Source organism: Pseudomonas oryziphila (genome assembly GCF_003940825.1).
In the GTDB taxonomy this organism is placed as follows: Bacteria; Pseudomonadota; Gammaproteobacteria; order Pseudomonadales; family Pseudomonadaceae; genus Aquipseudomonas; species Aquipseudomonas sichuanensis.
On sequence record NZ_CP034338.1, the window covers coordinates 4592348 to 4647487 of the forward strand.

At 61.4% G+C, this 55140-nt stretch carries 61 protein-coding genes, 4 tRNA genes and 1 pseudogene (2 of these 66 only partly in view); 26 read left to right on the forward strand and 40 right to left on the reverse strand.

Translation table 11 applies throughout. The annotated features are described in order from the left end of the window. The 4 genes in view from EJA05_RS21485 to EJA05_RS21500 are tightly spaced (at most 20 nt apart) and all read left to right on the forward strand, a layout consistent with a single transcriptional unit that may run on beyond the window. Nucleotides 1-30 carry the 3' end of a TIGR03756 family integrating conjugative element protein gene (locus tag EJA05_RS21485; RefSeq protein ID WP_407692084.1) on the forward strand. 909 nt of this gene lie to the left of the window's left edge, so the window shows 30 of its 939 coding nt (coding positions 910-939); the start codon falls outside the window, past its left edge; it ends in the stop codon at nt 28-30. A gap of 20 nt (nt 31-50) precedes the next feature. Further along, entirely contained in the window at nt 51-1412 is a 1362-nt protein-coding gene (locus EJA05_RS21490; RefSeq protein WP_125859796.1) for an integrating conjugative element protein, read from the forward strand. 2 nt (nt 1413-1414) lie between these two features. Next, nucleotides 1415-1768, forward strand: coding sequence for a hypothetical protein (locus EJA05_RS21495; protein ID WP_125859798.1), 354 nt, complete (start codon nt 1415-1417; stop codon nt 1766-1768). Further along, entirely contained in the window at nt 1765-3291 is a 1527-nt protein-coding gene (locus EJA05_RS21500) for a conjugal transfer protein TraG N-terminal domain-containing protein (protein ID WP_125859800.1), read from the forward strand. The genes EJA05_RS21495 and EJA05_RS21500 overlap by 4 nt, the downstream gene beginning before the upstream one ends. A gap of 36 nt (nt 3292-3327) precedes the next feature. Here the strand turns inward: EJA05_RS21500 and EJA05_RS21505 are convergent, their stop codons facing one another. Next, nucleotides 3328-3666: a hypothetical protein gene (locus EJA05_RS21505; RefSeq protein WP_125859802.1), complete on the reverse strand. Its 339-nt coding sequence runs from the start codon at nt 3664-3666 to the stop codon at nt 3328-3330. Nucleotides 3667-3778: 112 nt separating this feature from the next. On the opposite strand from EJA05_RS21505, the gene EJA05_RS21510 reads away from it, so the two are divergent. The 5 genes from EJA05_RS21510 to EJA05_RS21530 all read left to right on the forward strand — a co-directional run bounded on the left by EJA05_RS21510 (nt 3779) and on the right by EJA05_RS21530 (nt 8358). Next, on the forward strand, nt 3779-4057 hold the full coding sequence (locus tag EJA05_RS21510) for a type II toxin-antitoxin system ParD family antitoxin (RefSeq protein WP_125859804.1): 279 nt from the start codon (nt 3779-3781) through the stop codon (nt 4055-4057). Then, nucleotides 4054-4419 carry a type II toxin-antitoxin system RelE/ParE family toxin gene (locus EJA05_RS21515; protein WP_125859806.1) on the forward strand — a complete coding sequence of 122 codons (366 nt, stop codon included), beginning with the start codon at nt 4054-4056 and terminating at the stop codon, nt 4417-4419. The genes EJA05_RS21510 and EJA05_RS21515 overlap by 4 nt, the downstream gene beginning before the upstream one ends. Nucleotides 4420-4551: 132 nt before the next feature. After that, on the forward strand, nt 4552-5139 hold the full coding sequence (locus EJA05_RS21520; protein WP_125859808.1) for a hypothetical protein: 588 nt from the start codon (nt 4552-4554) through the stop codon (nt 5137-5139). A gap of 91 nt (nt 5140-5230) precedes the next feature. Next, nucleotides 5231-7108, forward strand: coding sequence for a MobH family relaxase (mobH, locus tag EJA05_RS21525; protein ID WP_223811866.1), 1878 nt, complete (start codon nt 5231-5233; stop codon nt 7106-7108). After that, nucleotides 7105-8358 (forward strand): site-specific integrase, encoded by a 1254-nt coding sequence (locus EJA05_RS21530; protein WP_125859812.1) that lies wholly within the window; start codon nt 7105-7107, stop codon nt 8356-8358. The genes mobH and EJA05_RS21530 overlap by 4 nt, the downstream gene beginning before the upstream one ends. A 335-nt stretch (nt 8359-8693) precedes the next feature. On the opposite strand, the gene EJA05_RS21535 is transcribed toward EJA05_RS21530, so the two are convergent. The 18 genes from EJA05_RS21535 to EJA05_RS21620 all read right to left on the reverse strand — a co-directional run bounded on the left by EJA05_RS21535 (nt 8694) and on the right by EJA05_RS21620 (nt 22287). Next, nucleotides 8694-8769, reverse strand: a tRNA-Lys gene (locus EJA05_RS21535). Nucleotides 8770-8829: 60 nt separating this feature from the next. After that, nucleotides 8830-9504, reverse strand: coding sequence for a 7-cyano-7-deazaguanine synthase QueC (queC, locus tag EJA05_RS21540; protein WP_125859814.1), 675 nt, complete (start codon nt 9502-9504; stop codon nt 8830-8832). Between the two features lie 10 nt (nt 9505-9514). Further along, nucleotides 9515-10162, reverse strand: coding sequence for a 7-carboxy-7-deazaguanine synthase QueE (queE, locus tag EJA05_RS21545; RefSeq protein ID WP_125465138.1), 648 nt, complete (start codon nt 10160-10162; stop codon nt 9515-9517). Nucleotides 10163-10322: 160 nt separating this feature from the next. After that, entirely contained in the window at nt 10323-11132 is an 810-nt protein-coding gene (ybgF, locus tag EJA05_RS21550) for a tol-pal system protein YbgF (protein WP_125859816.1), read from the reverse strand. Between the two features lie 6 nt (nt 11133-11138). Next, complete coding sequence (pal, locus tag EJA05_RS21555; RefSeq protein WP_008090230.1) at nt 11139-11636, reverse strand: peptidoglycan-associated lipoprotein Pal; 498 nt, start codon at nt 11634-11636, stop codon at nt 11139-11141. A 54-nt stretch (nt 11637-11690) separates the two neighbouring features. Beyond that, nucleotides 11691-12941, reverse strand: coding sequence for a Tol-Pal system beta propeller repeat protein TolB (gene tolB, locus EJA05_RS21560; protein ID WP_223277225.1), 1251 nt, complete (start codon nt 12939-12941; stop codon nt 11691-11693). 47 nt (nt 12942-12988) lie between these two features. Then, nucleotides 12989-14065, reverse strand: a complete 1077-nt coding sequence (tolA, locus tag EJA05_RS21565) for a cell envelope integrity protein TolA (RefSeq protein ID WP_125465141.1) — start codon at nt 14063-14065, stop codon at nt 12989-12991. Further along, a complete protein-coding gene (tolR, locus tag EJA05_RS21570; RefSeq protein WP_110992339.1) occupies nt 14065-14517 on the reverse strand; it encodes a protein TolR in 453 nt (150 codons plus the stop codon). The genes tolA and tolR overlap by 1 nt, the downstream gene beginning before the upstream one ends. Nucleotides 14518-14531: 14 nt before the next feature. Then, on the reverse strand, nt 14532-15227 hold the full coding sequence (tolQ, locus tag EJA05_RS21575) for a protein TolQ (RefSeq protein WP_125465142.1): 696 nt from the start codon (nt 15225-15227) through the stop codon (nt 14532-14534). A gap of 2 nt (nt 15228-15229) precedes the next feature. Next, nucleotides 15230-15682 (reverse strand): tol-pal system-associated acyl-CoA thioesterase, encoded by a 453-nt coding sequence (ybgC, locus tag EJA05_RS21580; RefSeq protein WP_125859818.1) that lies wholly within the window; start codon nt 15680-15682, stop codon nt 15230-15232. Between the two features lie 125 nt (nt 15683-15807). Beyond that, entirely contained in the window at nt 15808-16854 is a 1047-nt protein-coding gene (ruvB, locus tag EJA05_RS21585) for a Holliday junction branch migration DNA helicase RuvB (protein ID WP_110992342.1), read from the reverse strand. After that, nucleotides 16851-17468: a Holliday junction branch migration protein RuvA gene (gene ruvA, locus EJA05_RS21590; RefSeq protein WP_110992343.1), complete on the reverse strand. Its 618-nt coding sequence runs from the start codon at nt 17466-17468 to the stop codon at nt 16851-16853. Before ruvA ends, ruvB begins: the two co-directional genes overlap by 4 nt. 108 nt (nt 17469-17576) lie before the next feature. Beyond that, the gene (gene ruvC / locus EJA05_RS21595; RefSeq protein ID WP_125465144.1) at nt 17577-18101 is read right to left on the reverse strand and encodes a crossover junction endodeoxyribonuclease RuvC; all 525 of its coding nucleotides are present in this window, start codon (nt 18099-18101) and stop codon (nt 17577-17579) included. A 152-nt stretch (nt 18102-18253) separates the two neighbouring features. Then, complete coding sequence (locus EJA05_RS21600; RefSeq protein WP_125465145.1) at nt 18254-19006, reverse strand: YebC/PmpR family DNA-binding transcriptional regulator; 753 nt, start codon at nt 19004-19006, stop codon at nt 18254-18256. Nucleotides 19007-19109: 103 nt separating this feature from the next. Further along, entirely contained in the window at nt 19110-20885 is a 1776-nt protein-coding gene (aspS, locus tag EJA05_RS21605; RefSeq protein WP_125465146.1) for an aspartate--tRNA ligase, read from the reverse strand. Between the two features lie 94 nt (nt 20886-20979). Further along, a complete protein-coding gene (locus EJA05_RS21610) occupies nt 20980-21201 on the reverse strand; it encodes an FmdB family zinc ribbon protein (RefSeq protein WP_003254776.1) in 222 nt (73 codons plus the stop codon). Nucleotides 21202-21263: 62 nt separating this feature from the next. Continuing rightward, nucleotides 21264-21632, reverse strand: coding sequence for a ribbon-helix-helix domain-containing protein (locus EJA05_RS21615; protein WP_125859820.1), 369 nt, complete (start codon nt 21630-21632; stop codon nt 21264-21266). Nucleotides 21633-21813: 181 nt separating this feature from the next. Then, the gene (locus EJA05_RS21620; RefSeq protein WP_016392255.1) at nt 21814-22287 is read right to left on the reverse strand and encodes a Dps family protein; all 474 of its coding nucleotides are present in this window, start codon (nt 22285-22287) and stop codon (nt 21814-21816) included. Nucleotides 22288-22590: 303 nt separating this feature from the next. On the opposite strand from EJA05_RS21620, the gene EJA05_RS28670 reads away from it, so the two are divergent. Next, nucleotides 22591-23181 carry a cold-shock protein gene (locus EJA05_RS28670; RefSeq protein ID WP_125465148.1) on the forward strand — a complete coding sequence of 197 codons (591 nt, stop codon included), beginning with the start codon at nt 22591-22593 and terminating at the stop codon, nt 23179-23181. An 18-nt stretch (nt 23182-23199) separates the two neighbouring features. Here EJA05_RS28670 and EJA05_RS21630 read toward each other — a convergent pair whose 3' ends face one another. Beyond that, the gene (locus EJA05_RS21630) at nt 23200-23406 is read right to left on the reverse strand and encodes a SlyX family protein (protein WP_125859822.1); all 207 of its coding nucleotides are present in this window, start codon (nt 23404-23406) and stop codon (nt 23200-23202) included. 3 nt (nt 23407-23409) lie between these two features. After that, nucleotides 23410-23829 (reverse strand): HIT family protein, encoded by a 420-nt coding sequence (locus tag EJA05_RS21635; RefSeq protein ID WP_125859824.1) that lies wholly within the window; start codon nt 23827-23829, stop codon nt 23410-23412. Between the two features lie 747 nt (nt 23830-24576). Here EJA05_RS21635 and EJA05_RS21640 point away from each other — a divergent pair. The 3 genes from EJA05_RS21640 (at nt 24577) to EJA05_RS21650 (ending at nt 28705) form a co-directional block, all read left to right on the forward strand. Beyond that, entirely contained in the window at nt 24577-25857 is a 1281-nt protein-coding gene (locus EJA05_RS21640; RefSeq protein WP_125859826.1) for an OprD family porin, read from the forward strand. Between the two features lie 157 nt (nt 25858-26014). After that, nucleotides 26015-27730 (forward strand): proline--tRNA ligase, encoded by a 1716-nt coding sequence (locus EJA05_RS21645; RefSeq protein WP_125859828.1) that lies wholly within the window; start codon nt 26015-26017, stop codon nt 27728-27730. A 21-nt stretch (nt 27731-27751) separates the two neighbouring features. Next, nucleotides 27752-28705, forward strand: coding sequence for a hypothetical protein (locus tag EJA05_RS21650; protein ID WP_125465153.1), 954 nt, complete (start codon nt 27752-27754; stop codon nt 28703-28705). Between the two features lie 46 nt (nt 28706-28751). Here the strand turns inward: EJA05_RS21650 and dinB are convergent, their stop codons facing one another. Continuing rightward, a complete protein-coding gene (dinB, locus tag EJA05_RS21655; protein ID WP_190306095.1) occupies nt 28752-29810 on the reverse strand; it encodes a DNA polymerase IV in 1059 nt (352 codons plus the stop codon). A gap of 210 nt (nt 29811-30020) precedes the next feature. Here dinB and EJA05_RS21660 point away from each other — a divergent pair. The 5 genes from EJA05_RS21660 (at nt 30021) to EJA05_RS21680 (ending at nt 34716) form a co-directional block, all read left to right on the forward strand. Continuing rightward, nucleotides 30021-30097: transfer RNA gene (locus tag EJA05_RS21660), tRNA-Met, on the forward strand. 135 nt (nt 30098-30232) lie between these two features. Next, a tRNA-Met gene (locus EJA05_RS21665) sits at nt 30233-30309 on the forward strand. A gap of 131 nt (nt 30310-30440) precedes the next feature. Then, nucleotides 30441-30517: transfer RNA gene (locus tag EJA05_RS21670), tRNA-Met, on the forward strand. Between the two features lie 264 nt (nt 30518-30781). Continuing rightward, nucleotides 30782-33424 (forward strand): bifunctional lysylphosphatidylglycerol flippase/synthetase MprF, encoded by a 2643-nt coding sequence (gene mprF, locus EJA05_RS21675; RefSeq protein ID WP_125465155.1) that lies wholly within the window; start codon nt 30782-30784, stop codon nt 33422-33424. Beyond that, complete coding sequence (locus EJA05_RS21680; protein WP_125859832.1) at nt 33424-34716, forward strand: virulence factor family protein; 1293 nt, start codon at nt 33424-33426, stop codon at nt 34714-34716. The genes mprF and EJA05_RS21680 overlap by 1 nt, the downstream gene beginning before the upstream one ends. A 36-nt stretch (nt 34717-34752) precedes the next feature. Here the strand turns inward: EJA05_RS21680 and EJA05_RS21685 are convergent, their stop codons facing one another. Further along, the gene (locus EJA05_RS21685; protein WP_125859834.1) at nt 34753-36663 is read right to left on the reverse strand and encodes a potassium transporter Kup; all 1911 of its coding nucleotides are present in this window, start codon (nt 36661-36663) and stop codon (nt 34753-34755) included. Between the two features lie 235 nt (nt 36664-36898). On the opposite strand from EJA05_RS21685, the gene rimO reads away from it, so the two are divergent. The 5 genes from rimO to tsaA all read left to right on the forward strand — a co-directional run bounded on the left by rimO (nt 36899) and on the right by tsaA (nt 40819). Beyond that, nucleotides 36899-38230, forward strand: a complete 1332-nt coding sequence (gene rimO, locus EJA05_RS21690) for a 30S ribosomal protein S12 methylthiotransferase RimO (protein WP_125859836.1) — start codon at nt 36899-36901, stop codon at nt 38228-38230. Nucleotides 38231-38324: 94 nt separating this feature from the next. Further along, complete coding sequence (locus EJA05_RS21695) at nt 38325-38783, forward strand: GNAT family N-acetyltransferase (RefSeq protein ID WP_125859838.1); 459 nt, start codon at nt 38325-38327, stop codon at nt 38781-38783. A gap of 120 nt (nt 38784-38903) precedes the next feature. Continuing rightward, nucleotides 38904-39614 carry an rRNA pseudouridine synthase gene (locus EJA05_RS21700; protein WP_125859840.1) on the forward strand — a complete coding sequence of 237 codons (711 nt, stop codon included), beginning with the start codon at nt 38904-38906 and terminating at the stop codon, nt 39612-39614. Between the two features lie 48 nt (nt 39615-39662). Continuing rightward, nucleotides 39663-40124 carry a YehS family protein gene (locus EJA05_RS21705; RefSeq protein ID WP_125465161.1) on the forward strand — a complete coding sequence of 154 codons (462 nt, stop codon included), beginning with the start codon at nt 39663-39665 and terminating at the stop codon, nt 40122-40124. Then, nucleotides 40124-40819, forward strand: a complete 696-nt coding sequence (gene tsaA / locus EJA05_RS21710; RefSeq protein WP_125859842.1) for a tRNA (N6-threonylcarbamoyladenosine(37)-N6)-methyltransferase TrmO — start codon at nt 40124-40126, stop codon at nt 40817-40819. Before EJA05_RS21705 ends, tsaA begins: the two co-directional genes overlap by 1 nt. Before the next feature lie 77 nt (nt 40820-40896). Here the strand turns inward: tsaA and fpr are convergent, their stop codons facing one another. Next, entirely contained in the window at nt 40897-41676 is a 780-nt protein-coding gene (fpr, locus tag EJA05_RS21715; protein ID WP_125465163.1) for a ferredoxin-NADP reductase, read from the reverse strand. Between the two features lie 120 nt (nt 41677-41796). On the opposite strand from fpr, the gene finR reads away from it, so the two are divergent. After that, nucleotides 41797-42723 carry a LysR family transcriptional regulator FinR gene (gene finR, locus EJA05_RS21720; protein ID WP_110992362.1) on the forward strand — a complete coding sequence of 309 codons (927 nt, stop codon included), beginning with the start codon at nt 41797-41799 and terminating at the stop codon, nt 42721-42723. Between the two features lie 3 nt (nt 42724-42726). On the opposite strand, the gene EJA05_RS21725 is transcribed toward finR, so the two are convergent. From EJA05_RS21725 to EJA05_RS21735, 3 genes are all read right to left on the reverse strand, one after another. Continuing rightward, on the reverse strand, nt 42727-43092 hold the full coding sequence (locus EJA05_RS21725; RefSeq protein ID WP_011535182.1) for a diacylglycerol kinase: 366 nt from the start codon (nt 43090-43092) through the stop codon (nt 42727-42729). Nucleotides 43093-43167: 75 nt separating this feature from the next. Continuing rightward, nucleotides 43168-43818 (reverse strand): response regulator transcription factor ErdR, encoded by a 651-nt coding sequence (gene erdR / locus EJA05_RS21730; RefSeq protein WP_125465164.1) that lies wholly within the window; start codon nt 43816-43818, stop codon nt 43168-43170. A gap of 255 nt (nt 43819-44073) precedes the next feature. Further along, nucleotides 44074-44784, reverse strand: coding sequence for a tRNA-uridine aminocarboxypropyltransferase (locus tag EJA05_RS21735; protein ID WP_125859844.1), 711 nt, complete (start codon nt 44782-44784; stop codon nt 44074-44076). Between the two features lie 213 nt (nt 44785-44997). Here EJA05_RS21735 and EJA05_RS21740 point away from each other — a divergent pair, with 213 nt between their 5' ends. Then, nucleotides 44998-45420, forward strand: coding sequence for a quorum-sensing-regulated virulence factor family protein (locus tag EJA05_RS21740; RefSeq protein WP_110992365.1), 423 nt, complete (start codon nt 44998-45000; stop codon nt 45418-45420). Between the two features lies 1 nt (nt 45421). Here the strand turns inward: EJA05_RS21740 and EJA05_RS21745 are convergent, their stop codons facing one another. Beyond that, nucleotides 45422-45622 (reverse strand): hypothetical protein, encoded by a 201-nt coding sequence (locus EJA05_RS21745; protein WP_125465166.1) that lies wholly within the window; start codon nt 45620-45622, stop codon nt 45422-45424. Between the two features lie 306 nt (nt 45623-45928). Here EJA05_RS21745 and EJA05_RS21750 point away from each other — a divergent pair, with 306 nt between their 5' ends. Then, a complete protein-coding gene (locus tag EJA05_RS21750; protein ID WP_125465167.1) occupies nt 45929-47047 on the forward strand; it encodes an LOG family protein in 1119 nt (372 codons plus the stop codon). A gap of 48 nt (nt 47048-47095) precedes the next feature. Here the strand turns inward: EJA05_RS21750 and recX are convergent, their stop codons facing one another. The 12 genes and pseudogenes from recX to EJA05_RS21810 all read right to left on the reverse strand — a co-directional run. Beyond that, nucleotides 47096-47566, reverse strand: coding sequence for a recombination regulator RecX (gene recX / locus EJA05_RS21755; protein WP_125859846.1), 471 nt, complete (start codon nt 47564-47566; stop codon nt 47096-47098). 8 nt (nt 47567-47574) lie between these two features. After that, nucleotides 47575-48642, reverse strand: a complete 1068-nt coding sequence (gene recA / locus EJA05_RS21760) for a recombinase RecA (protein WP_125465169.1) — start codon at nt 48640-48642, stop codon at nt 47575-47577. Nucleotides 48643-48746: 104 nt separating this feature from the next. Continuing rightward, complete coding sequence (locus EJA05_RS21765; protein WP_125859848.1) at nt 48747-49229, reverse strand: CinA family protein; 483 nt, start codon at nt 49227-49229, stop codon at nt 48747-48749. 48 nt (nt 49230-49277) lie between these two features. Continuing rightward, on the reverse strand, nt 49278-49775 hold the full coding sequence (locus EJA05_RS21770) for a lysis system i-spanin subunit Rz (RefSeq protein ID WP_125859850.1): 498 nt from the start codon (nt 49773-49775) through the stop codon (nt 49278-49280). Next, nucleotides 49772-50323 (reverse strand): glycoside hydrolase family 19 protein, encoded by a 552-nt coding sequence (locus tag EJA05_RS21775; protein WP_110992372.1) that lies wholly within the window; start codon nt 50321-50323, stop codon nt 49772-49774. The genes EJA05_RS21770 and EJA05_RS21775 overlap by 4 nt, the downstream gene beginning before the upstream one ends. A gap of 28 nt (nt 50324-50351) precedes the next feature. Then, nucleotides 50352-50519, reverse strand: a pseudogene (locus EJA05_RS28495) (zinc finger domain-containing protein); the annotation flags it as partial. Nucleotides 50520-50631: 112 nt separating this feature from the next. Next, a complete protein-coding gene (locus tag EJA05_RS21785; RefSeq protein WP_125859854.1) occupies nt 50632-51678 on the reverse strand; it encodes a phage late control D family protein in 1047 nt (348 codons plus the stop codon). A gap of 51 nt (nt 51679-51729) precedes the next feature. After that, the gene (locus tag EJA05_RS21790; RefSeq protein ID WP_125465175.1) at nt 51730-51936 is read right to left on the reverse strand and encodes a tail protein X; all 207 of its coding nucleotides are present in this window, start codon (nt 51934-51936) and stop codon (nt 51730-51732) included. After that, a complete protein-coding gene (locus EJA05_RS21795) occupies nt 51911-52756 on the reverse strand; it encodes a phage tail protein (protein ID WP_125859856.1) in 846 nt (281 codons plus the stop codon). Before EJA05_RS21795 ends, EJA05_RS21790 begins: the two co-directional genes overlap by 26 nt. A 12-nt stretch (nt 52757-52768) precedes the next feature. After that, entirely contained in the window at nt 52769-54586 is a 1818-nt protein-coding gene (locus EJA05_RS21800; protein WP_150132780.1) for a hypothetical protein, read from the reverse strand. A 124-nt stretch (nt 54587-54710) separates the two neighbouring features. Further along, nucleotides 54711-55013 (reverse strand): phage tail assembly protein, encoded by a 303-nt coding sequence (locus EJA05_RS21805; protein ID WP_110992378.1) that lies wholly within the window; start codon nt 55011-55013, stop codon nt 54711-54713. A gap of 12 nt (nt 55014-55025) precedes the next feature. Continuing rightward, a protein-coding gene (locus EJA05_RS21810) for a phage major tail tube protein (protein WP_110992379.1) crosses the window boundary here: on the reverse strand, nt 55026-55140 show its 3' portion. Its footprint extends 395 nt past the window's final position; only the last 115 of its 510 coding nucleotides appear in the window; the start codon falls outside the window, past its right edge; its stop codon occupies nt 55026-55028.

The following is a 55140-nucleotide window of genomic DNA, read 5'->3' on the forward strand; positions in this document are numbered from 1 at the left end:
ACCTTCCTCGGAAGCACTGACTTCCAATGAGATATGACCTGGAGTGCGCAATGAAAAGAATGACTGCAGCTATCGCTCTTGCTGTGAGCGTGAGCAGCACCTGGTGCGTGGCCGAGGCCGCCGACCCGATCAAGGTCGAATCGCAGGGCAGCGTTATCGGCGACGACGTGCTGTACAGCATTGGTGGGGGTAGCGCGGTGCAGATGGGTAGCGCCGGCCAGATGGAGAGCATCACCGTTGGCGCGGGCTGGCAAAACAACCTGGTCTGCGGAAACATGGACCTCAGCAACACCCTGGAAAACCAGCTAAACGGCGCGACCCAGGGTTTTCAACGGATCATGGGCAGCGTGATCCAGAATGCGACTGGAGCGGTTTCTTCGATGCCGGCGCTGATCCTGCAGCGGGCAAATCCCGCCCTCTACAACTTGCTGACCAACGGGATCCTGCAGGCGCGGCTCGACTACGATCGGTCGAAAGGTACTTGCCGCGCGATCGCAGAGCGCATGGCCGACATCGCCGGCGGGCAAATGGGCTGGGGCAAAGTCGCGGAAGGTCAGAAGATGGGGCAGGCCTTGGGCTCGAACACCGATGCTGTGGCAGTGGTCGACAAAGTTGAGAGCGCGCCAGGTACCAACGGAGTCACTTGGGTCGGCGGCAAACAGGCCGGTGGCAACGGCCAGCAACCCATCAAGGTCGTCGGGGATGTTGCCAAGGCAGGCTACAACTTGCTCAACAACCGAGCACCGGAAGAAACATCGAGCATCCCCAAGGCAACCTGCGCCAACGGATTACTGTGCGGCAGCTGGGAGTCGCCTGCCGAGGCCGCCCAGTTCGCGAACCGCGTGCTGGGAGAGCAGCAGATCCAGACCTGTGAGGGCTGCACCACCACGTCCACCCCGGGTGTAGGCCTGACGCCGCTGATCCAGGAGACCTACGAGAAGAAACTGACCGCACTGCAGGATCTGCTGAAACCTGGAACGCAGATCACCTCGGAGAAGCTGCGAGAGGCCAGCAGCGACTCTCTGCCCATCACTCGCGGCGTCATCACGGCACTGAGAGACGAGAGGGACCAGGCCGTCCTCGCGAGCCGCCTGGCCTCCGAAGTCGCACTTGCTGACGTTCTGGAGAAAGGCTTGCTCCTGCAGCGCATGCTGATCACGGGCAGCAAGGAGCCCAACGTGAACTCCAACAAGTTGGCCGTCGAGGCGACCCTCGGGCAGGTCGACACCCTTCAACAGCTCATCACGAACCTCAAGACCGAACTGGACATGCGACAGCAGCTCGCGAACAACTCCCCTATGAAGATCATCGAGCGCGGGAAAGCGCGCGCCGAGAACTCCCGGGCGATCTACGACGCGGCTCCCGAACAGGACCGTCTACTCCAGCTGCAGAAGCCTGCCGGCAAGGAATGACCATGACTCAGGAAGTCGAGAAGAAAACCAACTCCCTCAAGATCCTGCTAGGCGGGCTGCTCTTGAGCACCATTCTGCTCGTGTTCAGTGTACTGCTCGGCATCATCGCGGTTAACCACCTGGGCGTCTTCGAGACCTGGTTGAAGTGGCGAGAGAGCAATTACCTACCACTGTTAGTCTGGCGACTTACCCTCTACGGCGGCATCGTCTATGCCTGGTTCAAGCTGAAGGCACGCCTGCCAGGGGGCGAGGCTGGCCAGCCATCCAAAGCTCAGCGGATCGAGTTCCTGGTGCTCCTGCTGTTTCTGATCGTCGAGATCTCGAAGGCCCCCATCGCCTGGTCGGAGGTGCTATGACCCTCTACACGAATGACTACCTGGAGTATTACCTCACCCTGGTTGGCTGGATCATCAACAACGGGATCTGGGACATGATCTCCGATACGGGGCTGTTCGCCCTGCCCTTCATCATCATCGTGGCCCGGGAATGGATCAAGGTTCGCGGTGAGGGCGCGGATGAAGGCAACAAAGGCGTGCTGTCTCTGGCTCGTATTGAAACCCAGCTCTACCTCGGCTACGTGGTGGTCTCAATGTGTGCTGTACCAGTCGTCTCCGTGGGCTTCGACACGCTCGAGTTCGATCAGCAACGCGCCCGCCAATGCCAGGTGATGACCCCAGCACCTTCCGAGACCGGCTGGAACACCACGTTCAGCTCGCTGGCCGGTAAGAGCGCCCAACTGCCAGTATGGTGGGCAGTCGTACACTCGTTGTCCAAAGGGTTGAACAGTGGTGCTGTAGCAGCAATCCCCTGCGGCACGGACCTCAGGCAGATGCGCATGGAAGTCGACGCGATGAGGGTTGGCAACCCCCTCCTCGCCCAGGAAGTGGCAGATTTCACCCACGATTGTTTCGGCCCTTCTCGGGCACGCCTGTTCATGCGGCAGCCCGAAATCGGGTCGATCGCAAAAGACCAGAAGGCCCTGCAGGACCTGAACTGGATCGGGTCCCACTATCTGTTGAATACCGCAGGGTACTACGACACCGACTACTCCAGGACACCGCGTACAGCCTGGCCGTATGACGTAAAACGCGATGACGGAATGCCACAGGTCACCGGTGGTGGTGGATATCCAACCTGCAAGCAGTGGTGGTCGGATGGAAGTATCGGGCTGAGGGACCGGTTGAAAGGCCAGGTCGATCCAACCCTGCTGAACCAGTTCCTTGGGTGGGCAAAATGGCTGTCTCAGGAAGAAGTGACCGACTCGATGATCCGCCAGCTCGTGTCGCCATCCAGCCAGGTCAACGGGGACGTTTACACCGACTACGGCGGACAAATTGATGGCACGATCTGGAACGGCATGGCACGCACTGCTGGAGGGCTCGGTGTCGCTGTCGGTTCCCTCGCATACTTCCCAGGTATGGACGTTGTCCGGCAAGCATTGCCTATGATCATGGCGTTCCTGAAAATGGCCATGGTTATTTGCATTCCGATTGTGCTGATCGTAGGTGCCTATCGAATCGAAGTAGCGATGACAATGTCAGTAACGATGTTTGCTCTGATATTTGTAGACTTCTGGCTACAGCTCGCCCGATGGGTCGACAGTACCATTATCGATGTTCTATATGGTTCGGGCTCCCCGCATCTATCATTCGACCCGATCATGGGATTGAACACCACAGTTCAAGACGCAATTCTAAACTTCGTAATGGGAACAATGTTTATAATTTTACCCATGTTTTGGGTGACTGCTCTCGGCTGGGCAGGAATTAAAGCTGGTGCAGTCCTGAACGGCCTATCGGAAGGAACCAAAAAACTTCAGGGCGCAGGGGAGGAAGCGGGGAAAGCAGTAACTAACAGCATGAAAAAATCAATCAAGTAAGATAGGGCCAGCTAAGTCTGGCCCTCTAACACCAACTCAATCATCGTAATGCATATGGTAGTCTGGGTGCTCATACTCGCCATAGAAAGGTGCTCTACGCGACTCATCATCGTCGCTATCATCTTCACGAGCATACCCTACAGAAAAATCTATTCTGGAGAACGCATAGATACCAGCCACTAACGAGACGGTAGTCAAAATCGACGAGAGAATCGAACTAATATTGCTGGCCACTAGAAATAGCAGCGGGCCGACAAAAATAACTCGCTTGACCCAACGAACCCTCGGGTTGCGATCATGCAAGCAGCAGCGCGCCACGGTCCCCAAGGCCCGACCTAGGCGGAAGGCAATCGAGTGTTTTGCGGCTGCGGTCATGTTCCATATCCTCGCTCTGTGAGAGCATCTTGCCATCAGATATACGACACCTTTGGCATTTCCGCAAGGGGTATGGCATAAAGCGCCATCATCACTCATCAGGTTCACATCCATGGCCACCCACAACGTCGTCGTTCCCAAACCGATGGAGCAGTCCATTGATGAACTCGTAAACACTGGTAGGTACCAGAATTTCAGCGAGGTCGTACGGGCTGGCATCCGGATGCTGCTCGAGCATGAAGCAGCTGAGTCAGCCAGACTCGAGGCTCTGCGGAGCGCTACATCAGTAGGTATCATGCAGGTCGAAGCAGGCCAGTACGACGAGGTCGATCCGGCCAATCTCAAAGCTTATCTCGAAAATCTGGGACGCCTCGCGAGCGATAAAGCATGAATGGGCTCGTAGTACGCATCTCTCCCCAGGCCTACACCGACATTGCCGATACACTTCGCTTCACGGAAGTCAGGCTGGGGGAGGCCCTCAGGAGCCAGTATCAAGACCTACTTCAGGGAACCTTCAGCTCCCTTGCAGAAGAGCCGACACACATCAACAGCATACAGCGGGATGAGCTTTCCCCAGGCCTTCGCAGCCTGCATCTGTCATTCAACGTACTGCAGATGACTGACGGCCGTATGTTCAGCCCCCGCCATATCGTGTTCTACCGCACTGGGACAGACCATGTCGTTGAGATCCTAAGGGTTCTCCACGACGCCATGGAGATCGCTCAGCATTTGAACTACCTGCATCAGCAGTAAAAGGTAAATGGCTCAGAAGCAAATGGGCTTGAATGGATAATGGAATGGATCACAAGGGTAAAAGCCTTACCTGAAAAGGCATCGCCATAGATACACAACTGACAAAATCAACAGAAATGGAGTTCCCGTGAGATGACGTTTCACGAAATATTAACTCATCCTTACGCCGTAGCGACAATACCTGCTATCACATCAGCGATTGTATCAGCACTGATCAGTGGATTTTTCGTATTTCACTCAACAAAGGTGAACGAACGAATAGCCTCTAAGGCAATTGAACGAGAAGAAAATCTGAGACGTGAGTTGCGCAAGGAAATACAGCAGCAAAAAGAAGCAGAACACGCCGAGAAGAAAGCGCGACAAGCTGAACGAAAAAAAAGAATACGCCCTAAGTTTAGAGTAGAAAAAATCGAGCAATGCGCAACAAGGAAACAACAGGAAACCTACCTTGCGTTTATCATAAGCCTTGAGAACACAGGTGGCGACCTCATGGGGGCGACTATTGAACCAGACCTCAGTTCCACAAAATTAAAATACAATCCAAGATTTAGAGCACATAGCACTGAAACATTAAGATTCACCTCAGAGGAAGAAGGTCATATTGGCTTCTTCCGTTTGAAGATAAGGGGCACTGATACAGATGGTGATCCTGTCGAAATTTCGGTACCGATTACTTGGTCCAACGGCCAGTATCACGGAGGTGATGGCATTATGCCCTGAAATTCGTTGGACTTCCGGTAACGCTTTCCCGTTGATGGCATAGCGCTATTCAAGGAAAAGCCCGCTCCATGCACACCCCATGGAGCACTTTATGCACCTCCTCTCCTGGTTGAGCCGCAAGGCGGCTCAACCAACGCCAGAAGCCTCACCGCAAGGCTTCCACCTGCCGGCGAAGGCTACGGCTCTCCTGCAGAGCCCACTCCGCCAGCAGCTCCTGGAGAACATCTGGCGCCGGGCCTCGCTCTCACGAGCTCAGTTCAACACCCTCTACCTAAAGCCGCTGGAGCGCTACGCCGAGCTGGTGCAACTGCTCCCTGCCTCTGAAAACCATCACCATGCCCACCTGGGCGGCCTTCTGGACCACGGTCTGGAGATCATGGCGTACGCCCTAAAGATCCGTCAGACACACCTCCTGCCGATCGGTGCTCCCCCTGAATCACAGTCTGCTCAAGCAGAAGCCTGGACAGCGGCAGCTGCTTACGGCGCGCTGCTGCACGACCTGGGAAAGATCGCTGTTGATGTCCGTGTGGAGCTCGAGGATGGCCAGCTCTGGCACCCATGGCATGGACCGATCTCCAGCCCCTACCGGTTTAGGTACGTGAAAGGTAGGGAGTACCAACTGCACGGAGCTGCGTCAGCACTTGTGTATACGCAGGTCCTGGACAAGGGGATCCTCGACTGGCTCAGTGGATTCCCTGAGCTCTGGAGGCAGTTGATCTACCTCCTGGCTGGCCAGCATGAGCACGCCGGCATCTTGGCCGAAATAGTGGTCCAGGCCGACAAGGCTTCCGTCGCACAGCAATTGGGCGGGAATCCAGAGCGTGCGCTCGCCGCCCCCAAACAATCGCTCCAGCGGCAACTGGTTGATGGATTGCGGTTCTTGGTGCGCGATAAGTTCAAGCTCAACCACCCCGATGGGCCGGCAGATGGCTGGCTGGCTCAGGACGCCCTGTGGTTGGTGAGCAAGCCTGCTGCTGACCAACTCCGGGCGTACATGCTGACCCAGGGCATTGAAGGGGTGCCAACTTCCAACGCTCCGTTCTTCAACATGCTGCAAGACCAGGCGATCATCCAGACCAACGCGCAGGACAAAGCGATCTGGAGGGCAACAATTGATAACGGCCGCGGTTGGAAGAACACCTTTACCCTGTTGAAGATCTCGCCGTCGCTCGTGTGGCCCACCCCTGAAGACCGCCCCCCGCTCTACGGCGGAACGCTCACACTGGAACAAGAAGCAGCCGCGCAGTTGGGCCCTGGAGGAGAGACAGTCTGCCCAATACCGGAAGATCCAGTTGAGCTCGAGGCCGAAGTACCCCAACCGCCGCCACAGTCACGACCGCTGATTCAGCCAGGTCCTACAGAAGGGATCCAATCGTCTGAACGCGAGGAGCTGTTGGCACTGTATAGTGATATTACTGCGCCATTAGAAGAGCTAAGTGCTAGCCAAGGCTCAGACGTCGTCTCGCCTACACCTCAAGGAATGGTGGAGGCAGAGCCGGCCGAGGAATCTTCAGCAGCCCCAGCAAGGATTGCTGCACCGAAAGACATCAACACAATGCCTATTAGTAGTTCACTGGGAGGGGCCTTCGTTGCCTGGGTAAAAGCAGGCGTCGCCTCCCACAAATTGATCATCAACGACGTCAAGGCTCTGATCCACACCGTCGACGACACGGCAATGCTCGTAACTCCCGGAATCTTCAAGCGGTATGTGCTTGAGCATCCGGACCTAGAGAAAAGTGTTGGTAAACCGGGGACAGCGGCCTGGCAACAAGTACAGCGTGCATTTGAAAAAGAGAAGAACCACCAGAAGACGGGCAAGCAACTGAACATCTGGACCTACGATGTAATAGGCCCAAGGAAGACCACCCAATTGAGGGGTTATCTGCTTCTCGACCCGAAGCTGTTATTCGCTGAGCAGCCCATGAATAACCCAAGCTTGAGACGGGTGACGGAAGGGGCCGCTGAATGACACCCGAGAAACTGCTTAGGGAATACCTGGTCGATCACGAGCTCCGGCCTGCCAGCGCGAAAATCTACGGCGCGGCAATGAAAAAACTGGAAAAGAACTTCGGCAAAGATGTCGATGTCGAGTCTATCGATCGACGGGACATTCTCACCTTGAGAAACAAGCTGATTGAAGGGGGTCTATCGAAGCGCAGCTGGAACACCTACTCCAACCACCTCCGAACCATTTGGGGCTACGGCATCGAGTATGGAATTCTGCCCAATACCGATGTGAACCCATTCAAGAAGACGACGGTAATTGCCCCGAAGCGACCGAGCAAAATCATTGCCGGCGAGGCGATCGTCCGTGCGCGGCGATGGCTCAGAAGTCTGGCCGACCAGGAGGAGTCGACTGGCGACCGCGCGAGAATCACTCCTGGTTGGTTCTGGCTCGTTACATTCGAGATCTTCTACTACACAGGCATTCGACTGAACGCGCTGCTGTGCATTCGGTTGAAGGACGTCGACTGGGATCGCCAGCTCATCCTGGTACGAGGTGAAACAGAAAAGACCCATCGGGAATTCCGGATCCCGATCATGGATGGCCTTGCGCCGCATATGCGCCGGCTCCTGGATGAAGCTGCTCGAGCTGGCTTCGCCGCCGAAGACCAACTCTTCAACGTCAATCGTTTCTCCCGCCACTACAAGCGGCACGAAATGAATTCGGACCAGGTCGAGGCGATGTACAAGAAGCTGATCATCAAGCTCGGAGTCCGGATGACTCCGCACCGGTTCAGGCACACGCTTGCAACCGATCTGATGAAGCAGCCGGAAAGAAACATCCACCTGACCAAGAACCTGCTGAACCATTCGAACATCGCTACCACGATGAGTTACATCGAGGCCGACTATGACCACATGCGAGACGTGTTGCACGAGCGGAGCATGCAGCAGGGAGCATTACGTCTTGTACGGCGGGTGGATGACAGTGGTGCACCAAATTCGCGTACAGGTGAAACCCAGGCACGCAAATCGTCTGGTCAGCGACGAACGAACGAACAAGATCATTACGGAGGTAGCGACCCTGCACCAGGACATCTGCTGATTGAGTTCAAGCAGATCTGTGCCAGCGCTTTGCTACCGCCCGAAGATCTCTTTCAACCCAGCCTTCTATTCAGCCTGATGTCATCGACGACAGGGTCCACACCCTTTGCTCGATCTCATTCGGCTGACGCAGGCACGGTTTACAACGCACGCGCCTCCCCGAAGCGATGAGTCGACGAATGGCAATCAGCCACTACATCGATAGCTGATGAAGGCAAGATAGGCAAAGCTGTCCCAGGTCACTGGTGCTAGGAAACTGGCGCCATGCCTTTGGCTGCGCGGGTTTTGGGGACCATTCGAAGCGAGGGTTCACAGAGCTGAGCAGCCCGCAAACCCGCTAAGTCATTGAGTTGTTTGGCCCAGAAACGAAAAAGCCCGCCATAAGCGGCGGGCTATTCCATATTGACATCACGCTGAAGCGAGCCTAAGGTTCGCTCCAGACGGCTGCAAGACTAGAAACTGGCTGGCAAGCCCCCTCTCTAGATACTCACGAACCGCTGTGAATATGGTGGGTCGTGTAGGATTCGAACCTACGACCAATTGGTTAAAAGCCAACTGCTCTACCAACTGAGCTAACGACCCGTTGGATGGCGCGTATATTACTGATTTCTCAGGAGAAATCAACACCCCATACGCATTTTTTTAAAAATAACGGGTCGGGTCCGCTACACCGGCTGCACTGAAGCCATCGGCCCGCAGGCGGCAGCTGTCGCACTTGCCACAGGCGCGCCCATCGTCATCGGCCTGATAGCAGGACACGGTCAGGCTGTAGTCCACGCCGCGAGCGATACCGGCCTGGACAATCTGCGCCTTGCTCAGGTTCTGCAGCGGCGCCTGGATGCGGAAGCCCTGCCCTTCGACCCCGGCCTTGGTGGCCAGGTTGGCCATGCGCTCGAAGGCCTCGACGAACTCGGGGCGGCAGTCCGGGTAACCGGAATAGTCCACCGCATTGACACCAATGAAGATGTCACGCGCCTGAAGCACTTCGGCCCAGCCGAGCGCCAGCGAGAGGAACACGGTGTTGCGCGCCGGCACGTAAGTCACCGGGATGCCTTCACTTGGCGCTTCCGGCACGTCGATGCTGCTGTCGGTCAGGGCCGAGCCGCCGATACCGTTCAGGTTCAGGCCAATCACCTTGTGCTCGACCACGCCCAGGTCATGGGCAACCCGCGCCGCGGCCTCGAGCTCGGCACGATGGCGCTGGCCATAGTCGAAGCTCATGGTGTAGCAGGCGTAGCCTTCAGCCTTGGCCATGGCCACCACGGTGGCCGAATCGAGGCCGCCAGAAAGCAGGATTACCGCGCGTTTTTCAGTCATGTCTTTTCTCTCAGCGTCCAGGTTCGTCGTTCCACAGCAGCTTGTGCAGCTGCAGCTGGAAACGCACGGGCAGGTTGTCGGCGACGATCCAGTCAGCCAGGTCGGAGGCTTTCACCTGATGGTGGCTGGGCGAGAACAGCACTTCGCCGGCACGCTCGGTCAGGTTGTACTGGATCAGTTTGGAGACCGCCCAGTCGTAGTCTTCGCGTGAGCAGATAACGAACTTGACCTGATCGTTGCGGGTCAGTAGCTCGATGTTCTCGTAGCGGTTACGGTGCGACTCTTCGGAGCCTGGCGTCTTCAGGTCGACCACGCGGCTGACCCGGGTATCGACGCCGCTGATATCGAGAGCGCCGCTGGTTTCCAGAGAAACCTCGTAACCGGCATCGCACAGGCTGCGCAGCAGCGGCAGCGCATTCGGCTGGGCCAAAGGCTCACCGCCGGTGACACAGACATAGCGCGGCTTGAAGCCGGCCACCTGCTCGAGGATCGAATCCAGGCTACGCAGAGTGCCGCCGCTGAAGGCATAGGCACTGTCGCAGTACTGGCAACGCAGGGGGCAACCGGTCAGGCGCACGAATACCGTGGGCAGCCCAGCCGTTCGCGTTTCACCCTGCAACGAGTAAAAGACTTCGGTGATGCGTAATGTGTCTTGCATGATCGCCACGGGCGTGACAGCTGAACAGGCTGTCCGCCTCCGTCAGGCACTGTCGCGGACTCGACATGGCGTTATCCGCAGCAGCGTGTTTACGAAAAAAGGGCAGTGATTCTAACGAAAAAACCCGCGACAGGCGCGGGTTTCTTCATGAAGCATTGACTCAGAGCTTTTGCAGGTCACGCTCAGCCAGTTTGGCGGCAGTGGTTTTAGGGTAGTCAGTGACCACCTTCTGCAAAATGCCTTTGACTTTGTCGGTGTGGCCCAGGCGGCGCTCGACGTCGGCCAGCTTGTAGAGCGAATCCGGCACCTTATTGTGCTGCGGATACAGCTGGCTGACCTTGGCAAAGGCCTGGCTGGCGCCCTGCAGGTCGCCTTTGGCGAGGTTCACTTCGCCCAGCCAGTATTGCGCGTTACCGGCGTACTGGCTGTTGGGGTACTTGCGCAGGAAGGCGTTGAAGGCCTGGCTGGCCTTGTCGAAGTCCTTCTGCTTGATCAGGTCGAAAGCGGCGTCGTAATAGAGCTTTTCTTTCGCCGGATCACCCGGCTCGCTGCTGGCGGCCGGTGGCTGCGCGGCGCTGGCGCCGGCGGCGGCACCCGTGGCTGCGTTGTTCGCACCACCGGTGGAGGAATTATCGGGAGTCGCGGCAGGTGCCGTTCCGCTGCCAATGCGGCGGTCCAGTTCCTGATAGCGCTCGAGGTTTTCCTGCTTCATGCGCGACACATCGTTCTGCAGCTCTTCGATGATGCCTTGCTGGCGGGAAATCTGGTCCTGCATCTGCTGCAGCTGCATGAACAGCTGGCCGTTTGCAGAAGCAGGGGCCGAAGCCCCTGCTCCGGCATAGGCGCCGCTCGTGCCATAACCCGCAGGTGGCAAACCACCTGCGTTGTCATCTACTACGGGAACCGCAGCCCACGCCGAGAGGGGCAGGCTGAGTGCGAGGACGGTTACTACACGGCGGCACATACGCATAGGAACTTACTTACGCAGTTCTACGCGACGGTTCTGAGCCCAGGACTGCTCGTCGTTGCCGGTGGCAACTGGACGCTCTTCGCCGTAGGAGACCAGTTCCAGCTGAGCAGGGGAAACGCCCTGCAGAACCAGGTAACGCTGAACGGCCTTGGCACGACGCTCACCCAGAGCCATGTTGTACTCGCGGGTGCCGCGCTCGTCGGTGTTGCCTTCCAGGACAACGCGGTTGCCGTTGGACTTCAGGTCCTTGGCGTGAACGTCCAGAGCGCGCATGGCTTCTGGCTTCAGGTCCGAGCTGTCGTATTCGAAGTAGAAGGTGGTGATTGCGCGCAGGGCGGCTTCTTCGCTCAGGGAGCCGTCAACAGCGCCAGTGTTGGCACCGTAGCCAGCGTTCGGGTCAACAGCGCCTTCACCAGCGTTGTCACCGCCTTTCGAGGAGCAACCTACAGCTACGGCCATGGCCAGAGCCAGCGCAGCAAATTTACCAAACTTCAGCATTTCCATCTTGAAACTCCTAATGAAACCCCAATGTGTTAAGCAAAACGTGTTACGCCGCAATCAGTTCAGGTAAGGGGACCAGGACGGTTCTCTGACTTCGCCTTGAGCGGTAGGAAGCGGGAGCCTCACGCGGCCGTTAAGCGACACGAGCATCAAGACTCCCCGGCCCTGCTGGCGGGTGGCGTAGATTAGCATGGTGCCGTTTGGCGCAACAGTGGGAGACTCATCAAGACTGGTCTCGGTGAGAATCTTTACACTTCCGCGTTGCAGATCCTGGGCAGCCACTTTGAAGTTGGTGAAACCTTGTTGGCGATGGATCATCACCAGGGTCTTTTCATCCGCCGACAGTTTCGGGTTGGCGTTGTAGTTGCCCACGAAAGTTACCCGCTCGGCACCACCGCCACTAACCGACTGTTTGTAGATCTGCGGCTTGCCGCCACGGTCGGATGTGAAGTAAAGGGTGTTGCCATCCTTGCCCCAGAACGGCTCGGTATTGATACCGGGGCCGGCAGTGACACGGCTGATCTGACGCGAGGCGACGTTCATCACGTAGATGTCCGGGTTGCCGTCCTTCGACAGCACGAACGCCAGGCGAGTACCGTCGGGCGACCAGGCTGGAGCGCCGTTCAGGCCTTCGAAATTGGTGACCTGTTCGCGGCGACCGGTATCGATGTGCTGGATGAAGATGCGCGGACGCTTCTGCTCGAACGACACGTAGGCGATGCGCTTGCCATCCGGGGCGAAACGCGGCGACAGGATCGGCTCGCGCGACTGCAGCAGGGTGACCGCGCGGGCGCCGTCGTAGTCCGAACGCTGCAGGGTGTAACGGGTGTTGTTGGTCGAGAAACGCTCGGCGGTCACGTACAGCATACGGGTGGAGAACGCACCCTTGATGCCGGTGAGCTTCTCGAACGACTGGTCGGCGATGTAGTGGGACATGTCACGCAGCTGATCGACACCACCCGCGACGCTGCCGGTCAGCACTTGCTGCTCGGTGGCGACGTTGAACAGTGCATAGCTGACCTGCAGGCGACCACCGGCAGGCACGATGCTGCCGACCATGACGTACTGCGCGCCCAGTGCCTTCCAGTCACGGAAGATGACTTCGCTGGCCTGGGTAGGCTGGCTGATCATGTTCTGCTTCGGAATCGGCGAATAGTAGCCGGAGTTGCGCAGGTCGTTGCCAATGATATCGGCCATGTCCTCGGGCAGCACGCTGCCGCCCTGCACGCCGAAGGGCACTACCGCGATGGGGGTTGCCCGGTCGCTGCCGCTGGTGACCAGGATGTTCTTTTCCTCCGCCATGGCCATGCCTGCCACGCAGCAGAGCAAGACCAGGAGTCCTCTCAGACGTTTAATCACAACGCTAGATCCTCAGGTGTAAATGTCATCTTGAATGAACGATACGGATTGAATTCGTTCGGCTTCAAGCCCTGCATCTCGGTCAACCGACCAATGTTCTTCACCGCGGCCACGGCCGAGCTGTCGAACGGACCGTCGCCGCTGGATTTGGCCACGCTCACATTGGTGAGGGTACCGTCCGGCAACATGTTGATCTGCAGAACTACCGTCATGCCCTTGCGCGCAGAGGGCGGACGCGCCCAGCCTTCGGCTGCTCGCATACGGATCAGGTCGTCGAAATCGCCGGCCACCTGGTCACCCTGCTCATCGGCCAGCGCCTGCTGGCGCTCGGTGGTGTCGGACAACAGCTCGGCAAGTGCCTGAGCCTTCTTGTCTTCCGCCGATTTGCGGGCCGCTTCCTGTGCTTTTTTCTTCTGGGCGTCTGCAGCGGCCTTTTTCTTGGCCTCTTCAGCTGCCTTCTTCTTCGCTTCCTCGGCCGCCGCTTTCTTCTTGGCGTCCTCGGCTGCTTTTTTCTTTGCGTCTTCGGCGGCTTTCTTCTTCGCCTCTTCCGCTGCCTGTTTCTTGGCCTCTTCTTCGGCCTGCTTTTTCGCCTCTTCTTCAGCCTTCTTCTTGGCGATGTCGGCCTGCTGTTTTTCAGCCGCCTTCTTCGCTTCTTCGGCTTTCTTGGCTTCTGCGGCTTTCTTCTGCTCGGTCGCCTTGGCGGCCTCTTCGGCTTTCTTGGCCTCGGCGGCTTCGCGGGCTTCCTCAGCTTTTTGAGCAGCGTCTGCTTTCTTTTGTTCCGCAGCCTTCACGGCTTCCTGCTCGACCTTCTTCTGCTCCAGCTGCTCGACCTCGGTCTGCCGCGACGCGGTCTTCTTCGCTTCCCCGGCAATCTTCTGATTGGTCTGGGTGGTCGCTTGGCTCTTGGACTTGAGCTGGTAGAGCGTGGCCTGGACGATCGGCTTGGAGGGTGGCAGCTCAGGCGTCATGGCGAAACTGACGAACAGCATGCCGAACACCAGCACATGCAGGCCGATGGCCCAGACACTGGGCCAGAAGTAGCTTTCCGAGGCGGATGGCTCTCGCTGCTGCATCAGGGCGCCTCGGTAATCAGGCCAACGTTACCGACACCAGCCTTCTGCAACCCGCCCATGGCACCCATGACCGCGCCGTAGTCGACGGACTTGTCGCCACGAATGAAGACCTGGGTCTGCTTGCCCTGGTCGCGACCGGCGGCAATGATCTTGGTCACCGCGCTGGTCATTTCCGGCAAGGTCATGGCCTTGTCCATCTGCTTGTCGGTGTCGACTTCACTGCCGAGGTTCCAGAAGTAAGTCTTGTCGGCCTTGATAGAGATGGTCAGGATCTGCACGTTGTTGTCCTGCGGCAGGGCCTCGCTGGACACCTTGGGCAGGTCTACTTTCACGCCCTGGTTGAGCATGGGGGCGGTCACCATGAAGATGACCAGCAGCACCAGCATCACGTCGATGTAGGGCACCACGTTCATCTCGGCGACCGGCTTGCGTTTGTGGCGAACTCGGGCCATGGGTTTCTACCTGATCACTCTTCGCTGGTGTGTACTTTGCGGTGCAGGATCGCCTGGAACTCGTCGGCGAAGGTGTAGTAACGACCAATCAGTACTTCACTGCGTGCGGCAAAGCGGTTGTAGGCGATGACCGCCGGGATCGCGGCGAACAGGCCGATCGCGGTGGCAATCAGGGCCTCGGCGATACCGGGGGCCACGGTGGCGAGGGTCGCCTGCTGGGCGCTGGCCAGACCGCGGAACGAGTTCATGATGCCCCAGACGGTACCGAACAGGCCGATGTACGGGCTGGTGGAGCCGACGGTGGCGAGGAACGGCAGGCTCTGCTCGAGCTTCTCTTCTTCACGGGAGATGGCAACGCGCATCGCACGGCCAACACCTTCCATCACGGCATCCGGGTCGACACCCGGCTGCTGGCGCAGGCGCGAGAATTCCTTGAAGCCGGCACGGAATACCTGCTCGACACCCGAGTCCGGGTCCGGGTTGCTGCCGGCCTGGCGGTACAGCTTGGACAGGTCGATACCCGACCAGAAGCGCTCCTCGAAGGCATCCAGGGCACGACGACCGGCGCGCAGCATGGTGCTGCGCTGGAAGATCATGACCCAGGACATGACCGAAGCGGCCACCAGGGTGAGCATTACCAACTGAACCACGACGCTGGCATTGGCGACCAGGCTCCACATGGAGGTATGGTCGACGACGTTTGCTTCCACGCTTATTCTCCTGCGTTGGATTGAGTACCCGCACCGTCCGCCAGGAACGCATCGCGCAGTTCTGAGGGAATGGCCCGGGGCTTGAAAGTGTCGGCACGCACGGCGGCCACAAGGAACTGCCCTTCACAGAGCAGCACTTCATCCTTTATTCGCCATACCTGCTGCACGAAGCGCAGGCTGGCGCGATTCAATTCAAGCACTTGCGCGGTTACCCGCAATTCGTCGTCCAGCCGCGCCGGCGCGTGGTAGCGCGCTTCGCTGGAGTGCACGACGAACAGAAGATTGTCACCCGCCAGTTGCGCCTGGGAAAAGCCAAGGTGACGCAGGCGCTCGGTACGCGCTCGCTCCATGAACTTGAGGTAGTTGACGTAGTACACCACCCCACCCGCGTCGGTATCCTCGTAATAGACGCGACAGCGGTGTGCAAACGGTTCCAGCCCATTTTGCGCGCGCATACTCTAGTGCTTACTCCTGAACTTGCCAATCCGCCCAGGCAACTGTTTTTGCCGGGTTAATGTCGTATTGCCAGCGTTTGGTGGGCATGCCTGCGGTAGGACCACGAAATCGCCGGTTCGATCTGTCATTCGTCGTCCTGCGCGGAATATTCCCCGCCTTCACAGAAGCGCCCGGGAATGTTCAGGCCGAAATGCAGGTAGGCGTGACGAGTGACCACGCGGCCTCGCGGGGTGCGCATGATATAGCCTTGCTGGATGAGGTACGGTTCCAGCACGTCTTCAATGGTATGGCGCTCTTCGCTGATCGCCGCGGCCAGGTTGTCCACGCCCACCGGGCCACCGTCGAACTTCTCGATCATGGTCAGCAGCAGGCGTCGGTCGGAATGGTCGAAACCGCGCTCGTCGACGTCCAGCAGGTTGAGCGCCATGTCTGCCACGGCCTTGGTGATTTCGCCCTTGCCGCGCACCTCGGCGTAGTCACGCACGCGGCGCAGCAGGCGGTTGGCAATACGCGGGGTACCGCGCGCACGGCGGGCAATCTCGAACGCACCGGTATCCTCGATCGATAACCCGAGAATGCCGGCCGAACGGCTGACGATGGTCGCCAGGTCCCGATCGCTGTAGAACTCCAGGCGCTGGACGATACCGAAACGGTCACGCAGGGGGTTGGTCAGCATGCCTGCGCGGGTGGTGGCGCCGACCAGGGTGAACGGTGGCAGATCGAGCTTGATCGAGCGCGCAGCCGGCCCCTCTCCGATCATGATGTCCAGCTGGAAGTCTTCCATTGCTGGATACAGCACTTCCTCGACCACCGGCGACAAGCGGTGAATTTCGTCAATGAACAGCACATCGTGCGGTTCCAGATTGGTGAGCATCGCCGCCAGGTCGCCCGGGCGCTCAAGGATCGGCCCTGAGGTACTCTTGACCGAAACGCCCATTTCATGGGCAATGATATTGGCCAGCGTGGTCTTGCCCAGACCGGGCGGGCCGAAGATCAGGGTATGGTCGAGGGACTCGTTGCGACCGCGCGCAGCCTGGATGAACAGCGCCATCTGCTCGCGCACCACCGGCTGGCCGATGTATTCCTCCAGCCGCAGCGGACGGATTGCGCGGTCCTGGACCTCTTCGCGGTCGCGTCCGGAGGCGGCAATCAGGCGGTCGGTCTCGATCACTTGGTAATCATCCCTTTGAGGCTGCGACGGATCAGTTCTTCACTGCTGAGGTTGGCCTTGCCTTCGATGGCGGAAATGGCCTTGCTGGCCTCCTGCGGCTTGTAGCCCAACGACACCAGCGCACTGACCGCGTCTGCCTCGGCCGTGTTGACGCTGGCCACCGGCAGCGGGCCGTCGGACACCAGGGCGAACATCGCCGGCGAGGTTTCCCAGGCCTTGAAGCGGTCCTTGAGTTCGACCAGCAGGCGCTCGGCGGTCTTCTTGCCGACGCCCGGCACGCGCACCAGCACGGCGGCGTCCTGCGCCTGCACGCAGCGCACCAGATCGTCGACTTCAAGCCCGGACATCAACGCCAGCGCCAGCTTCGGGCCAACGCCATTGAGCCGGATCAGCTCGCGGAACAGTTCACGCTCGCGCTTTTCAGCGAAGCCATACAGCAGGTGGGCATCTTCACGCACCACCTGGTGGGTATGCAGGGTCACGACCTCCCCCACCTTTGGCAGGCGATAAAGGGTGGTCATCGGCACTTCGAGCTCGTAGCCCAGGCCATTGACGTCGACAATCAGGTGCGGCGGCTGTTTTTCCGCCAGGGTGCCGCGCAAACGTCCAATCACGTTCCGATCCTTTCTCTGGGGCGCCGGTCAGAAACCGCACAACCCTATCAGCAAATGCTTCGGGCGAACGGGCCACCCGGACAAAATGTGTATCAGCGCATGAAGCGGCTACAGACGCAAGCGCCCGCCGCGTCGCCGCGCCGTGGTCAAACCATGAGGAATCAGGCTGGACCGGGTATGGGCATGGCACAGGGCGATGGCCAGGGCATCGGAGGCATCGACTTGCGGTTTCTGGGTGAGCTTGAGCAGGTGCATGACCATCAACATCACTTGATCCTTGTTGGCCCCACCGGTGCCCGCTACCGCCTGCTTGACCTGGCTGGCGGTATATTCGGCGATCTCCAGGCCCGCTTCTGCGGCGGCAACGATCGCGGCACCACGCGCCTGCCCCAGCTTGAGCGCCGAATCGGCATTGCGTGCCATGAACACCCGCTCGATACCCATGGTCACCGGGCCGTGCTGGCGAATGATCTCGCTGACGCCGCGAAAGACGACGAGCAGCCGATCGTGCAGCTCGCCATCACCGGTGCGAATACAGCCCGAGGTGACGTACTCGCAGCCGCGCGCAGTCTGCCGGACCACACCGAAGCCGGTGATGCGCGAACCGGGGTCGATACCAAGAATCAGAGTCATAACGCCTACAGATATTTACGAATTTGCCGGCCCTATCGCGGGACAAGCCGCATCGGCGCACCGCCGCTCCCACAGGGAGCATGCAAAACCCCTGCGGGAGCGGCGGTGCGCCGATCCGACTTGCCCTGCGATAGCGCCTGTCGCCGAAACTATCAGCCCAGTGCTTCCATGATCTCGTCGGAGATCTGTGCATTGGAGTAGACGTTCTGCACGTCGTCCAGGTCCTCGAGCATGTCGATCAGCTTGAGCACCTTCTCGGCGCCCTCCTGATCCAGCTCGGCACTGGTGGTCGGCTGCATCACGATCTCGGCATCCGAAGCCTTGAAGCCCGCCTCTTCCAGCGCATTACGCACCGCGTAGAAGCTGTTGAACGAGGTGAACACATCGAAGGAGCCGTCGTCGTTGACCACCACGTCGTCGGCATCGGCCTCCATCGCGGCTTCCATCAGCGCATCTTCGTCAACGGCCAGTTCTGCGGCGAAGCTGATCTGCCCCTTGCGCTCGAACAGGTAGGCCACCGAACCGTCGGTGCCCAGGTTGCCACCGCACTTGGTGAAGGCATGGCGCACGGCCGCGGCGGTACGGTTGCGGTTGTCGGTCATGGCTTCGACCATGATCGCCACGCCACCCGGGCCGTAACCTTCATAGCTGAGCTCTTCGACGTTGTCGCTTTCGTTGGTGCCGGCACCCCGGGCCACGGCGCGATCGATGATGTCGCGGCTCATGTTCGCACCCAGGGCCTTGTCCAGCGCCAGGCGCAGACGCGGGTTGGAAGCCGGGTCACCACCGCCCTGCTTGGCGGCGACGGTCAGCTCGCGGATCCACTTGGTGAAGATCTTGCCCCTCTTGGCATCCTGGCGCTCTTTGCGGTGCTTGATGTTCGCCCACTTGGAATGACCAGCCATAACGACTCCAAATCCTTGAAACAGAAACAGGTTCCGCCCCGAAGGGCGGAACGCGTGGAATACGTGGGCGCAGCGCTAGCTACCGATGCGCCCGAGGTCGCAATTACTCGACCTTGGTCTGCTCGCGCAGACGGATGTGCAGCTCGCGCAGGGCCTTGGCGTCGACCAGACCAGGGGCCTGGGTCATCACGCACGCGGCGCTCTGGGTTTTCGGGAAGGCGATCACTTCACGGATCGACTGGGCACCGGTCATCAGCATGACCAGGCGGTCCAGACCGAAGGCCAGGCCACCGTGGGGCGGCGCACCGAATTTCAGGGCGTCGAGCAGGAAGCCGAACTTCTCTTCCTGTTCCGCCGCCTCGATACCCAGCAGACGGAAGACCGCCTGTTGCATTTCTTTGCGGTGGATACGGATCGAACCGCCACCCAGCTCGGTGCCGTTGAGCACCATGTCGTAGGCACGGGACAGTGCAGTGGCCGGGTTGGCCTCCAGCTCTTCCGGGGTGCATTTCGGCGCGGTGAACGGGTGGTGCAGTGCGGTGAAGCTGCCGTCTTCGTTCTCTTCGAACATCGGGAAGTCGACGACCCACATTGGGGCCCACTCGCAGGTCAGCAGTTCGAAATCGTGGCCCAGGCGGATACGCAGTGCGCCCAGGGCTTCGCTGACGACTTTGAACTTGTCGGCGCCGAAGAACACGATGTCGCCGTCGACCGCACCCACGCGATCGAGGATGTTGTTGAGGTTGGCCTCGGGGATGTTCTTGACGATCGGCGACTGCAGGCCTTCGACACCCTTGGCGCGCTCGTTGACCTTGATGTAAGCCAGGCCCTTGGCACCGTAGATGCCGACGAACTTGGTGTACTCGTCGATCTTGCTGCGCGGCATGCTCGCGCCGCCTGGCACACGCAGGGCGGTGACGCGGCATTTAGGATCGTTTGCCGGGCCGGCGAACACCTTGAAGTCGACGTCCTTCAGCTGGTCGGCAACGTCAACCAGTTCCAGCGGGTTACGCAGGTCGGGCTTGTCGGAACCGTAGCGACGCATGGCCTCTTCGAAGGTCATGTGCGGGAATTCACCGAACTCCAGATCCAGCACTTCCTTGAACAGCTTGCGGATCATGCTCTCGGTGAGGCCCATGATCTCGGATTCGTCGAGGAAGCTGGTCTCGATGTCGATCTGGGTGAATTCCGGCTGGCGGTCGGCACGCAGGTCTTCGTCACGGAAGCACTTGGCGATCTGGTAGTAGCGGTCGAAGCCCGCGACCATCAGCAGCTGCTTGAACAGCTGCGGCGACTGCGGCAGGGCGAAGAAGCTGCCAGCGTGGGTACGGCTCGGCACCAGGTAGTCGCGGGCGCCTTCCGGGGTGGCGCGGGTCAGGATCGGCGTCTCGACGTCAAGGAAGCCATTTTCGTCGAGGAAGCGGCGGATGCTGGTGGTGATGCGCGAACGCAGGCGCAGCTTCTCGGCCATTTCCGGACGACGCAGGTCGATGAAGCGGTAACGCAGACGGGTTTCCTCGCCAACGTCGGAGTATTCGTTCAGCGGGAACGGCGGCGTTTCGGCTTCGTTGAGCACGGTCAGCTGGTAGCCGAGGATCTCGATGGCGCCGGAGGCCATGTTGGCGTTTACCGCGCCTTCCGGACGCTTGCGCACCTTGCCGGTGATCTGTACCACGTATTCGCTGCGCACGCGGTCGGCGGCGGCGAAGGTTTCGGCGCGATCCGGGTCGAATACGACCTGGGCCATGCCCTCGCGGTCACGGATATCGAGGAAGATCACCCCGCCGTGGTCGCGACGACGATGGACCCAGCCGCAAAGGGTGACTTCCTGGCCGTCCAGGCTCTCGTTCAGTTGGCCGCAATAATGGCTGCGCATCATGGTCGTGGTTTCGCTTCTCGTGATTCGTGTATTCGGTGGAGGTCTTCGCCGCCCAAGGGGCTAATACTGCAAGACCCGGTCGGTGCAATTCAACTCAGTCGGCCTTGTCGCCGCCTGCCAGATTCTTTTTTGCCCCGGTCTTGAAGTCGGTCTCGTACCAGCCGTTGCCACTCAGGCGAAAGCCGGGGACCGACAGCAGCTTCTTCAATGCCGGGGCCTGACACGCCGGGCAATCGGTCAGCGGCGCAGCACTGATCTTCTGCAACACCTCCATGCGGTGTTCGCAGGATGCACATTGATAGTCGTAAAGGGGCATGGTGTCTCTCGTCAACCACATTGCAGGCTGCCCACGGCAGCAAAGAGCGGGATTATATATGGTTAACCGGAGCAGTGCAGCCCGCCTGGCGAACAGTGTGAATCCGACGCATCCTGCAGCCAAGCCACGCAGATCACCCGGATCAGGCCACTGAAGTTCCTCACCCCGCCATGGCGCAGGTGCACCTCACGGTCCACATAGGACAGCACAGCACTGACCGAACACCGATTGGCCTGGGCAATCCGTTCAAGGATCCGCCAGTAGACCGCCTCCAGGCGCAGACAGGTTGCAAAACCATTGAGCCGTACCGAACGCGACACCGGCCCGGCCTGCTGCATGTCGAAATCAACCTTGAACGGGTCAATGCGCGGCCGACCACTCCCCTGCCCTTGCCTGCTCCCAGCATTTACTCCTTGCGTAACACCGTACATCGCTTCGCTCCATCGTCACGAACATCCCCGTCCGTCGCTCCGGACAGGGTCCTGGCCGTCAATGAAGCGCTGCCACGCATGCAGATAGCAGCAGCAAAGTCTTCCCCCCAAACGAACAGAGCACGGCACCTTCCCTGGCGCCGCCCCTCCCTTCAATGCTTGCGCAAGAATCAAGCAGCAATTACTTCCCGTCGAGCAATACCCGCAGCATCCAGGCCGTTTTCTCATGCACCTGCATGCGCTGGGTGAGCAAGTCAGCGGTTGGTTCGTCGCTGACCTTGTCCACCACTGGGAAGATACTGCGCGCGGTGCGCACCACCGCCTCCTGGCCCTGCACCAGTTGCCGGATCATTTCATCGGCGACGGGCACCCCCTCTTCCTCCTTGATCGACGAATGGCGCGCATAAAAGGCATAGGAACCCGGCGCGGGAAAACCCAGCGCGCGGATGCGTTCGGCAATGGAGTCCACTGCCAGCGCCAACTCGTTGTACTGCTCCTCGAACATCAGGTGCAGGGTGCGAAACGACGGGCCGGTGACGTTCCAGTGGAAATTGTGGGTTTTCAGGTACAGCACATAGGTATCCGACAGTAATCGGGACAACCCTTCGACAATGGATTTGCGATCTTCTTCACTGATACCGATATCGATTGCCATGACGCTCCCCTCTCCTTAGTAGGCCTGGATGATCAAGCGGGCGCGAGTCACTGTGAGACGTGACTGCGCGACAACCCTACAAACCCTAGCAAGAGATTCCTCGCCACGCAGGCCGCGACGTCCAGCCGGCGCACGCGGTTTGAGATGCCTGCGCCTTTGCTGTTAAATAGGCAGCGTGCCACCCGTGCGGACTGTTATTGCCGGGTGCATAGGCTGGCCTGTCACGTTTTTGCGCTTACACCTCACGCGCACCGTGCAGCCAGCTCATCCTGTGATCGGCCTTATCAATGCGAGCCTAATCAAATGTTCAAGATCGTCCATCTGGTGACGGGCGTGGCTGCCTTGCTGCTATCGCTCATACCCAGCCTCAGAACCGACGCCACACCCCTGCTGCAACAACCCGAGGCCGTATACCTGGCCTTGCTCGGGCTGCTCAACCTGATCCTGGCCCCGGCCCTGCCGCTGTATTACAACGGCATGCGCCAGCAATTGCAGCGCGCGACCAGCATCCTGCTGGTACTGGCCGTAGCCCTGCAGACGCTTACCCTGCTGGCACGCCCGGAACTGGGCAGCCTGCCCGCACTGGCCTGCGCCATCTTCGCCTGCGCCCTGCACCTGGCAGCAGGTTTTGCCCGCACGCCACGCAAAGCCCGCAGCCAGGGCGTAGCGCAAGACGCAGGTCTGCGCGATACCGGTACGGTGAAGTGGTTCAATACCTCGAAGGGCTTCGGCTTCATCTCCCGCGATACCGGTGACGATATCTTCGTGCACTTTCGCGCCATCCGTGGCGAAGGCCACCGCGTCCTGGTCGAAGGCCAGCGCGTGGAGTTTTCGGTGATGCACCGTGACAAGGGCCTGCAGGCCGAAGACGTGGTCGCGGTCTCGCGCCGCTGACCACAGACTCCGCCGCCCTCAATAATGAGGCGGCGGAGCCTCCTCTCCCTCGCTGCCGTACTGGCCGACCATCTCTTCGTAACGCTTGATCAACTCGGCCACCTGCAATTGCAGGCGCTCGATCACCCGCCCCTGTTCGATCACCACGTCATTCAGCGCCTGGATGGTGTCATCCTGGAACGCCTGTCGGGTTTGGAGCTCGACGATCTGCATTTCCAGCGACATGCCTCAGGCCTCCTTGAAGCTTTCACCGAGCAGCGCACGCACACGCTGGCGAATGCCTTCCACCTGTTCCGGCGCATAGTCGATGGCCGGCACCTTGCCCCACACCGGCGCAGGCCAGGCGGCATCGCCGTGGCGACGGACGATGACATGCATGTGCAACTGGCTGACAACGTTACCGAGCGTGGCGACGTTCATCTTGTCGGCGGCAAAGGCATCCTTCAACGCTTCGGCCAAGGCATTGGTTTCCTGCCAGAGCTGCTGCTGATCAACCTCCTCGAGGTCGAAAAGCTCGCTGATGTCGGCACGACGCGGCACCAGGATGAACCAGGGGTAGTTGGCATCCTTGCTCAACAGCAAGCGGCATAGCGGCAGATCGCCCAGCACCAGGGAATCCTGCTGCAGGCGCGAATCGAGAGTGAACACGGCGTACCTCCTGAAAACAATGACGCCCCACAGGGCGAAAACAGGGGCGAAGGATACCCTGCTTCCACTTTTGCCACATCAGCGAGGATGCGCACCCAACAGGCATGCGCCCCCGTTTGAGCCGGCGGCGGTAACACCACGCTACTTTTCGCACCAAAATGATGCCAATCGTCACCGCACCACCACACTTTCTTCACACAAAACACGCAGGATCAACAGTTACGGGTAACACCTTGACTTTGAAGGCAACTGTTGCCAACAAGCAGGACATTGATCTATGGCACACCATAAGACAGGCGCCGCCCCGTGTTTACGGTGATTTCCACCCTACCGCTTCGGCAACTGTGAAAATTTCATCAAACGTTCGTGATTTTGAGCACGCTTGTTGCATTCGTTTGACGCCAAGTCGGCACGACACCTGCATCGTCGGGTGGACGCGACAAATAACAACAGCGGCATCGGATCCACCAGGGAGTTTGCAGGCCACAACTTTGTGATTACGCACTTTTGATGGCTTGACAACAGCGCTGGCGTTGTACGCCCAACTAAACAGGGCGTGATTTGCGACATGGAAATAACTGTACGCGACACGGCCATAAAGTTATCGAAAGGTTGTTTTTGCCCGTATCGCCAAGAATAGTCAGCGTGATATACATTTTCGCCGACATAACAAGAAAGAGCTGCCCCTATAACTAAAACACCTGGGCGCAGCGGTACTCTTCCTAAAAACCAAAGGAGCAAATCACGATGCGCGTGATGAAGTGGAGCATGATCGCCCTGGCCGTAGCAGCAGGGACCTCGCAATTTGCTGTCGCCTCTTCGCAGGATGAATCCAAGGGTTTCCTCGAAGACAGCAAGCTCAACGTCAAGACCCGGATGCTGTATTTCAGCCGTGACTTCCGCAACAACGAGCGCGACGAAGACGGCAACCGTCAGAGCCGCGTTGAAGAAACCGGCCTGGGCTTCCTGGGTACCTACGAGTCCGGCTTCACCCAAGGCACCGTCGGTGTCGGCGTCGACGCCATCGGCATGCTGGGCCTGAAACTGGACAGCGGCAAAGGCCGCGCCGGCACCGGCCTGTTCCCGACCGGTTCCGACGGTCGCTCGCAGGATGACTACTCGAAAGGCGGCGGCGCGGTCAAATTCCGCGTATCCGACACCGTGCTGAAGGTCGGCGACCAGTTCACCGCACTGCCGGTCTTCGCCACCGACGACAGCCGCTTGCTGCCAGAGATCGCCCAGGGCGGCCTGATCACCAGCAACGAGATCAAGGGCCTGACCCTGCACGCCGGTCGCTTCACCAGCCTGACCGCGCAAGCCGAGACCAACCGCGACAGCCTGCACCTCAAGGAAGCTGACGTACTCGGCGGCACCTACGCCTTTACCGATACCCTGAGCACCAGCCTGTACTACTCCAAGGTTGAAGACTACTGGCGCAAATACTACGCCAACATCAACTGGGCACTGCCGATCTCCGACAAGCAAGGCCTGGTGTTCGACTTCAACATCTATGACACCAAGAGCGACGGCGCTGCCCTGGTCAAGGCCTTCGACGGCGACAAACTGGACAACCGTGCATTCAGCCTGTCCGGCGCCTACAACATCGGCGCCCACACCTTCACCCTGGCCTACCAGAAGGTCACCGGTGACGGCGACTACGCCTACGGCGTGGACGGCGGCGGCACCATCTTCCTGGCCAACTCCATTGCCCGTTCCGACTTCAACGCCGAAGACGAGAAATCCTGGCAGGCTCGCTACGACCTGAACTTCGCCGAGTACGGCATTCCAGGCCTGTCGTTCATGACCCGTTACGTCCGCGGTACCGGCGCCAACGTCACTGGCACCGACAACGGCAAGGAATGGGAACGCGACGTAGACGTCAAGTACGTGCTGCAGGAAGGCCCGGCTAAAGACCTGAGCTTCCGCGTCCGTCAAGCTACCTACCGCTCCAGCGATGGCGTTTACTACGGTTCGAGCTCGATCGACGAACTGCGCCTGATCGTCGAGTACCCGCTGAGCATCCTGTAAGCCTGTGCTTGCAACGCTTCGCGAATGAAAAAGCCCGGCCTAGGCCGGGCTTTTTCATGGCTGACACAATCGCACGACTGCTGCATTCTGTACGCTTTCGTCTCGCCCCCGTACAATGCGGGGTCATTTCACATTCAGGCAATCGACACGGCTCACCATGCGCACCAGTCAATATTTGCTCGCCACCCAAAAAGAAACTCCGGCAGATGCCGTGGTCATCAGCCATCAGCTCATGCTGCGTGCCGGCATGATCCGCAAGCTGGCCTCCGGCCTCTACACCTGGCTGCCGATGGGCCTGCGGGTGATGCGCAAGGTCGAGGCCGTGGTCCGCGAGGAAATGAACGCCGCCGGTGCCCTCGAAGTGCTGATGCCAAGCATCCAGCCCGCCGAGCTGTGGCAGGAATCCGGCCGCTGGGAACAGTACGGCCCAGAACTGCTGCGCCTGAAGGACCGCCACAACCGCGACTTCTGCGTCGGCCCGACCCACGAGGAGGTCATCACCGACCTCGCGCGCAACGAGCTGTCGAGCTACAAGCAGCTGCCGCTGAACATGTACCAGATCCAGACCAAGTTCCGTGACGAGATCCGTCCGCGCTTCGGCCTGATGCGCGGCCGCGAGTTCATCATGAAGGACGCCTACTCCTTCCATGCCGACCAGGCTTCCCTGCAGGAAACCTACGACCGCATGCATCTGGCCTACAGCAACATCTTTACCCGCCTGGGCCTGGACTTCCGTCCGGTGCAGGCCGACACCGGTTCCATCGGTGGCAACTACTCCCACGAATTCCACGTGCTCGCCTCTTCCGGTGAGGACGACGTGATCTTCAGCGACAGCTCCGACTACGCCGCCAACATCGAGAAGGCCGAGGCCATCCCGCGCGAAACCGTGCGCCCGGCCCCAACCGAAGAACTGCGCCTGGTCGACACCCCTGACGCCAAGACCATCGCGCAACTGGTGGAAAACTTCGGCCTGCCGATCGAGAAGACCGTCAAGACCCTGATCGTGCATGGCGCCGAAGAAGGCAAGCTGATCGCCCTGATCGTCCGCGGCGATCACGAACTCAACGAAATCAAGGCCACCAAGCTGGAACAGGTTGCCGAGCCACTGGTCATGGCCAGCGAAGCCGAACTGCGCGACGCGATTGGTGCCGGCGCCGGCTCCCTCGGCCCGCTGAACCTGCCGCTGGAATGCATCATCGACCGTTCGGTCGCCCTGATGAGCGACTTCGGCATCGGTGCCAACATCGACGACAAGCACTACTTCGGCGTGAACTGGGAGCGTGACCTGCCGGTTCCACAAGTCGCCGATCTGCGCAATGTCGTCGAAGGCGACCCGAGCCCGGACGGCCAAGGTACCCTGGTCATCAAGCGCGGCATCGAAGTCGGCCACATCTTCCAGCTCGGCACCAAGTACAGCGAGGCGCTCAAGTGCCAGGTGCTGGGTGAAAACGGCAAGCCGGTGGTGCTGTCGATGGGTTGCTACGGCATCGGCGTATCCCGCGTGGTCGCCGCTGCCATCGAGCAGAGCTACGACGACAAGGGCATCATCTGGAACGACGCCCTGGCTCCCTTCCAGATCGCCCTGGTACCGCTGCGCTACGAAACCGACGTGGTACGCGAAGCCACCGACAAGCTGTACGCCGAACTGACCGCTGCCGGTTTCGACGTGCTGCTGGACGACCGCGACAAGAAGACCAGCCCCGGCATCAAGTTCGCCGACATGGAATTGATCGGCATCCCGCACCGCATCGTCGTCAGCGATCGCGGCCTGGCTGAAGGCAACCTGGAATACAAGCACCGCACCGAGCAAGACGCCCAGGCGTTGCCGCTCAATGAAGTGCTGAGCTTCCTGCAGGCCCGTATCCGCCGCTGATAAACCGTTGCGCGAGTGATCATGTCCAAGCGAAGTACCTACACCCTGGGGGGCGCCGCACTGTGCGGCGCCCTGCTCCTCAGCGGTTGCGCCAACCAGATGCCCCAGCGCAGCGACCATGAAGAGCGCGTCGAGCGCAAGCTGCTCGAACACAGTCTGCAGATCGATGTCGGCGAGCCCAAGGTCATGGAGCTTCCGCAACGGCGCGTGCGCATTCACGAACAGCAGCGCTTCGAGGTCACCGAATTCGAGGTGACCCGCCGATACGACCGCTACACGCCCTACCAGCCCTGGCGGGAGATCTACGAGATCCCGCTGGGTGCGGTTGCGGTGGTTGCCGGTATCGGCGCCAACGTGGCCAACGTGTTCGCCCTGGGCAACCTGCCCGAGAGCATGACCCACGACTGGCTCAGCTATGGCGTGGCAGGGCTCAACCCCTTCATGAACACGCCGTCCAACGGCCGGGCGCAACAGAACCTGGCCGGCATCAGCGAAGTCGAGAAGGGCAAGCGCGAAGAGTTCACCAGCGTGCCCTGGAACGAGCGCCTGGTCGAGGTCAAGGCTGGCAAGATGACCCACGAGCTGACCACCGACAAGAACGGTGTTCTACGCCTGAACCTGCTCGACAGCCCGTTCTCCGAGCAGAACCTCAAGCACGTTGGCACCCTGCACTTGCAGGTGGTCGACGAGGACAACGGCGTGCGTGGCGATGCCAGCCTGCTGGTAAGCGGCAACCTGCGTGGCAAGCTGCTGGAAGCGCACGAGCTGATCTTCGATGACCTCGAAGACGACGATGTCGGCCAGTGGGTACATCGGGTCAAGCGCCTCTCAGAGCTGGGCCTGGAAGAGGAAGCCAGCGAGCTGGAGCAGAGCCTGATCGAGCTGACTCGCAACGATCCGGAACTGCAGCAGGACTTCCTCAAGACGTTGACCAAGGAAACCGGCCGCCTGGTCGCCGACCCTGGCGCGCAATGAATGGCTTGACGCAATAACAGCAAGGGGCGCACATCGCGCCCCTTCTTTATGTGTCTTCGAACAACTCCAACTGCTCATGGGCGCCGCGCAGATCACGCAACCTCACACCTACGCCCAGTAAGCGCACGGGCTTGCCCCCGCGCGCGAACGCCTGGCTGAGCAACTGCCGGTAACTATCAAGGCTACGCCCTGCCCCTGCCTGCTCCAGGGTGGTTTGGCTGAAGTCATGGAACTTCACCTTGACGAAAGGCTTGTCGGGCCGGTAGCTACTGTCCATCCGGGCAATCCGCTCGTTCAGGCTGGCCAGCAGGTCGGGGAGTTTTTCCAGGCAACTGGCCAGGTCCGGCAGATCATGATCGTAGGTGTTTTCCACGCTGACCGACTGGCGACGGCTGTCATTTTGCACCGCACGCTCATCGATCCCCCGCGCCAGCCCCCACAAGCGCTCACCGAAACTGCCGAATTCACGGACCAATGCCAGGCGCGACCAATCACGCAAGGATAGGCAGGTATCAATACCCAGCCGCGACAGCTTGTCCGCAGTGACTTTACCTACCCCGTGCAGACGAGCGACCGGCAGCGCGGCGACGAACGCCTCCACCTGATCCGGGGTAATCACGAACAGGCCGTTGGGCTTGCGCCAGTCACTGGCAATCTTGGCCAGGAACTTGTTGGGCGCCACCCCGGCAGAAACCGTGATGTGCAACTGCTGCGCGACACGCCTGCGGATATCTTCGGCAATGCGCGTGGCGCTGCCGGCAAACCACTGGCTGTCACTGACATCCAGATAAGCCTCGTCCAGTGATAAGGGTTCGATCAGCTCGGTGTAGTCACGGAAGATCGCGTGTATCTCGCGCGACGCTTCACGGTAGGCCTCGAAGCGAGGCTTGACGATCTGCAGGTCTGGGCACAGCTTCATGGCATGCCCCGAGGACATCGCCGAGCGCACGCCATAGGCCCGCGCTTCATAATTGCAGGTGGCAATCACCCCACGCTGCCCTGGCTGCCCACCCACCGCCATGGGGCGCCCCACCAGGCGCGGGTCGTCACGCATCTCGATGGCGGCGTAGAAGCAGTCACAGTCGACATGAATGATCTTGCGCAAGGACATGGACGACAGCCAGTACTGTAAATTCATACAGATATTACCCCAAGCCCCATGAACGGAGACAGGGTGTACACGACAATCGGCCTGAAACCCCCGTCAACACTGGGTCAGCCACCGATCTGGCACGCTAAGAGTCTGAACGGGAAAGGTTTTTTTGATTTAAAACTTGACATCGGGAAGGAATTCCTTAGAATTCGATCTCACCGGCGCGGGATGGAGCAGCCTGGTAGCTCGTCGGGCTCATAACCCGAAGGTCGTCGGTTCAAATCCGGCTCCCGCAACCAGATTAAAGAAAAGGCCACTGTTTCGACAGTGGCCTTTTTTATTGATCCCTGAAAAGCATTTCGGATAAACCTTAGAGATTATTAAGCATTAATGCTTGACAGCTTTTGGATAATCCGTAGAATGCGCACCTCTGACGCGGGATGGAGCAGCCTGGTAGCTCGTCGGGCTCATAACCCGAAGGTCGTCGGTTCAAATCCGGCTCCCGCAACCAGATTCTAGAAAGGCCACTGTTTTTACAGTGGCCTTTTTTATTGCCCACGTTCGGCAGTTTTGAAAAGTTCAAGTAAATCAAGCATTTGTGCTTGACAGCCACTCGCTAATCGGTAGAATGCGCACCACTGACGCGGGATGGAGCAGCCTGGTAGCTCGTCGGGCTCATAACCCGAAGGTCGTCGGTTCAAATCCGGCTCCCGCAACCATATCGTCAGAACAAGCCCCGCCTATCGAAAGATAGTGCGGGGCTTGTTGCATTCCGGCTCATCGCATTGAGCCACGCAGACCAGGCGCAGTGCGCCTCCCGCCTCGCCTCCGCGGCTGATCCACATAGCTGAATGAACTATCTTTAACTATCCTGAAACAGATTAACTACATGGGCCGGAGTAATATCTGGACACGTTTTTCCAAAGGGATTTTCACTTGGCCGTAGCTCGCTTGCACCTCGCGCTGATCGCACGGGGTAACCCATGACCGCCCCCACCCCCGAAACCCAGGCACCGCTGACTGCGGCCTTGCCTACGGCTGCACAACGCCTGCCCTGGCTGGAACGCCTGAGCAAGTACCGCCAACCCCTGGGCCTCGCGCTGACCCTGGTGCTGTTCACCATGGGCCTGATTGCCTGCCGTCACCTGTTGAGCGAGCTGGACATCTACGCGCTGCATGACGCCATGCTCAGCGTGCCGTCCAACGCTTTGCTGGGAGCACTGCTGGCTACTGCAGTCGGCTTCCTGATCCTGCTGGGCTACGAATGGTCGGCCAGCCGTTTCGCGGCGGTGCAGTTGCCGCCGCGAACCTTGGTGCTAGGTGGTTTCAGCGCCTTCGCAATCGGTAATGCCATCGGCCTGTCGATGCTCTCAGGTGGTTCGGTACGTTATCGCCTGTATGCCCGCCAGGGTCTGAGCGCTACGGAAGTCGCACGCATGACCGTGTTCGCCAGCCTGTCGCTGGGATGTGCGCTGCCGCCGCTGGCTGCCCTGGCCACCCTCAGCAATCTGCCGGCCGCAGCCACTGCACTGCGCCTGCCCGCGCCGCTGCTGGGCGGGATTGCCGTGGCAGTGCTGGCCTTGACCGCTGCCTTGGTCCTGGGCCTGTACCGTCGCCGCCTGGCAGAGCAACCGCACAAGGACAGCCTGCTGGTTCAGTTCGGCCGCCGCACCCTGCGCCTGCCAAGCGCTCGCCTGGCCGGCCTGCAACTGCTGATCACCGCGCTGGACGTAGCCGCCGCCGCCACAGTGCTGTACCTGCTGCTGCCGGAAGCGCCGCCATTCGGTGCCTTTGTACTGGTCTACCTGCTGGCACTGGCTGCCGGTGTGCTGAGCCACGTACCCGGCGGTGTCGGTGTATTCGAGGCGATCCTGCTGGCCGCCTTTGCCAACCAGCTGGGCGCCGCACCACTGGCCGCCGCACTGCTGCTGTACCGGCTCATCTACGTTGTGCTACCGCTGCTGCTGGCGTGCGTACTGCTGCTGGCCAACGAAGCGCGCCGCCTGCTGTTCGCCCAACAAGCCATCCGCGCGGCTTCCGGGCTGGCTGCACCGGTACTGGCAATCCTGGTGTTCCTCTCCGGTGTGGTGCTGCTGTTCTCCGGCGCCACCCCCGAGATCGACAGCCGCCTGGAACACATGGGTTTCCTGATCCCGCACCGGCTGATCGATGCGTCGCACTTCGGAGCCAGCCTCATCGGCGTGCTGTGCCTGCTACTGGCCCAGGGCCTGCGCCGCCGTCTGTCAGCCGCCTGGCTACTGACCACCGTGCTGCTGCTGGCAGGCGCAGTCCTGTCGCTGCTCAAGGGCTTCGACTGGGAAGAGGCCACGCTCATGTGCCTCACCGCTGCCCTGCTGGCACTGTTCCGCCGTTCGTTCTATCGCCCCAGCAGGCTGCTCGAGCTGCCGTTCTCGCCGGTGTACCTGGTGGCCAGCGCCTGCGTGGTCGGTGCGTCGATCTGGCTGCTGCTGTTCGCCTATCAGGACGTACCCTACACCCACAAGCTGTGGTGGCAGTTCACCCTTGATGCCGATGCCCCACGCGGCCTGCGCGCAGCCATGGGCAGCGCCGTACTTCTGGTGATCGTCTCCCTGACCTGGCTGCTGCGCACCGCGCGCCCGGTGATCCACCTGCCCACCGAAGACGAACTGCAACGCGCCAACCGCATCCTGCTGGCCTCCGACCAGCCCGACGGTGGCCTGGCGTTGACCGGCGACAAGGCCCTGCTGTTCCATCCCAGCGACAACGCCTTCCTCATGTACGCCCGCCGTGGCCGCAGCCTGGTGGCGTTGTACGACCCGATCGGGCCGGCCCAGGAGCGCGCCGAGATGATCTGGCAGTTCCGCGACCTGTGCGACCTGCACCACGCCCGCCCGGTGTTCTACCAGGTGCGCGCGGAGAACCTGCCGTTCTACATGGACATCGGCCTGACCGCGATCAAGCTGGGCGAGGAAGCCCGGGTCGACCTGCGCCGCTTCGACCTCGAAGCCAAGGGCAAGGAAATGAAGGACCTGCGTTACACCTGGAACCGCGGTGGGCGCGACGGCCTGAGCCTTGAGGTGCACGAGCCCGGCCAAGCGCCGCTGGCCGAGCTCAAGGAAATCTCCGACGCCTGGCTCGAAGGCAAGAACGTGCGCGAGAAAGGCTTCTCGCTCGGCCGCTTCAGCCCTGAATACCTGCAGCACTTCCGTATCGCGCTGATCCGTTTTCAGGGCCGCCCGGTGGCCTTTGCCAACCTGCTGGAAACCCACAGCAACGAGCTGGCCAGTCTGGACCTGATGCGCGCCCACCCGGACGCGCCGAAGCTGACCATGGAATTCATGATGGTTGGCCTGATCCTCCACTACAAGAGCCATGACTATGGCCGTTTCAGCCTGGGGATGGTCCCCCTTTCCGGCTTGCAGCCGCGGCGCGGTGCACCCTTGACCCAACGCCTGGGTTCGATGGTGTTCCAGCGTGGCGAGCAGCTGTACAACTTCCAGGGCCTGCGGCGCTTCAAGGACAAGTTCCAGCCGGACTGGGAACCCCGTTACATGGCCGTGCCGGCCGGGCTCGACCCGCTGGTGGCACTGGCTGATACCGCCGCCCTGATCGCTGGCGGCCTGACTGGATTGGTGAAACGTTGATGATCCGACGCTATTGGCTGTACGTACTGATTCCCCTGCTACTGGCCGCCCTGGCCGGCGCTGCTGCCTTCTGGCTGTGGACCCGCCCTGCCCCAGAAGCGCGCCTGGACCACCTGACCTTGGGCGACGGCAGCAGCCTGACCCGAGCCACCCCTGGCGTGCATGCCAAGGCCCGGGTAGCCATCGGCGTGCCACAGGAGCAGGCCTTGAGCGACAAGCAGCTGCTGGACCTGAGCCAGGCCGGCGAAGCTCAACTGGTGCAGGTGATCCTGCCACCGGCCGACTGCGGCAAACAGCAGGCGGCCATGAATGAGGCACTGGCGCAGTTGTCCGACAAACCCACCGTGGTCGCCGGCATCGGCCCCGGCGCCGCCCAGGCCTGGCGCTGGTTGGCCACGCAGGGCGATGACAAGGCCCGCGCCATCTCGGTGGACTTCACCCTTGAACAACCGGGCTGCCAGGTTGCATTGCCCAAATCCGCCGCCCACGGCCACTGGAACGTGGCCTGGAACGACAACCCGGACGATGCCAGTGCCGCCTTCGTACGCGACCAGGCCAACGCCGAGACCAGCATTGCCGACTACGACATCCACCTGCCCCAGGTACTCAAGGCTCAGCTCACCCAAGCCCTGGTCGGCCAGGACGGCAACGCCCTGGCGATCCCGGTAGTCGAAGTCCCGGCCGGGCAGACCACCGACACCGTCACCCTGTTCCTCTCGGGCGACGGTGGCTGGCGCGACCTGGACCGCGACGTCGCCGGCGAGATGGCCAAGCTCGGCTTCCCGGTGGTGGGTATCGACACCCTGCGCTACTACTGGCAGCACAAGACGCCGGAGCAAAGCGCCGCCGACCTGTCCGAGCTGATGCAGCACTACCGCCAAAAATGGGGCACCAAACGTTTCGTGCTGACCGGCTACTCGTTCGGCGCCGACGTACTGCCAGCCATCTATAACCGCCTGCCCGAAGAAGACCAGAAACGCGTCGATGCGGTGATCCTGCTGGCCTTCGCCCGCAGCGGCAGCTTCGAGATCGAGGTCGAGGGCTGGTTGGGCAAGGAAGGCCAGGAAGCCCCGACCGGGCTGGAGATGGCCAAGCTGCCCGCCGCCAAGGTGGTCTGCGTGTACGGTGTCGAGGAAACCGACGAAAGCGGCTGCACCGACAAGACTGCCGTGGGTGAACGCTTGAAGCTGCCCGGCGGCCACCACTTCGACGAGAACTACCCGGCACTGGCCAAGCGCCTGATCAACGAGATCGAGACCCGCCAGGGGAAGTCCAGCGTCGCTGAAAAATGATGTGAAAAGGGGCCGCTATGCGGCCCCTAACTGTTACTAGATCTCGACCTGGGTTCCCAGCTCGATCACCCGGTTCAACGGCAGGTTGAAGAAGCGCAGGTTACCGTTGGCGTTCTTGAGCAGGAATGCGAACAGGTTGCTGCGCCAGCGCGACATCCCCTCCAGCCGCGATGCAATCACCGTCTCGCGGCTGAGGAAATACGTGGTGCGCATCGGGCTGAAATCCAGCTGGTCCAGATGGCACAGTTTCAAGGCCGCCGGCACGTCGGGCTCATCCATGAAACCGAAGTGCAGCAGCACCCGGAAGAAACCGTCGCCATAGGCTTCCACTTCGAAACGCTCGCTCTCCGGGACCCGCGGCTGGTCCTCGCTGACTACCGTCAAAAGCACCACCTGGCTGTGCAGCACCTGGTTGTGCAGCATGTTGTGCAACAGCGCGTGGGGCACGGCGTCCGATCGCGCGGTGAGGAACACCGCTGTTCCCTCGACCCGGTGCGGTGGTTGCACACGGATGCTGGCGATGAACAGCGGCAGCGGCAACGCGCCTTCGTCGATGCGCTCGACCAGGATCTGCTTGCCACGCTTCCAGGTGCTCATCAGCACGAACAGCACGATCCCTGCCAAGACCGGGAAAGCACCGCCCTGGACGATCTTCGGCACGTTGGCGGCAAAGAACAGCCCGTCGACCAACAGGAAGCCCACCAGAATCGGCACCGCCAGTACCGGTGGCCACTTCCACAGCAACAGCATCACAGCCGACACCAGGATGGTGGTCATCAACATGGTGCCGGTCACCGCCACCCCATAGGCCGCGGCCAAGGCGCCGGACGACTCGAAGCCGATCACCAGCAGCACCACGCCGACCATCAGCGTCCAGTTCACCGCACCGATGTAGATCTGCCCCTGCTCGTCGCTGGAGGTGTGCTGGATCTGCATGCGCGGGATATAGCCGAGCTGGATGGCCTGGCGGGTCAGGGAAAAGGCACCCGAAATGACCGCCTGCGAAGCGATCACCGTAGCCATGGTAGCCAGACCCACCAAAGGCAGCAGTGCCCAGCTCGGTGCCAGCAGGTAGAAGGGGTTACGGGCGGCTTCGGGGTTCTGCAGCAGCATCGCCCCCTGGCCAAAGTAGTTGAGCACCAGCGCCGGCAGCACCAGGATGAACCAGGCACGGGCAATCGGCTTGCGGCCAAAGTGCCCCATGTCGGCATAAAGCGCCTCGGCACCGGTCAGCGCCAGCACCACGGCGCCGAGGATGGCCACGCCCATGCCCGGATGAACGATGAAGAAGTTCAACGCCCAGCCCGGGTTGAAGGCCTTGAGCACTTCCGGGCTCTGCGAGATGCCATGCACCCCGAGTGCCCCCAGCACCAGGAACCAGGTGACCATGATCGGGCCGAACAGCTTGCCGATCGTCTCGGTGCCGTGCTTCTGCACCAGGAACAGCGCCACCAGCACCACCAGCGAGATGGGCACCACCCAGTGATCGATGCCGTCGAACGCCAGGCCCATGCCCTCCACCGCCGACAGCACCGACACCGCCGGGGTGATCATGCTGTCGCCATAGAACAGCGAGGCCCCGATCAGGCCGCAGATGACCATCAGCGCGCGCAGCTTCGGATGGCTGGCCGTGGCCCGCCGTGCCAGCGCCGTCAGTGCCATGGTGCCACCCTCGCCCTGGTTGTCGGCGCGCAAGATGAACATCACGTACTTGAACGACACCACCCACAGCAGCGACCAGAGGATCAGCGACAGGATGCCCAGCACCCCATCGTGGTTGACCGGTACGCCATAACCTCCGGTGAAGACCTCTTTGAGGGTGTAAAGCGGGCTGGTGCCGATATCGCCATAGACCACCCCAACAGCTGCCACGAGCAGGCCCAGCGACCGCGTCGCGCCCTGCTTACCCTCGTGCCCGCCCTCGGCGTGACTGCTTGCCTGAACCATCGACCACTCCCGCAGAAGGCCTGTTAGACCGATTGAATTCCCATCCGCGTCGGGGCATCCCATAGGCCCCTGCGCAACGGCGCGAAGCATAGCGCAGCGTTCGTCGTATTTCTGCTGGTCAAGCGACCTTGCGCTCGCTAGAATTGCGCACTTTTTGATCAGAGGCGCGAAAAGCGCCCGCCAGGATCGCCCCCGTTACCGGCCGGGCGACCTGTATTCAATACCGAGGTTAGCCATGTCCACCACTCCCGCCACCCCTAAGGTCGGCTTCGTTTCCCTGGGTTGCCCCAAGGCCCTGGTCGATTCCGAGCGCATCCTGACCCAGCTGCGCATGGAAGGCTATGAAGTCGTGCCGACCTACGAGGACGCCGACGTGGTGGTGGTCAACACCTGCGGCTTCATCGACAGCGCCAAGGCCGAGTCGCTGGAAGTGATCGGCGAAGCCATCAAGGAAAACGGCAAGGTCATCGTCACCGGCTGCATGGGCGTCGAAGAGGGCAGCATCCGTGACGTGCACCCGAGCGTGCTGTCTGTCACCGGCCCCCAGCAGTACGAGCAGGTGGTCAACGCCGTGCACGAAGTGGTGCCGCCACGCCAGGACCACAACCCGTTGATCGACCTGGTGCCGCCACAGGGCGTGAAGCTGACGCCGCGCCACTACGCCTACCTGAAGATTTCCGAAGGCTGCAACCACAGCTGCAGCTTCTGCATCATTCCGTCGATGCGCGGCAAGCTGGTCAGCCGCCCGGTCGGTGAAGTGCTGAGCGAGGCCGAGCGCCTGGTCAAGGCCGGCGTCAAGGAAATCCTGGTAATTTCCCAGGACACCAGCGCCTACGGCGTCGACGTCAAGTACAAGACCGACTTCTGGAACGGCCGCCCGGTCAAGACCCGCATGCTCGAGCTGTGCGAAGCGCTGAGCAGCCTGGGCGCCTGGGTGCGCCTGCACTACGTCTACCCGTACCCGAACGTGGACGACGTGATCCCGCTGATGGCCGCCGGCAAGATCCTGCCGTACCTGGACATCCCGTTCCAGCACGCCAGCCCCAAAGTGCTCAAGTCGATGAAGCGCCCGGCCTTCGAAGACCGCACCCTGGCCCGTATCAAGAACTGGCGCGAACAGTGCCCCGAGCTGGTGATCCGTTCGACCTTCATCGTCGGTTTCCCAGGCGAGACCGAGGAAGACTTCCAGTACCTGCTGGACTGGCTGACCGAAGCCCAGCTCGACCGCGTCGGCTGCTTCCAGTACTCGCCGGTAGAGGGCGCCCCGGCCAACGACCTGGGCCTGGACGAGGTACCGGATGACGTCAAGCAGGAACGTTGGGACCGCTTCATGGCCCACCAGCAGGCCATCAGCACCGCCCGCCTGCAACTGCGCATCGGCAAGGAAATCGAAGTGCTGATCGACGAAGTCGAAGAGCAGGGTTCGGTAGGCCGTAGCTTCTTCGACGCGCCGGAAATCGACGGCAGCGTGTTCATCGATGGCGACCACGGCTTCAAGCCAGGCGACAAAGTGCGTTGCCGCGTCGTTGATGCCGATGAATACGACATGTGGGCAGAGCCAGTCTGACAGCCCGCTGCACTGAAAATACCCCGCCCACTGGCGGGGTATTTTTTTGCATCTATGTTTGTGCAGAGGCCAACGCACACCGGAGTCGCCGAGGATGAAGCCGACGCTGACCCTGCACACCCCCCGCTATGCCGACTACCCGGAACTGGTGCGGATCTGGGAGGCTTCGGTACGGGCTACCCATGATTTCCTCCCCGACGCCTACATCCAACTGTTACGTGAACATGTGCTGTCCCAATATCTGGATGCAGTGATGCTGGTCTGCTGCAAGGACCGTGACCGCCGCATCCTTGGCTTTGCCGGCGTGGCCAATGGTCGCGTCGACCTGCTGTTCGTCGCTCCCGAACATTTCGGCCGGGGCGTCGGCCAACTTTTGCTGCGTCACGCAGTGGCAGAACTGAATGCCGAACGCCTGGACGTCAACGAACAAAATCCCCAGGCCCTTGGCTTCTACTTGCACGAAGGCTTCGAGGTCATTGGCCGCTCGGCAACGGACGGCCTGGGGCAGCCTTATCCACTGCTGCACATGCGACGGGTCCGTGCAACGCCGTGAAGCGCTGCCTACGAGGTAGCGGTTGTTTGCCGAAATGGCGCAAATGACACCAATTTGCAGCCCCAAACCTACCGGGGCAGGTACAATGAGCGCTTTCCCTGCCCTGCGAACTCATTGTCCATGTCCGAGCCTATCCGCCTGTCCAAACGCCTCATCGAACAGCTTGGCTGCTCGCGCCGAGAGGCCGAGCTGTACATCGAAGGAGGCTGGGTCACGGTCGATGGCGAAGTGGTCGAGCAGCCGCAATTCAAGATCGTCGACCAGCGCGTGGAACTGCTGCCTGGCGCCCGCGCCGAAACCCTGGAACCTGTGACCTTGCTGCTCAATCAGCAAGCTGGCCAGAACGTGACAATCGCCCAGGCAGGCATGTCCATGGCCACCCTCAGCGAAGCCCACCGCGAAGGCCTGCGCCCGCTGCACGGCCACTTCACCCGCCAGGACTGCATCGCCCCACTGCTGCCGGGCGCCAGCGGCCTGCAGGTGTTCACCCAGGACTGGCGCGTCAGCCGCAAGGTCGACGCCGACCTGCGCCGCCTTGAGCAGGAATACATCGTCCAGGTCAGCGGCGAGGCCAAACCTGGTGCGCTGGAACGCCTGGCCCGCGGCGTGGAGCGCAAGGGCGTGGAGCTACCCAAGGCCAAGGCCAGCTGGCAGAACGAACAGCATCTGCGCATGGTGTTGAAGAACCCACAACGCGGGCAGATCGAGGCGCTGTGCGAAACCGCTGGCCTCAAAGTGCTGGGCATGCGCCGCATCCGCCTGGGCGGCGTGTCGATGGGCAAGCTGCCAGCCGGGCAATGGCGCTATGTCGCCGCCACCGAACGCTTCTAGCATTACTGCCGCGCGCACAGGTGCGGCACTTGAACAGGATTTGCTGCAATGAACCATAACGATGTCATGCGTAGCCTGCGCTACATGATCAAAGCCAACGACCAGAAAATGGCCGAGATCATCGGCCTGGCCGGCCTGCAGGTAACCGCAGAGGCGATTGCCGGCTATGTGAAGAAAGAAGAAGAGCCCGGCTTCGTGCAATGCCCGGACAAGGTCATGGCCTATTTTCTCGACGGCCTGGTGATCCACCGCCGCGGCCGCGACGAAAGCCGCCCGCCACAACCTGTCGAATTGCCGGTGACCAACAACACCATTCTCAAGAAGCTGCGAGTGGCCTTCGAGCTGAAGGAAGACGACCTGCACGCGGTGCTCAAGGCGGTCAACTTCCCGGTGTCCAAGCCCGAACTGAGCGCGCTGTTCCGCAAGGTCGGCCATGACAACTACCGCCCTTGCGGCGACCAGTTGCTGCGCAACTTCCTCAAGGGCCTCACCCAGCGCGTGCGTGGCTGATGCAACACACCGTCTCGCCGGTCGGCATCGTCCGCTCCTGCTTCAAGGAGAAGTTCGCCATCCCGCGCCAGCCGCAACTGGCGCCAGCTGCGCGAGGCGTGCTCGAACTGCTGCCGCCGTTCGACCAGGGCGACGCGGTAGAGGGATTGGAGCAGGTCAGCCACGTTTGGCTGTTGTTCCTGTTCCACGAAGCGCTGGAGGACAAGCCACGGCTGAAAGTGCGCCCGCCGCGCCTGGGCGGCAACAAGAGCATGGGGGTGTTCGCCACCCGCGCCACCCATCGCCCCAACGGCATCGGTCAGTCGGTGGTGCGCCTGGAAGGCGTCGAGCCTGGGCGCTTGCTGCTGTCAGGCATCGACCTGCTCGACGGCACGCCGGTGCTGGATATCAAACCCTACGTGCCTTATGCCGATAGCATCCTGGAGGCGACCAACCAGATGGCTGGCGCGGCACCAGCGCCCATCGCCGTACAGTGGAGTGAAAGCGCCCTGCCACAGGCTCGCGAGCATGCGCTGCGCCTGGATGAGCCACTGGTGGCGTTGATCGAACAATGTTTGGCACAGGACCCGCGGCCTGCCTATCAGGTACCGCCCGTCGAGCGGGTTTACGGGGTGAAGTTCTGGGATGTGCAGGTGCGCTGGCACTACCCTCATCCTGATCGGATCCGGGTGCTGGAGGTCGTGCGGGATTGTTGAGCCTGCACCGGCTTTGCTGAATCCAGGCATAAAAAAACGCAGGCCAAGGCCTGCGTTTTTCGTTTGCCGCGCTCGCCTTACTTCTCGACGAAGGCGCGCTCGATCAGGTAATCACCCGGCTCGCGCATGCGCGCAGAGATCTTCAGGCCGAAGCTGTCCAGCACTTCGCTGGTCTCGTCGAGCATGCTCGGGCTGCCACAGATCATCGCGCGGTCGTCCTGCGGGTTGATCGGTGGCAGGCCGATATCGCTGAACAGCTTGCCGCTGCGCATCAGGTCGGTCAGACGGCCCTGGTTCTCGAACGGCTCGCGGGTCACGGTCGGGTAGTAGATCAGCTTGTCACGTACGGACTCGCCAAAGAACTCGTTCTGCGGCAGGTGCTCGGTGATGAACTCGCGGTAGGCGACTTCGTTCACGTAGCGCACGCCGTGGACCAGGATCACCTTCTCGAAACGCTCGTAGGTCTCGGGATCCTGGATGACGCTCATGAATGGCGCCAGGCCAGTGCCGGTGCTCAGCAGGTACAGATGCTTGCCCGGGTTCAGGTCGTCAAGCACCAGCGTGCCGGTAGGCTTCTTGCTGATGATGATCTCGTCGCCTTCCTTCAGATGTTGCAGCTGCGAGGTCAGCGGACCATCCGGCACCTTGATGCTGAAGAATTCCAGGTGCTCTTCCCAGTTCGGCGACGCGATGGAGTAGGCGCGCATGAGCGGGCGGCCGTTGTCCTGCTGCAGGCCGATCATCACGAACTGACCGTTCTCGAAGCGCAGGCCCGGATCGCGGGTGCACTTGAAGCTGAACAGGGTGTCGTTCCAGTGGTGAACACTGAGGACACGTTCGTGGTTCATGTTGCTCATCGATGGGGCTCCTGAAGAAAAACGCAGCGCGCACAAGGCGCACAGTTGCGCGATAGTTTAGGGGCAGCGACAATATCTGTTAACTGAATTATCAAGATATGTGTTATCGGTTATATAGATATGCGATTTACACTTCGTCAACTTCAGGTCTTCGTCGCCGTCGCCCAGCACCAGAGCGTGTCCCGGGCTGCGGGCGTGCTGGCCTTGTCGCAGTCAGCCGCCAGCACCTCGATCACCGAACTGGAGCGCCAATCCAGTTGCCAACTGTTCGACCGCGCCGGCAAGCGCCTGAGCCTCAACGCCCTGGGCCATCAGTTACTGCCCCAGGCAGTGGCCCTGCTCGACCAGGCCAAAGAGATCGAGGACCTGCTCAATGGCAAGTCCGGCTTCGGCTCGTTGGCGGTCGGAGCCACCCTGACCATCGGCAACTACCTGGCCACCCTGCTGATCGGCAGTTTCATGCAGGTACACCCGGAGAGTCAGGTCAAACTGCACGTGCAGAACACTGCGCATATCGTGCAACAGGTCGCCCACTATGAAATTGACCTGGGTCTAATCGAAGGTGATTGCAACCACCCTGACCTGGAAGTACAGCCCTGGGTGGAAGATGAACTGGTGGTGTTCTGCGCCCCACAGCACCCACTGGCCAAAGTCGGCCACGCCAGCATCGAGCAGCTCTCCCATGAGGCCTGGATTTTGCGTGAACAGGGTTCTGGCACACGCCTGACCTTCGACCAGGCCATGCGCCATCACCGCGCCAACCTCAATATTCGCCTTGAACTGGAACACACCGAAGCGATCAAGCGCGCGGTGGAGTCAGGCCTGGGGATCGGCTGCATTTCGCGCCTGGCCCTGCGCGACGCCTTCCGCCGCGGCAGCCTGGTGCCGGTGGAAACCCCGGCCCTGGACCTGGCGCGGCAGTTCTATTTCATCTGGCACAAGCAGAAGTACCAGACCTCGGCCATGCGCGAGTTCCTCGAACTGTGCCGCAGCTTCACCGCAGGCGTGCAGCGTAGCGACGAAATCGTCCTGCCGCCGATCGCCTGAAGGTCAGCCCAGCAGGATCACGCCCCACACCACCGCCACCATGGACATCGCCACCAGTTGCGCGGCGCTGCCCATGTCCTTGGCGTTTTTCGACAGTGGATGGCGCTCCAGCGAAATACGATCGATGGCCGCCTCCACCGCCGAGTTGAGCAGTTCGACGATCAGCCCCAGCAGGCACACGGCAATCAGGATCGCCCGCTCGACACGGCTCACCGGCAGCCAGAAAGCCGTCGGGATCAGCAGCACATTGAGCAACACCAGTTGGCGGAAAGCGGCTTCGCCCTTGAAGGCGGTACGCAGGCCGTCCAGCGAGTAGCCGGCAGCATTGAAAATCCGTTTGAGGCCGGTCTGGCCCTTGAATGGCGACATGTGTCACTCACTTCATCGATGAAAGCCTGGCAGGCTAATCCGACACTGGTCAAAAAAGCGTGAAGGCGCAGGGACTTAGCTGGCGGAAACCGATTCAAGTTGTTGCAACAGCAACGCGGCCTGCGTGCGCGTGCGCACCCCGAGCTTGCGGAAGATTGCAGTCACATGGGCCTTGATGGTCGCTTCCGACACGCTCAGCTCATAGGCGATCTGTTTGTTCAGCAGGCCTTCGCAGACCATGGTCAGCACCCGGAACTGCTGAGGGGTTAGGCTTGCGAGCCCCTCGCTGGCGGCCTTTGCCTCTGCCGATACATCGACCTTCTCGAATGCCTGGGGTGGCCACCAGACATCGCCATCGAGCACGTTGCGTACCGCTTCCTGGATCTTGCTCAGCTCGCTGGACTTGGGAATGAAACCACTGGCACCGAACTCACGGGATTTCACCACGACCGCCGCTTCTTCCTGCGCCGATACCATCACCACCGGGATTTGCGGGTACTGCCCACGCAACAGGACCAGGCCAGAGAAGCCATAGGCACCGGGCATGTTCAAGTCCAGCAGGACCAGGTCCCAATCGGACTTTTCCGTCAGGCTGGCTTCCAGTTCGGCGATGCTCGCCACTTCAACCAGCCGCACGTCCGGCCCGAGGCCGAGGGTAACGGCCTGGCGCAGTGCGCTGCGAAACAACGGGTGGTCATCGGCAATCAGGATTTCGTATGTGGCCATCGATCTATGGATCCTGTTCTGTGCCAGGCGCGGGGATACGGGATACACCTGGCAGGCAACTCAAGGCGCGAACGGCAGGGCCGCCGGCCGGGACGGCACGGCGAAGTCCGGGGTAACAGCAGCTTCGTCGTGCCCGAATCGGCGCCAAGGATGACGAGCACGCACCGAGTGGTCAAGCCAATTGCCCGGTCGAACCCACCTCCCTGGCTGCCAGCCCCGTCAGTATGAACCAATCCGCAGCGCCCGCCCCTTGGACTATAGGAAGGTATGCAAACGCTGGTGTACCTCATCCTGCTCGTCGAGCGGCAGGCGTCGCTTGCCACTGAGGTAATGCAGGCTGAACACATCCAGATAGGCATCCAGGGCCTGCGAAGCCTGGCTGTCGCCGGCCAGGTCCAGGCACATGGCCGCCACTTCCGCCGTGCAGAAATGGTCGTCGCGCTTGGAACGACGCAGGCGATAGCGCGACATTTGTTCGGCCTGCAGGCTCAGTACCGGGAATTTGTCGAGGTACGGGCTCTTGCGGAACATCTTGCGCGCTTCGGTCCAGGTGGCATCCAGCAGGATGAACAGCGGGCGCTTGCCCGGTGCACAGGCGACCTCGCTGACCACCCGCTCCTGGGCGACGAACTCACCAGGGAAGACGATATAGGGCTGCCACTGCGGATGTTCCAGCAGCGCCAGCAAACCCTCGTCCACCGACGTGCGCAGCCAGCCGAAGGCCGAGGTGTCCTCGATCAGGTCGGCGATCAGCCAGCCAGTATTGGTGGGTTTGAGTGGCTCGGTGTCATGCATCAGCAGGCACATGCCGGACTCGGCCTGCACCCTGGGCTTCCAGGCACACAGGCAATGCGTGGCGATGACCCGGCACTGCGGGCAGCGTTCGGCACGCGAGCCGCGGGCGACGAAAGGTTTGATGCTGCGGGCCAGACGCTCGGCGCGCAGCCGCGCTACCGCATGGCTCATGGCTGCAGGCCTTGGCGTTGAGAAGGGACGAACACAAAAAACGACTCTACGGATGACAAGGCGCCAGTCTACCAGAGGCGGCGTCATTTGCCGTGCAGCCCCGCCTGCGGCTCCTTTATAATCGCCGGTTGTGGCGGCCGGAAACACCGAGTTTCAGGGAACGCCGCCTGCCGGCGCAGGTCAAAGCGCCAGTCATCGAACCAGGAGAGATCCATGCTGCGTCTAATTGCCCCGACCCTGAGCCTGCTGCTCGCCCTGCCCCTGGCTGCCCAGGCCGCCTCCAAGCAGGAATACGAGCTGAAACAGACGCTGGAGAAGGTCGCCAAGGAAAGCAGCGTCGGCACCCCACGCGCCATCAACGAAGATATCCTCGACCAAGGCTATACCGTCGAAAAAGGCAAGGCGCTGGTCAACCACCTCAGCGTGCGCGAAAGCCATGCCGAACGCATGCGCGCCAACCCGCAGCAGGTACGCAGCCAGCTGGGCGACAGCGTTTGCCGCAATACCGGCTACCGCCAACTGATGTCCAAGGGCGCAGTGCTGGTCTATCGTTTCACCGTCTACAAGACCAACCAGCCCATCATGGATCAGGCCTTCGATGCCGCCAGCTGCGTGGCCGGCAACAAGAAGAAGTGACTCAGGCCATCTGATCGCTAGCGCGCCGTTGCTCTTCGTCGGCGCGCAATTCGGCCAGCAAGGCTTGTAGATAACGTGATTGCCGCTCTGCACCTTGCAGTCGACGCAGGCATTCACCTTCAAGGCTCAGGTGATGGGCCTGCGCCTCGCGCGCCAGCAACTGAAACAGTTGCCCATCTACCTCGATCACCAGTCGATGCATACCGCCACCTCCCGCGTCGCGCTTTTACTCCCCTCCAGTAAACCAAAGCCCCGTAAAGGCTGGGCCTGACCTGACCGACGGCCCGCTTGCAGGGCGGGCGGCGCAATGGCGCGCCAGCGTCTAGATTGATAACGAGACCCACAACAACGACAACAAGATGGAATTGCCACTGCATCATGGCCTTGAAGGCCTACTGCAATGCTCGGGGTGCACACTCGAGCCATAGCAGCCAGCGGCACACGCAGTGCCGCGGCCGGGACACACCATCGACCCGGTCAGAGGTTTTGCTGCAGAAGGAGACGTTGAATGCCTTACCAACCGAATGAGCTTCTGTTCAACCATTTCAGAGACCAGGGTATCGACCTGGGCAACATCGACAAGCAACTGCAGCTGGTAGCCCCGAACAGCCCCAACCTGCCGTTGTACCGCGACATGATGCTGACCATCCTGCGCATGGCTCATGACGACCGCAACCGCTGGAACGCCAAGATCACATTGCAGGCCCTGCGTGAGCTCGACCAGTCGTTCCGCACCCTCGAACGCTACAAGGGACGGCGCAAGGTGACGGTCTTCGGCTCGGCGCGCACCCCGCTGGAACACCCGATGTACGCCCTGGCCAGGGAGTTGGGCGCGACGCTGGCACGCTCCGATTTAATGGTCATCACCGGTGCCGGGGGTGGCATCATGGCCGCTGCCCACGAAGGCGCCGGCGCCGACCACAGCCTGGGGTTCAACATCACCCTGCCCTTCGAGCAGCATGCCAACCCCACGGTCGATGGCACCGACAAACTGCTGCCGTTCCACTTTTTCTTCATTCGCAAGCTGTTTTTCGTCAAGGAAGCCGACGCGCTGGTGCTGTGCCCCGGGGGTTTCGGCACCCTCGACGAAGCCCTGGAAGTGTTGACCCTGATCCAGACCGGGAAAAGCCCGCTGGTGCCTGTGGTGCTGCTGGATTCACCCGGCGGCAGCTTCTGGCGCGACTGCCTCGATTTCATCAGCCGTCAGTTGGAAGAGAACCGCTACATCCTGCCCAGCGACCTCAAGCTGGTGCGCCTGGTGCACAGTGCCGACGAGGCCGTGGACGAGATCAACCAGTTCTACAGCAACTACCACTCCAGCCGCTGGTTGAAGAACCAGTTCGTCATCCGCATGCACCATCCGCTCAGCGAAGCGGCGTTGCATGACGTCGAGGAAGGTTTCGCCGACTTGCGTCTAAGTGGCCGTTACCACCAGCAACCGGACAGTGGCGCCGAACATGAGGAGGGGGATTTCAGCCACCTGACACGCCTGACATTCGCGTTCAATGGCCGCGACCAGGGGCGCCTGCGTGAGCTGGTGGACTTTATCAACTTGCCGGAAAACTGGGCCAAGCCCCAGCCGATGCACACCACCCAGCGGGCGCGAGAAGCGTTGAAGGTGAGCTGAACGCAAAATGCCCTGCATGGCTCCCCCTTCAGGAAGCCATGCAAGGCATCAGTAGTCGTCGAGATCCCGACCGCTGAGCAGCCGCCCGATCATCTCCATGGAAAAACCACGGTAAGCGAGAAAGCGCGTTTGCTGCCCACGGCTGCGTGGGTCATGTGGGCGCTGACCGGCGAACTTGCGCTGCCAGACATCTTGCAACTGCGCCGCCCAGTCCACCTCGCTTTCACGCAGGGCCTGGTCAATGTCACTGCGGGCAAGCCCACGCTGCCCCAGCTCCTCGCGAATACGCGCGGGGCCGTAGCCAGCACTGGATCGGTAGCGGATAAAGCTTTCGAGGTAGCGGGCCTCACTGAGCAGCCCTTCTTCGGCAAGCCGATCGAGCGCGGGCTCGATCAGCTCATCCGTTGCGCCGCGCTGACGCAATTTGCGCGTCAACTCCACGCGACCATGCTCGCGGCGTGCAAGCAGGTCCATGGCTGTCCGCCGCACGGCGACCGGGGTGTCGAGTACGGCGGACATGGGGCAGATCAATAACCGGCGTCGGCGTCAGCCATGTCGTCGGCATCAGCCTCAACGGCAGCGGCCTTGCCAGCAGCGGCGACGGCGCCAGCAGTGAGCAGCTTCTCGCGGATCTGCTTCTCGATCTCGGCACCGACGGCCGGGTTTTCTTGCAGGTACTTGGCGGCGTTGGCCTTACCCTGGCCGATCTTGTTGCCCTGGTAGCTGTACCAGGCACCGGCCTTCTCCACGAAGCCGTGAGCAACGCCCAGGTCGATGACCTCGCCGTTACGGTAGATACCCTTGCCGTAGAGAATCTGGAATTCGGCTTGACGGAACGGCGGCGAGACCTTGTTCTTGACGATCTTGACGCGGGTTTCGCTACCCACCACCTCGTCGCCTTCCTTGACCGCGCCGGTACGGCGAATGTCCAGACGTACCGAAGCATAGAACTTCAGGGCGTTACCACCGGTGGTGGTTTCCGGGCTACCGAACATCACACCGATCTTCATACGGATCTGGTTGATGAAGATGACCAGGCAGTTGGCGTTCTTGATGTTACCGGTGATCTTGCGCAGCGCCTGGGACATCAGACGCGCCTGCAGGCCGACGTGCATGTCGCCCATCTCGCCTTCGATCTCGGCCTTGGGTACCAGTGCAGCCACGGAGTCGACGATGATCACGTCGACCGCGTTGGAGCGCACCAGCATGTCGGTGATTTCCAGGGCCTGTTCGCCGGTGTCCGGCTGCGAAACCAGCAGGTCGTCAACGTTGACTCCCAGCTTGCCAGCGTATTCCGGATCGAGGGCGTGCTCGGCGTCGACGAAGGCGCAGGTGGCGCCGTTCTTCTGGGCTTCAGCGATGACCGACAAGGTCAGCGTGGTTTTACCGGAGGATTCCGGACCGTAGATCTCGACGATACGGCCCTTGGGCAGGCCGCCGATGCCAAGGGCGATATCCAGGCCCAGGGAGCCGGTGGAGATGGAAGGGATGCCTTGGCGCTCGTGGTCGCCCATGCGCATGACGGCGCCCTTGCCGAATTGGCGTTCGATCTGACCCAGGGCCGCAGCCAAGGCGCGCTTCTTGTTGTCGTCCATTGAAATCCTCACGTGTTCGACTTGGCCCTGACGGCCGGAATAACTGTATAAGTAGCCAGTATTATTCCACAGGGATTCGTTTCCGCAAACCCCCGCTTGGCGATTTACTCCGCGCCAAGCTGTAACAAGCCGTCTAACGCGGCGATTACCGTCTGTCGGCGCACCGCTTCGCGGTCACCTTCGAAGTGACGCCGTTCGCTGCGGACATGGGCCCCATCGGCCCAGGCCAGCCATACCGTGCCCACCGGTTTGGCCGGCGAGCCCCCATCAGGCCCGGCCACACCACTGACCGCCACGGCAAAGCGTGCGCCGCTGGCCTGCTGGGCCCCGCGCGCCATCGCCTCGACCACCTCCTGACTGACCGCGCCCACCTCGGCGAACAACGGTTGCGGGACGCCCAACTGACGGGTCTTCTGCGTATTGGAATAGGTGACGTAGCCCGCCTCGAACCAGGCCGAGCTGCCGGGGATACGGGTAATGGCCTCGGCGATGCCACCCCCGGTGCAGGATTCGGCGGTGGTCACCTGGGCATTGAGGCGTCGCAGGTGCTCGCCCAGGCGGGTGGAAAGCGCGGTGATCGGGTCCATGACGGGCTCCTGAGTGAATGCCGCCCTACCCTAACACCCGGCAAGGGCTCACCGCGACAAGGCACGAACATAGTCCTGGCAGGCGCGCAGGGCGATCAGTCCGCGGTCGCCGCTGTCGGTGATGGCGATAATTCGTCGAGCATGCGCTGGGTCAAGTCGGGCGCGTACGGGACCATGATCCAGGCCGCTGGCGGCGGTGGCGGCAGGCACTGCGCCACAGCTGGCGCCGCGCTCGACCAGGACCGACAGGCGCAGATCGGCAGTAGCAAGGCGGTCACGCAGGCGAGCCTGAGTCTGTTGCGCATCGGTAAGCTCCTGGAAATGTCTCGATTCACTCTCGTGCAGGCGTTGCTCCACCCCCTGGCGCTGTTCACGCTCGGCGAGCAGCAGGCCATGCAGCGCCTCGGCCTGATCCAGCCGTTGCTGCACCAGCTGCTGCTCCTGCTGTGCCAGCAACCGCCCATAGCGCCAGGCCTGCAGTTGCCAGGCCAGCGCCGCCCCCAACAGCAGGAGCAGCGCGCAAAGCCCGAGCTGCCAGCGGCTCAACACAGCACCTCACGGGCTCGCTGCCACAGCAGCAGGCGATCGGAAAGGCCATTGAGGCCGCCGTTGATGTGGCGGGTGATGCGATTGAACTCACCTTGGTCGGCCAGCGCGTTCAGCCCGCGCGAGTGCCAGAACCAGGCCGCCGATTCGCAGGCCCAGCGTGGTTGTTCTAGCATCTGCGGCTGCGCCAGGAGGCGTTCGTCACCGAACAAGGCGCGGCTGCAGGCCTGGTAGTTGTTGCGGCCGGTCACCTGGATGAGGCCGCGGCCACAATAGCGCTGGCCGTCGCCATCGGCCTCGGGCGTGTTGCCCAGGCGCAGGGCCAGGCTGCCGGTGTCATAGCGTGCCAGGTAACGGTCGCCACCCAGTTCCTTGACGTAGCGCAGTTGGCCGGACTCATGGCCGACCTGGGCAAGAAACGCGGCGACACGCTTTGGATGGTCGATTTCCCAACGGGCCATGGCCTCATTGAGCGCCGGCAGGAAGGCTGTGACCCGCTGGCCGGCTGCTGGATAGATTTCTTTCAATTGCGGTTCGGTTAACACCATCGATGGCGGCTCCATTGCGGTCTGATCGAATGGCGGCCAGTGCCGCCGGTGATTCGCTCAGGGGCGATGGCTCGAAGCGCATGGCTTTCACATGATTCAACGTGCGGCAGCGGCCACATTTGATCTGGAGCTCGGAAGCGGGCGTGATGCGGGCCAGCAGCTTGCGGCACTGGCCACAGCGAAAATCGATGAACATAGGCGCAGGTCCTGGCGGGTTGACCACTGATGTCGGCTTGGGCGGCCTTGCATTCAAAGGCACGCCTGCGCCGACTATAGAAAGCCTGCCGCCACACGGGCATCGGGAACCTTCACCCTGTGCACTGGGCCTTGAGCGACGTCGCGCGACGCGGCGCCGCGCCCTTGGCCCTGGCCTTGCCCTGCCGGCCACCGCTGCACTGCACGGTGGTGCGCCAGCCACTGCTGGTGAACACCTGCTCCACCGACTCGATCAGGTATGGCCCATCGAGTCCGGCCAGAAACCCTCGGGCGTCGATTTCGCGTTCGGCGAACAGGTCGGTACGCCCGGGCATGTCCAGTCGCACACTGGCGGTATCGCGGTTGAAGCTAGCCAGGCGCGCCTTCGCGGCCTGTTCGGCTGCGGCCCGATTGGGGTACAGATGGCGGTCGGTGTGCACCGCCTGCAAGCCATCCGGGGCATCGCCGTTGGCCAGTTCCACGGCCTGCATGCGACCGCTGGCACTGTCCATATGACGGGTGCGAACGGCCTTGTGGGTGCTCCTGTCAGCCAGGCGGAACTGCCACTGGCTAACCTCGTCGCGAGCGATAGTGACCACACCCAAGGCCTTGCCGCTGGCGCTCTGTCGCCCCTGACGCGGGAGCACCAGCAACTGGCCATTGGCGAGTTTTCCGGTGCAGTCGTGCAGGCGGGCCAGGCGCGTGATGAAGTTGTAATCCGACTCGCTGTACTGGTCGACACGCGGTATCTGCACCGTCACCGGGCATACCGCCTGCCAGCCGTTGCGGGCAGCGATCTCGGCGACGATGCGCTGCAGTGTCACATTCTCCCAACTGCCGCTGCGGATGGTCTTGCCACTGCCGCGCAAGTCGCAGGCCTTGCCACGGATCACCAGGGTGTCGGGCGGGCCGGACAGTTCCACCTCGTCTACGGTGTAACGGCCCAGGCGGTTCAGGGGCTGCCCGGCATAGCCGAGCAACACCTCGAGCACCGCCCCCCGGGCCGGCAACGCAACGGCGCCGTCACGGGCATCGATGCGCAGTTCGAACTCGTCCGATTCAAGGCCCGGTTTGTCGGTGGTACGCATCAGCAACAGGCGATCGTTGATCAGCGCGGTGATGTCCTTGCCATCGGCCTGGATGCTGAACACAGGTTTCATGATTCTGCCTCCCTGGGGGCTACGCTGCGCGATCGGCACCGTAGCCCCCTGTCAGTCCCACAGTTGAAGGGTATTGCTCGCCACCACAGGCCGTTCCGGCAGCACGATCCTTACCCCGGCGCGAAACGGCTGGGCCTCGTCCGCGAGCCCCTGGTTGGCATCCAGCACCGCCTCGACCATCCCTTCGAGCTGCCCGTAGTAGTGCTGGCAGAGGGTGTCGAGCAGGTCGCCTTCAGACGTTATGCAGATCCTGGCCATAGCTCACGAACTCCAGTGAAAAGCCTTGTTTGCGTGGAATGCCGCCGGCCTGCAGCAGGCTTTGCTCCTCTTCGATACTGGTCAGGCACCAAGTGCCAAGTACCTCGCCATAGCCACTGGTCAACGACAGCGGCAACAACTGGCGACCAATGCTGCGCAGGGTCTGCAGCTGGCCAAGGCCACCCTTGAAGCCGGGGAAGATCGCCCCGCGGATACTGATGCTTTCTTCGCCCAGGCTGACCGCCTGCTGTGCGCTTTCGCGGCTCAGGCGCTCCTGCCCGGCCCAACGAAAGCGTGTTTGCCGGCGCAACTGGTCGAAGGCCGCAGTGTCGAGGTTGAAGTAATAGGGCGTGGCCCCAGCCTTCAGGGGTTGCAGCACCAGCAGATGGGGGAATGGCTTGATCGCCTCGGCCGCCGGTGTCGCCTGGGGCGCGAAGCCCAAGGTCGACAGCACGCCGTTGACGGTCGAACGCACCTCCCCCACCATCCGCCGAATAGCCGCACCGGCCTTGGCCACATGGCCGGCGAACCCGTCGATGCGGTCACGCACCTGGCGGACCACGGCAACGGCCTGGTCATACTTGGCCACCACCTTGGCCACCCGTGCCTGGGCGGTTTCGATGGCGCGCATGGTGCGCTGCAACTTGGCGCCGATGATCGGGCCGACCACCGGCAACCCTTCCAGCTCGACGACCGCACCTTGAATATGGTCGATCGCCTCGTTCATTGGGTCGAGCATGGCGTCGGCACGCCGACGCCCTGCCTCTCCCGCCTTGACCAGGGCGTGCAGCGTGGCTTGCAGCTGCTCCAGATAGGTCATGAGTCCTCCTCTTCAATATGCATGCGCAGGGTCGTACATCTGTGTGGAGGGGGCCCGTTTGAAAAGATCCTCCATCACGCGCTTGACCGCCGCCTCGAGTTGTTCGGTAAGCAAATTGGGGGCATCTACCCTTCCCTGCACAGTGATGGGCATGTTCGCAGTGAAGGTGAGTTGCTGAGGGGTGGGCTGCGTGGTCACACCCTGGCTCGCTGTCGGGATTGACGCTACGTCAGGCAGGACCATCGGGGCAGGAGGCAAATATCCTTGAACAGACTCCCTGGACTGCGCGGCCAGCCCCCAAGCGTACTTGTCGGCTGGAACGGCATGTGGCGTGTTCGGCGAAAGCTGCTCGGCCCTGCGGGTATCTTTCTGCGTATCACTGACTTCTCCCGCCGCCTTGTTCGTAGCCTGGCGAGGATCCCCTTGAGCGGCCTCAGCTTTGTCTTTTCTGTCTGCTGGCTTGAAGAACGTCTTGCCGATCCATCCTCCGATCAGGCTACCGACCTTGTCGCCAACCAGATTACCGATAAACATCCCGTACGTTGGCCCGACGACCTTACCCAGGATCCCACCTCCCAGCACTGTACCAATAGCTCCGCCAATAGCCCCGCCATACCCCATGCCCTTCTCCTCGGGCGTCTTGGCTGTAGCAAAGGTGTAAGCCCCCTTCAGCCCGGCCTCCAGCCAGGGCAGCTTGCCAGCGTCATTGACAGCCCCCTGGACAGTGGCCCAACGCCCAGCCGATTGCTTGGTGCTGGTAGGTGACGGCTCGGCCGGGGGATTGATGTCGGTGGGCGACGGCCCGGCATCCGCCCCCAGCGGATAAGGCTCATCGTCAACCCTGCCCCATCCGAAACGACGCAGCCGATCACGGTGCTTGTGGGCCGCGGCCCCCAAACCTACCCCTGTGGCCACGCCCAAGGTGGCCGACAAGGACTCCCAGAGCGATGGCGACGCAGCATCCGCTTGCCCATTGCCAGCGCCAGTACTCGAAGAACCATGGAGTGCGCCTGCCGGCGTGGCCATCAACTCCTTCCCCACCGCCCCGCCGACCTTGTCACCGGCGAAGCCGAACATCATCGAGACCACAGGGGCACCCGCCTTGGTGCGGCTGCCCAGCATGGCCCCCAAAACGGCCCCCGTGAAACTACCACCGGCCGCCCCCATACCTTCGCCCCTTTGCTCGGGTGTGGAGGCGGTGATTGCAGTGACAGTAAGCTTCACCGCTGCATCCAGCGCAGCCATGCCAGAGGCTGACTTTCCGGCCTGTAGCATCTGAGCCAAGCGCCCGGCTTCAACGGAGCGGGACTCACCGGGCAATGACAGCGGGGCTGGCGTCGCATCCGCACCAAGTGGAATACGATCGTTGTCTAAACCATCGTTGACGATAATCGGCGGCAGGTGGACGGCGCCCGGGGAGTCATACTCCTGGGCGATCGTCATTGGTACCTGGGCGATTCCCTTCGCTGTCAGGTAACCACCAGTCGCGAGCATGATCGACGTGACGACATCGTGTGCCGTCTGGCCTGCCTGTTTCGACAGCCTGGGGCCGAGCGGGGCCTGCTCCAGCAGATCCTTTTGTTGCTCAAGCAGCCCACGCTGTTTTTGCTGCAGATTCAAGAATTCGAGCTGTTCTTTCCTCTCCTTTGTTGCCTCCGTTCGCCCCGTCTGTGCACCCTCACGGGTTGCTCCGCCGAGGCCGGAAGCGCGCTGTGTGATTCCCAGCGCCACCTTGGGTACCGCGCTACCAGGCAGGCCCTCATGAGGGCCTGCGGGCGTCGGGACGGTGGCATCGGCAGCGCCTTGCGCCACCGTTGATTTGTTCGCCATCCGCATCTCCCTTCAATCCACCAGCCACCAGACCATGTCGCTGAACGACATGGTCATGATCTCGCTGGCGGAAAAGTTCAGCTCCTTGGCCAGCCGCCGTGCAGCGGCCTTCTGCCGGGCTGGATCAAACTTCGTCGTCCTGCACCAGGCGAAAGTAACCACTCTGCAGGCGGCTGTAGTCCTTCAATGCCAGGCCTTCGAGGTCCTTGACGCCGACTTCGGCGAGGGAGGCGAACAGGTTCAGCTCACGCTGCTCGTCGTCCCCTGCGCCACCAAGCTGCGCGTTACGGATGTCACGCACGGTCGGCGCCCGCAGCGACAGGCTGTCCACCTGCAGGCCATTGGCCTCGCTGGGGCGCGACAGGCGCACGGTCACCCGCTCGGCGCTGAGCATCATCCATTGCGGCAATTTCTTCGCTTGAGCCATTGCAGGTTCTCCTTACAAGCCAAGGGCGGCGCGCTGGGCGGCCAGTTGATCAACACCGTCGATCACCCGCTTCATCCCTAAGGCATCGATCTCGTAGACCAGCCGACCGTCGACTTCGAGCTTGTAG

Bases quoted from the DNA above. Each gene is read 5' to 3' on its own strand.
- EJA05_RS21490 (WP_125859796.1), top strand. From the start codon at position 51: ATGAAAAGAATGACTGCAGCTATCGCTCTTGCTGTGAGCGTGAGCAGC.
- EJA05_RS21495 (WP_125859798.1), top strand. From the start codon at position 1,415: ATGACTCAGGAAGTCGAGAAGAAAACCAACTCCCTCAAGATCCTGCTA.
- EJA05_RS21500 (WP_125859800.1), top strand. From the start codon at position 1,765: ATGACCCTCTACACGAATGACTACCTGGAGTATTACCTCACCCTGGTT.
- EJA05_RS21505 (WP_125859802.1), bottom strand. From the start codon at position 3,666: ATGACCGCAGCCGCAAAACACTCGATTGCCTTCCGCCTAGGTCGGGCC.
- EJA05_RS21510 (WP_125859804.1), top strand. From the start codon at position 3,779: ATGGCCACCCACAACGTCGTCGTTCCCAAACCGATGGAGCAGTCCATT.
- EJA05_RS21515 (WP_125859806.1), top strand. From the start codon at position 4,054: ATGAATGGGCTCGTAGTACGCATCTCTCCCCAGGCCTACACCGACATT.
- EJA05_RS21520 (WP_125859808.1), top strand. From the start codon at position 4,552: ATGACGTTTCACGAAATATTAACTCATCCTTACGCCGTAGCGACAATA.
- mobH (WP_223811866.1), top strand. From the start codon at position 5,231: ATGCACCTCCTCTCCTGGTTGAGCCGCAAGGCGGCTCAACCAACGCCA.
- EJA05_RS21530 (WP_125859812.1), top strand. From the start codon at position 7,105: ATGACACCCGAGAAACTGCTTAGGGAATACCTGGTCGATCACGAGCTC.
- queC (WP_125859814.1), bottom strand. From the start codon at position 9,504: ATGACTGAAAAACGCGCGGTAATCCTGCTTTCTGGCGGCCTCGATTCG.
- queE (WP_125465138.1), bottom strand. From the start codon at position 10,162: ATGCAAGACACATTACGCATCACCGAAGTCTTTTACTCGTTGCAGGGT.
- ybgF (WP_125859816.1), bottom strand. From the start codon at position 11,132: ATGCGTATGTGCCGCCGTGTAGTAACCGTCCTCGCACTCAGCCTGCCC.
- pal (WP_008090230.1), bottom strand. From the start codon at position 11,636: ATGGAAATGCTGAAGTTTGGTAAATTTGCTGCGCTGGCTCTGGCCATG.
- tolB (WP_223277225.1), bottom strand. From the start codon at position 12,941: ATGGCCATGGCGGAGGAAAAGAACATCCTGGTCACCAGCGGCAGCGAC.
- tolA (WP_125465141.1), bottom strand. From the start codon at position 14,065: ATGCAGCAGCGAGAGCCATCCGCCTCGGAAAGCTACTTCTGGCCCAGT.
- tolR (WP_110992339.1), bottom strand. From the start codon at position 14,517: ATGGCCCGAGTTCGCCACAAACGCAAGCCGGTCGCCGAGATGAACGTG.
- ybgC (WP_125859818.1), bottom strand. From the start codon at position 15,682: ATGCGCGCGCAAAATGGGCTGGAACCGTTTGCACACCGCTGTCGCGTC.
- ruvC (WP_125465144.1), bottom strand. From the start codon at position 18,101: ATGACTCTGATTCTTGGTATCGACCCCGGTTCGCGCATCACCGGCTTC.
- EJA05_RS21600 (WP_125465145.1), bottom strand. From the start codon at position 19,006: ATGGCTGGTCATTCCAAGTGGGCGAACATCAAGCACCGCAAAGAGCGC.
- aspS (WP_125465146.1), bottom strand. From the start codon at position 20,885: ATGATGCGCAGCCATTATTGCGGCCAACTGAACGAGAGCCTGGACGGC.
- EJA05_RS21610 (WP_003254776.1), bottom strand. From the start codon at position 21,201: ATGCCCCTTTACGACTATCAATGTGCATCCTGCGAACACCGCATGGAG.
- EJA05_RS21615 (WP_125859820.1), bottom strand. From the start codon at position 21,632: ATGTACGGTGTTACGCAAGGAGTAAATGCTGGGAGCAGGCAAGGGCAG.
- EJA05_RS21620 (WP_016392255.1), bottom strand. From the start codon at position 22,287: ATGGCAATCGATATCGGTATCAGTGAAGAAGATCGCAAATCCATTGTC.
- EJA05_RS28670 (WP_125465148.1), top strand. From the start codon at position 22,591: ATGTTCAAGATCGTCCATCTGGTGACGGGCGTGGCTGCCTTGCTGCTA.
- EJA05_RS21630 (WP_125859822.1), bottom strand. From the start codon at position 23,406: ATGTCGCTGGAAATGCAGATCGTCGAGCTCCAAACCCGACAGGCGTTC.
- EJA05_RS21640 (WP_125859826.1), top strand. From the start codon at position 24,577: ATGCGCGTGATGAAGTGGAGCATGATCGCCCTGGCCGTAGCAGCAGGG.
- EJA05_RS21645 (WP_125859828.1), top strand. From the start codon at position 26,015: ATGCGCACCAGTCAATATTTGCTCGCCACCCAAAAAGAAACTCCGGCA.
- EJA05_RS21650 (WP_125465153.1), top strand. From the start codon at position 27,752: ATGTCCAAGCGAAGTACCTACACCCTGGGGGGCGCCGCACTGTGCGGC.
- mprF (WP_125465155.1), top strand. From the start codon at position 30,782: ATGACCGCCCCCACCCCCGAAACCCAGGCACCGCTGACTGCGGCCTTG.
- EJA05_RS21680 (WP_125859832.1), top strand. From the start codon at position 33,424: ATGATCCGACGCTATTGGCTGTACGTACTGATTCCCCTGCTACTGGCC.
- EJA05_RS21685 (WP_125859834.1), bottom strand. From the start codon at position 36,663: ATGGTTCAGGCAAGCAGTCACGCCGAGGGCGGGCACGAGGGTAAGCAG.
- rimO (WP_125859836.1), top strand. From the start codon at position 36,899: ATGTCCACCACTCCCGCCACCCCTAAGGTCGGCTTCGTTTCCCTGGGT.
- EJA05_RS21695 (WP_125859838.1), top strand. From the start codon at position 38,325: ATGAAGCCGACGCTGACCCTGCACACCCCCCGCTATGCCGACTACCCG.
- EJA05_RS21700 (WP_125859840.1), top strand. From the start codon at position 38,904: ATGTCCGAGCCTATCCGCCTGTCCAAACGCCTCATCGAACAGCTTGGC.
- EJA05_RS21705 (WP_125465161.1), top strand. From the start codon at position 39,663: ATGAACCATAACGATGTCATGCGTAGCCTGCGCTACATGATCAAAGCC.
- tsaA (WP_125859842.1), top strand. From the start codon at position 40,124: ATGCAACACACCGTCTCGCCGGTCGGCATCGTCCGCTCCTGCTTCAAG.
- fpr (WP_125465163.1), bottom strand. From the start codon at position 41,676: ATGAGCAACATGAACCACGAACGTGTCCTCAGTGTTCACCACTGGAAC.
- finR (WP_110992362.1), top strand. From the start codon at position 41,797: ATGCGATTTACACTTCGTCAACTTCAGGTCTTCGTCGCCGTCGCCCAG.
- EJA05_RS21725 (WP_011535182.1), bottom strand. From the start codon at position 43,092: ATGTCGCCATTCAAGGGCCAGACCGGCCTCAAACGGATTTTCAATGCT.
- erdR (WP_125465164.1), bottom strand. From the start codon at position 43,818: ATGGCCACATACGAAATCCTGATTGCCGATGACCACCCGTTGTTTCGC.
- EJA05_RS21735 (WP_125859844.1), bottom strand. From the start codon at position 44,784: ATGAGCCATGCGGTAGCGCGGCTGCGCGCCGAGCGTCTGGCCCGCAGC.
- EJA05_RS21740 (WP_110992365.1), top strand. From the start codon at position 44,998: ATGCTGCGTCTAATTGCCCCGACCCTGAGCCTGCTGCTCGCCCTGCCC.
- EJA05_RS21745 (WP_125465166.1), bottom strand. From the start codon at position 45,622: ATGCATCGACTGGTGATCGAGGTAGATGGGCAACTGTTTCAGTTGCTG.
- EJA05_RS21750 (WP_125465167.1), top strand. From the start codon at position 45,929: ATGCCTTACCAACCGAATGAGCTTCTGTTCAACCATTTCAGAGACCAG.
- recX (WP_125859846.1), bottom strand. From the start codon at position 47,566: ATGTCCGCCGTACTCGACACCCCGGTCGCCGTGCGGCGGACAGCCATG.
- recA (WP_125465169.1), bottom strand. From the start codon at position 48,642: ATGGACGACAACAAGAAGCGCGCCTTGGCTGCGGCCCTGGGTCAGATC.
- EJA05_RS21765 (WP_125859848.1), bottom strand. From the start codon at position 49,229: ATGGACCCGATCACCGCGCTTTCCACCCGCCTGGGCGAGCACCTGCGA.
- EJA05_RS21775 (WP_110992372.1), bottom strand. From the start codon at position 50,323: ATGGTGTTAACCGAACCGCAATTGAAAGAAATCTATCCAGCAGCCGGC.
- EJA05_RS21785 (WP_125859854.1), bottom strand. From the start codon at position 51,678: ATGAAACCTGTGTTCAGCATCCAGGCCGATGGCAAGGACATCACCGCG.
- EJA05_RS21790 (WP_125465175.1), bottom strand. From the start codon at position 51,936: ATGGCCAGGATCTGCATAACGTCTGAAGGCGACCTGCTCGACACCCTC.
- EJA05_RS21795 (WP_125859856.1), bottom strand. From the start codon at position 52,756: ATGACCTATCTGGAGCAGCTGCAAGCCACGCTGCACGCCCTGGTCAAG.
- EJA05_RS21800 (WP_150132780.1), bottom strand. From the start codon at position 54,586: ATGGCGAACAAATCAACGGTGGCGCAAGGCGCTGCCGATGCCACCGTC.
- EJA05_RS21805 (WP_110992378.1), bottom strand. From the start codon at position 55,013: ATGGCTCAAGCGAAGAAATTGCCGCAATGGATGATGCTCAGCGCCGAG.